Below are 55249 nucleotides of genomic sequence, written 5' to 3' on the forward strand. Positions count from 1 at the left end.
TACCGCCGTGAAAGGGCGGTGTCCTAGGCCACTAGACGAAGGGGACGAAACCTTCATTCACTCGAACGCGCTGGAATTCGTTCGGTGGCAAATTTGGTGGAGCTAGACGGGATCGAACCGTCGACCTCTTGCATGCCATGCAAGCGCTCTCCCAGCTGAGCTATAGCCCCGTCGCTTGGACGGGGCGCATATTAGGGGCGAGGTATTTGCCTGTCAACACAATTCTTCATTGGGCTTGAAAAAATTCTGGAGGCAGAACAATCACTTACCCGAAAGGCCAGGCCAGCCACTCCTACATCAGGCGATGACCGGCAACCTCCTCACTCAAGCGCGGAAGCTCTCCAGCAGCTTCTTCCATTCCTTGGTTTCGCCGTTGCTCACGCCGCCGATCAACTCGATGGCCTGACGCAGACGGAAGCGCGACAGGTCGGCACCCAGAATTTCCATGGCGTCCAACACCGAGACCGAGCTGGCCTTGCCGGTGATGGCGGGGAAGATCAGCGGCATCAGGTCGCGCAGCTTGAGGCCGAGGCCGGCACAGACGAACTGGATGGTTTCCGTGATCTTCTCCTTGTCCCACTGGCGCAGCGCCTCCAGCTCCCAGAGCAGCAGCTGCAGAGCCTGACGCACCTGATCCGGCGACAGCTTCTTGTGCGCCAGCAGCGCAGGGTCGAGTTGCACGCCACCGCTGAAGAAGAAACTGGCCAACGGCGCGATGTCACTGAAGGTCTCGACGCGCTGCTGCACATGCGGCGCGATCTGCATCAGGTATTGGGCGTTGAAGGCCCACTCCTGCACGCGCTGGGCGAACTGTTCCAGCGGCAGCTCGCGTAGCCACTGGCCATTGAGCCAGGACAGCTTCTCGATGTCGAAGATCGGTCCGCCGAGCGAGACGCGCGACAGGTCGAAGTGCTCGATCATCTCGGCCAGCGAGAACTTCTCGCGCTCGTCCGGCATCGACCAGCCCATGCGGCCCAGGTAGTTGAGCAGCGCCTCGGGCATGAAGCCCATACGCTCGTAGAAGGTGATGCAGGTCGGGTTCTTGCGCTTGGATAGCTTGGACTTGTCCGGATTACGCAGCAGCGGCATGTAGCAGAGCTTGGGCTGCTCCCAGCCGAAGTACTCGTACAGTTTGATCAGCTTCGGCGCCGATGGCAGCCACTCCTCGCCACGCAGGACGTGGGTGATTTCCATCAGGTGGTCGTCGACCACGTTGGCCAGGAAATAGGTGGGCAGGCCGTCGGCCTTCATCAGCACCTGCATGTCCATGCGATCCCATGGGATCTCCACGTCGCCACGCAGCATGTCCGGCACCACGCAGACACCCTCGCTCGGCACCTTCATGCGCACCACATGGGATTCGCCGGCGGCGATGCGCTGCTGCGCCTCTTCCGGGGCGATATGCATGCAGTGGCCGTCGTAGCGCGGGGTTTCCTTCTTCGCCATCTGCTCGGCGCGCACCTGATCGAGGCGCTCGGCGGAGCAGAAGCAGGGAAAGGCGTGGCCCTTACTGACCAGCTCGTCCGAGTATTTCTTGTAGATCGCGCCGCGCTCACTCTGCCGGTACGGACCGTGCGGTCCGCCAACATCCGGACCTTCGTTCCACTCGATGCCCAACCAGCGCAGGGCGTCGAAGATCTGCTGCTCGGACTCGCGGGACGAACGCAGCTGGTCGGTATCCTCGATGCGCAGGATGAACTCGCCGCCGTGTTGGCGGGCGAAGCACAGGTTGAACAGGGCGATGTAGGCAGTACCGACGTGCGGATCGCCAGTGGGCGACGGCGCAATGCGGGTGCGGACTTTGGTCATGACAAGTCTCGGAAGCAGGGAAAATTCAAGGGCGCAATGTTAGCAGGCTGGCCACTGTCGGCTCTAGCAGCCCAACGGGCAACGGCAGGCTGTCCATCAGGAAATCCAGAAAAGCCTTGACCTTCATTGCCTGGAAACGTCGCGATGGATAGACCGCATAGAGCTCGCCGATAGGCAGACGGGCCTCAGGGAGCAGCTGGATCAGCCGCCCGCTACGCACGGCATCCTCGGTGATCATTACCGGCAGCGCCACGATACCGGCGCCTGCCAGTGCCGCTTCGCGGGCCAGAGTGATGTTATTGCAGGCCAACACCCGCTGGCAGGGCACATGCTCATCCAACAGCGGCCAGTAGCGCGGCGAGTCCGCCGGCAGATGGATGGCACGGTGGCCAGCCAGCTCCTGCGCGGATGCCGGCGAACCATGCTGGGCCAGATAGTCGGGACTGGCGCACAGGTGGCGACGGGTCTCGAAAAGCTTGCGCGCGATCAGCGTGGAGTCTCGCGGCTGACCAACCTGGATGGCGATATCCACCCCCTCCTCCAGCGGATCGACCTCACGCGAGGTCAGCTCCACCTCGGCACTGATCTGCGGGTACTGGCGCATGAAACGTCCCAGCACATTACCGAGAAACAGCTGACCGAACTCGATCGGTGCGGTGATGCGCAGCAGGCCGGAAGGTTCCTGCTGCAACTGCATCACCGCCTGCTCGGCTTCAGCGAAGTCGAGCATGATCTGCCGACAGCGCTCGTAGTAGGCCTGCCCTACTTCGGTCAGACGCAACTTGCGCGTGGTGCGATTGAGCAGGCGCACCCCAAGGCGCTCTTCAAGCAGGGCGATACGCCGGCTGACCGTGGACTTCTGCATGCCCAGACTGTGTGCGGCCTGGGTGAAGCTGTGGCATTCCACAACGCGGGTGAAGATCAGCGCATCATCCAGGCCCATCATTGTTCCCTCAAAGCAACAAAGTTTGCGAATTCTACCGACTACATCACTCCTAGCAACACTGCTAGATTGGCCAGCACTTACGTCCGCCGTTCGAGCCCTTCCCATGCCTGCGCAATTGCAACGTCGCCTGTCCATTTTTGTCGTTCTCGTGGCTCTGGTTGCCCTGGGCCTGTTCGGCCACTGGCTGCTGATCGGCCGCTTTCATGAGAACACCGACAACGCCTACGTGCAGGGCGAGATCACCCGCGTCTCCAGCCAACTGGGCGCGCGCATCGAGCAGGTGCTGGTGCATGACAACCAGAAGGTCGAAAAGGGCCAGTTACTGGTCAAGCTCGAAGCCGCCGACTTCGAACTGGCCCTGGAGCGTGCCCGCGCCGCCCTGGAAACCCGAGAAGCCGAGCTGACCCAGGCGCAGAGCCGCCTGCAGCAGCAGAGCAGCCTGATCGCCGCCAGCCAGGCCGATGTCGCCGCCAGCCAGGCCAACCTCAAGCGCAGCCAGATCGACCTGTCTCGCGCGCAGACCCTGCGCAAGCCCGGCTACGTGTCCGAAGAGCGCGTCACCACCCTCTCCGCCGACAGCCGCGTGGCCAGCTCGCAACTGGCCAAGGCCCAGGCCGACCTGGCCGCGCAGCGCCAGCAGATCGATAGCCTCAACGCCGATATCAAGCGCCTGCAGGCGCAGATCAGCAACGCCCGCGCCGATGTCGCCCAGGCCGAACTGAACCTGACCCGCACCGAGATTCATGCCCCTATCGCCGGCACCATCGGCCAGCGTTCGGCGCGCGCCGGCCAGGTGGTGCAGGCCGGCGCCTACCTGCTGTCCGTCGTGCCCGATAACGAGATCTGGGTGCAGGCCAACTTCAAGGAAACCCAGATCGGTCGCATGCAGCCTGGTCAGAGTGCCGAGCTGATCTTTGACGCCTACCCGGACACCCCGATCCAGGGCTACGTGGAAAGCCTGTTCGCCGCCTCCGGCGCACAGTTCAGCCTGTTGCCGCCGGACAACGCCACCGGCAACTTCACCAAGGTGGTGCAACGCATCCCGGTGAAGCTGACCTTCGCTGCCGATAACCCGCTGGCCGGCAAGATTCGCCCCGGCATGTCGGTGGAAGTGAAGGTGGACATCTCCAGCGACGCCCACCATGGCGGCTGACGCCCTGCTACGCCCCGAGGGCGAGCCCAGCCGGCGCGACTGGATTGCGGTGATGAGCGCCATGCTCGGCGCCTTCATGGCCGTGCTGGACATTCAGATCACCAACTCTTCGCTGAAGGACATCCAGGGCGCGCTGTCGGCCACCCTGGAGGAAGGCTCGTGGATTTCCACGTCCTACCTGGTCGCGGAAATCATCATGATTCCGCTCACCGCCTGGCTGGTGCAGTTGCTATCGGCGCGCCGCCTGGCGGTGTGGGTGTCCATCGGATTCCTGTTTTCCTCGCTGCTCTGCTCGTTCGCCTGGAACCTGGAGAGCATGATCGTGTTCCGCGCCATGCAGGGTTTCACCGGCGGCGCACTGATCCCGCTGGCCTTCACCCTGACCCTGATCAAGCTGCCGGAACATCACCGCGCCAAGGGCATGGCCCTGTTCGCCATCACCGCCACCTTCGCCCCCTCGATCGGCCCCACCCTGGGTGGGTGGCTGACCGAGAACTGGGGCTGGGAATACATCTTCTACATCAACGTGCCGCCCGGCCTGCTGATGATTGCCGGCCTGATGTACGGCCTGGACAAGAAGCCGCCGCACTGGGAGCTGCTGAAAAGCACCGACTATGCCGGCATTGTCACCCTGGGTCTGGGCCTGGGCTGCCTGCAGGTGTTCCTCGAAGAGGGCCACCGCAAGGACTGGCTGGAGTCGCAGCTGATCGTCGGCCTGGGTAGCGTGGCGCTGGTCAGCCTGGTGTTATTCGTGATCCTGCAGTTCTCCCGCGACAACCCGCTGATCAACCTGCGCATCCTGCGTGAGCGCAACTTCGGCCTCACCAGTATCGCCAGTGTCGGCATGGGCCTGGGGCTGTACGGCTCTATCTACCTGCTGCCGCTGTACCTGGCGCAGATCCAGAACTACAACGCCCTGCAGATCGGCGAAGTGATCATGTGGATGGGCATTCCCCAGCTGTTCCTGATTCCGCTGGTGCCCAAACTGATGAAAGTGATCTCGCCCAAATGGCTGTGCGCCATCGGTTTCGCTCTGTTCGGTATCTCCAGCTTCTATTCCGGCGTGCTCAACCCGGATTTCGCCGGCGAGCAGTTCAACCATATCCAGATCGTCCGCGCCCTCGGCCAGCCGCTGATCATGGTGACCATCTCACTGATCGCCACCGCGTATATCCAGCCACAAGACGCCGGCTCGGCCTCCAGCCTGTTCAACATCCTGCGCAACCTGGGCGGCGCCATCGGTATCGCCCTGCTCGCCACCCTGCTCGACAGCCGCGCCAAGACCTACTTCGACTATCTGCGCGAAGCCCTGGTACCGGGCAACGCCGCCGTCGACGAGCGCCTGAGCCTGCTCACCGAGCAGCTCGGCAGCCAGCAGGCAGCCCTGGCCAAGCTGAGCGAGATCACTCATCAGCAGGCGGCCATCATGGCCTATAACGATGCCTTCCATTTCGTCGGGCTGGCCCTCGCCATCAGCATGCTCGCCGTGCTGCTCACGCGAAAACTGCCTGCAGGCGCTACCGGCGGCGCAGCCCACTGACCCCACACACCTCGCGGCCAACAGATTCCGGGCGAACAGCTCCGCCTCATTGCGGCTCCGGTCGGGCCATTGTGCCAAGTGGAATCAGCCTGATCGCCCAGGGCACTCAACCCCAGCTGCGGGCCAGCGGCACTGCCCCCCACGCCGTCAGAGACTGCGGCTGCTGATGCTTATGCAGGGGCAACTTCGGGCACGATGGGCTCCGGTTATCCCAGAACCAAGCGACTAAAAACCTGGATATGCAAAAGGGCTCCCGCAGGAGCCCTTTTCAACTTGCATTAATCAGCGCTTACGACCCGGACGCTGACCGTCGCCACCCCGAGCAGTACCGGAAGGCCGCGGCTTACGTGCCGGGCGCTCACCCAGCTCAACTGGCGGGCGCGGGCTGCGCTTCTTGTTCACCTCAGACGGGCGCTCGGCTACCGGCGTGCCACCACGACGCTCGCCGGCTGGCTTGCGCGGCGCCTTGTCTTCGCGAGGAGTACGCGGGGCACGCTCGGCGGCCGGCGCATCTTCGGCCGGACGCAGCACCCGCTTGGGCCGCTCGCTCCGGGTCATTGGCTTAGCCGATTTGCGCTGCAGGCGGTCGAGCTTGTCGCGCATCTTTTCCTTCATGGCCGGCAGGGCCACGGGCTTGAGGCCGACTTCCTCGCTGAGGATATCGATCTCGCGCTGGCCCATTTCGCGCCAGCGCCCCATCGGCAGGTCGGAAGTCATGAATACCGGGCCGAATCGCACGCGCTTGAGGCGGCTGACCACCAGGCCCTGGGACTCCCACAGACGGCGCACCTCGCGGTTACGACCCTCCATGACCACGCAGTGATACCAGTGGTTGAAGCCTTCGCCACCCGGCGCTTCCTTGATGTCAGTGAACTTGGCCGGGCCGTCTTCCAGCATCACGCCGGCCTTGAGCTGCTCGATCATTTCCTCGGTGACTTCGCCGCGCACACGCACGGCGTACTCGCGATCCATCTCGTAGGAGGGGTGCATCAGGCGGTTGGCCAGTTCGCCATCGGTGGTGAACAGCAACAGGCCGGTGGTGTTGATGTCCAGGCGGCCAATATTGATCCAGCGCCCTTCCTTCGGCCGCGGCAGGCGGTCGAACACGGTAGGACGGCCTTCCGGATCGTCACGGGTGCAGATCTCGCCTTCCGGCTTGTTGTAGATCAGTACGCGGCGCACCACCTGGGCGTCTTCGCGTTTGAGCAGCTGGCCGTCGACGCTGATGGCGTCGCGCGCCTCGACACGCACGCCGAGTGTGGCGACTGCACCGTTGACCTTGACCCGACCATCGGCAATCCACTGCTCGATATCGCGGCGCGAGCCGAGGCCGGCACGGGCCAGGACTTTCTGCAGCTTTTCGCCGCTGGGACGGGGTTCGAATTCGGATTCGCTCATCTGGGCACCTCCCGGTGTAACTGAGGATGAAAAAGGTCGCGCATCATACGCGCATCGCCCGACGCGCGCACCGCCTGACTATAGACCGCTCAGCGGTATTTGCGCCGGCCGGTGGCCTCGAAGGCCAGCAGGCGCATATCCGCTTCGGCCAGCAGGGCGAAACGTGAGCCCTTATCGAGGCGTTTCCAGGCCTTGATCTCGCGCTTGCTGCGGCCACAACCGAGACAAATGTCAGCGTCGAACTCACAGACCTTGATGCAGGGATTCTTGCTCATCGCCGGCCCCGTCAGGAAAAACTGCGGCCAGCATAGAGGCTGATCGGCTCAGCCCCGCATTGAAAGTCTCAATGCCTTCAATGCAGAGCGTCGCCGGCGTCCAGCTCCGTGCCCTGCTCTTCTTCGGCTTCGTCCTCGTGCAGCAGGTCGCTGAAGTCGGTCTTCAGTCCCTGTTCCATCTGATCCAGCTCGACCAGCAGGCTGCGGAAGCTGGTTTCCTCACGCGGCTCGGCCGATGCCTCTTCGCCTGCTGCGGCATCCGCCAGGGCCTGTAGCTCGGCCGGCACCGGCAGATCCTCGTCCAGCGCCAGCATGGGCTCAGGCTCCAGCTCGCGCAGGGCGGCCAGTGGCGGCAACTGCTCCAGGCTCTGCAGATTGAAGTAGTCGAGGAAGGCCTTGGTGGTAGCCAGCATCGCCGGGCGGCCCGGCACGTCGCGGTAGCCGACCACGCGAATCCAGTCGCGCTCCTGCAGGGTCTTGATGATCTGGCTGTTGACCGCCACGCCGCGAATATCCTCGATCTCGCCACGGGTGATCGGCTGGCGATAGGCGATCAGCGCCAGGGTTTCCAGCATGGCGCGCGAATAGCGCTGCGGGCGTTCTTCCCACAGCCGCCCGACCCAGGGGGCAAACTGCTCGCGCACCTGCAGGCGATAGCCGCTGGCAACCTCTTTCAGCTCGAAGGCACGACCGGCGCAGGAGCTGGCCAATATCGCCAGAGCATCGCGAATCTGCGCCAGTTCGGGACGTTCGCCCTCCTCGAACAGCTCGGCCATGCGCTCCAGCGACATGGGCCGGCCCAGGGCCAGCAGCCAGGCTTCGAGCAGGGAGGCGAGTTCCTTGGGGTCGGTCAGGTTCATCATTCGGCTCGGGCGCGGACATGAATAGCGGCGAAGGGCTCATTCTGCACCAGTTCCACCAGTTGTTCCTTGATCAGTTCAAGCACCGCCATAAAGGTCACCACCACGCCGAGGCGCCCCTCCTGCGCGGTGAACAGATCGACGAACGGCACGAAACCCGCGCCGCGGAGCCGTTCCAGCACTTCGCTCATGCGTTCGCGAGTGGACAGGGTCTCGCGGGTGATCTGGTGGCTCTCGAACATATCGGCGCGGCGCAGCACTTCAGCCATGGACAACAGCACTTCCTCCAGGCTGACGTCCGGCAACAGTTTGCGCGCCCGCGCCTCGGGCGCATCCAGGCGCGGCACGCTGAGGTCGCGCCCCACCCGCGGCAGCTCGTCCAGGCCTTCGGCGGCGGCCTTGTAGCGCTCGTACTCCTGCAGGCGACGAATCAGTTCGGCGCGCGGGTCATCTTCCTCTTCCTCGGCTTCGGTCGAGCGCGGCAACAGCATGCGCGACTTGATCTCGGCCAGCATGGCGGCCATCACCAGGTACTCGGCGGCCAGCTCCAGGCGGACCGACTTCATCAGCTCGACGTAGCCCATGTACTGCTTGGTGATCTCGGCCACCGGAATGTCGAGGATGTCGATGTTCTGCTTGCGGATCAGGTACAGCAGCAGGTCGAGCGGGCCTTCGAAGGCTTCGAGAAACACCTCCAGGGCATCCGGCGGGATGTACAGGTCGAGCGGCAGTTCGGTGACGGCCTGGCCGTAGACCAGCGCAAAGGGTAATTCCTGCTGCGCACCGGCCTGGCTGTCGACCTGCTCGCTCACGCCTCGACCTCCTGGAAGGGGCTCGGGTCGCCACAGCCGACGCGGAACACTTCCGGCTCGCCATCGGCCAGGTTGACCACAGTGGAGGCCTTCAGCCCGCCGTAGCCGCCGTCGATGATCAGGTCGACCTGATGCTCCAGCACCTGGCGCATCTCGTAGGGATCGCTCATCGGCAGTTCGTCGCCGGGCAGGATCAGGCTCACGCTCATCAGCGGCTCGCCTAGCGCTTCGGCCAGGGCCAGGGCGATGGGGTGCTCCGGCACGCGCAAGCCGATGGTGCGGCGCTTGGGATGCAGTAGCATGCGCGGCACTTCACGCGTGGCATTGAGAATGAAGGTATAGGGGCCGGGCGTATGCGCCTTGAGCAGGCGGAAGGCTCCGGTATCGACCTTGGCGAACAGACCGATCTGCGACAGGTCGCTGCACACCAGGGTGAAGTTGTGCTTGTCATCCAGCTGCCGCAGGCGGCGGATGCGCTCAACCGCCGTCTTGTCGCCGATCAGACAGCCCACCGCATAGGAGGAATCGGTGGGATAGACGATAACGCCGCCCTTGCGCAGGATTTCCACCGCCTGTTTGATCAGGCGCGGCTGCGGGTTTTCCGGATGAATCTGGAAGAACTGGCTCATGAACTCTCCCTGTTCAGGCGGTAGTAGCGCGTGCATGGTCGAAGCGCTCCCAAAGAGGGGGCAGGTCGTCCGGTAGTGGGCGATACATGCCCAGTTCCGACCAGGGGCCCGGCGCATGAAAATCGCTGCCGACGCTGGCCAGCATGCCGAACTCGCGGGCCAGAATGGCCAGGCTACCGACCTGCTCGGCCGGCTGCAGGCCATTGACCACCTCAAGGGCATGGCCGCCGGCCTCGATGAAATCGGCCACCAGCCGGCGGCGCTTGCTGCGGGTGAAATCATACTGCCAGGGGTGGGCCAGGCTGATCCAGGCGCCAGCCGCCTTGAGCGTGCCAACCGCCTCCTGCAGCGTCGGCCAGTGCTGCTTAACGTCGCCCAGCTTGCCCGAGCCCAGCCACTTGCGGAACGCCTCGGCGTGGTCGCGCACATGCCCGGCGCGCACCATAAACTCGGCAAAATGCGGGCGGGCCGGTGCGTTACCGCTGTCCCCCAGCCCCTGCTGCACGGCACGTGCGCCCTCCAGCGCGCCGGGCATGCCCTTGGCCGCCAGGCGCCGGTCGATTTCCTCGGCACGCAACCAGCGACCCTGATGCAGATCGGCGATGGCCTGGCACAGCGCCGGTGCATCGGTAGCGAAGGCGTAGCCCAGCACATGGATGGTCGCGCCACCCCAGGTACAGGACAGTTCCACCCCGTTGATCAGGCGCATGCCCAGCGAATCTGCGGCCTGGCGAGCCTCGCTCAACCCTTCGAGGGTGTCGTGGTCGGTCAAGGCCAGCACTTCCACACCGCGATCATGGGCGCGCGCCACTACCTCGGCAGGCCCTAGGACGCCGTCCGAAGCAGTGCTGTGGCAGTGCAGATCAACCTTCATGGGGGCCACTTTCGCGGAGAATGATGTTTGTTATTATGCCGCCACATCCCGCTTCTGGCTGCCACTGTGAAACAATTCATCGACTTCATCCCGCTTATTCTGTTCTTCATCGTTTACAAGCTCGATCCCCGTACCGTTGAACTGGCTGGCCAGGCCTTCGAACTGGGCGGCATCTTCAGCGCCACGGCGGTACTGATCGTCAGTTCGGTGGTGGTCTACGGCATTCTCTTCCTGATGCAACGCAAGCTGGAGAAGGGCCAGTGGCTGACCCTGGCCGCCTGCCTGCTGTTCGGCGGCATGACCCTGGCCTTCCACAGCGAAACCTTCCTCAAGTGGAAAGCCCCGGTGGTCAACTGGCTGTTCGCCTTGGGCTTCGCCGGCAGCCACTTCATCGGCGACAAGGTGCTGATCCAGCGCATCATGGGCCACGCCATCACCCTGCCGCCGCTCATCTGGACGCGCCTGAACCTGGCCTGGGTGGCCTTCTTCGTGTTCAGCGGCTGCGCCAACCTGTTCGTAGCCTTTACCTTTCACGACATCTGGGTCGATTTCAAAGTCTTCGGCAGCCTGGGTATGACCGTGCTGTTCCTGGTCGCCCAGGGCGTCTACCTGGCGCGCCATATCCATGATGACGCCCCCCAGCAAAGCAAGGACTGACATGCTATACGCCATCATCGCCACCGATGCACCCGAATCCCTGGAAAAACGCCTGGCCAGCCGTCCGGCGCACCTGGCCCGCCTGGAGCAGCTAAAAAGCGAAGGCCGCCTGGTCCTGGCCGGCCCGCACCCGGCGATAGACAGCAACGATCCGGGCCCGGCCGGCTTCTCCGGCAGCCTGATCGTTGCCGAATTCGAATCGCTGAACGCCGCCCAGAGCTGGGCCGACGCCGACCCCTACCGCGCCGCTGGTGTCTACGCCGAGGTACGGGTCAAACCGTTCAAGCGGGTATTGCCCTGACACTCCTTCGCAGGCCCATAACAACAAACGCACACGGGAGTCCCCATGCACCAAGGCCCGCTCTACCTGCTGCTCGCCACCCTGCTCCTGACTCCTGCGGCGCATGCCGAAGAATCCCTTCCCAGCGTGGCGCCGACGGACGATAGCGCTGCACAGATTCTTGCCCTACAACAGCAACTGGCCGAGAGCGAAAGCCAACGCGAAGCCCTGCTGGCAGAGAGTGGCGAGCGCGACAACGCCCAGCTCAGCCGTCTGCGCCAGGACAACCAGCGCCTCAAGCTGCAGCTCAAAAAGGCCCAGGCCCAGGAGCCGCAGCGCCTGCTCAGCGAGCAGCAGCTGTGGTTCCTGATCGGTGCCGGTACCGCCCTGCTCGCCTTCATCGTCGGTCGTCTAAGTGGCGGGCGGAACAAGCGGCGCAGTGAGTGGGTCTGAGCGCGACCCACGCCCGACGAGCCTTGCCATGACCGAACTGCTGCTGATCGACGATGACCAAGAACTCTGCGAGCTGCTGGCCAGCTGGTTGCAGCAAGAAGGTTTTTCCGTGCACGCCTGCCACGATGGCGTCAGTGCCCGTGCGACCCTGGTCGGACACAGTCCGGCGGCGGTGATCCTCGACGTCATGCTTCCCGACGGCAGCGGCCTGGAACTACTCAAGCAGCTTCGTAGCGAGCACGCCGACCTGCCTGTACTGATGCTTTCCGCCCGTGGCGAGCCACTGGATCGCATCCTCGGCCTGGAGTTGGGCGCCGACGACTACCTGGCCAAGCCCTGCGACCCTCGCGAACTGACCGCCCGCCTGCGCGCCGTGCTACGCCGCAGCCAGCCAGTCGCAGCGCCTTCGCGCCTGGAACTGGGCGACCTGAGCTACAGCCCGGTGCGTGGCGTGGCACAGCTCGGCGAGCAGGAAATCCCCCTGACCCTGTCTGAAAGCCGCATTCTCGAAGCACTCCTGCAGCAGCCGGGCGAACCGCTGGACAAACAGGTGCTGGCCCAGCTCGCGCTGGGTCGCAAGCTGACGCTGTACGACCGCAGCCTGGACATGCACGTCAGCAACCTGCGCAAGAAGCTCGGCCCACATGCAGACGGACGCCCGCGCATCGTCGCCCTGCGCAGCCGCGGCTATTACTACAGCCCGTGAAGCGACAGCCCTGAAATTTTCTTTACCCAGCCTTTACCCATGCCTGACCGCGCCTGACCTTGCGCTCCCTAGACTGAGCTCATCCGGTAACACACCGGCCTCTAGACAAGGAGACACACCATGCGCAAGACCCTTATCGCACTGTTGCTCGCCACCAGCCTGCCGACCATCGCCCTGGCCATGCCCGAAAGCGGCGAACACGCGCCCTGTCACAAATCGATGCACGGCGAGCACCGCGCCGGCCCCGGCGGCAAGCTGTTCAAGGACCTCAACCTGAGCGCCGAGCAACGCGAGCAGATGGGCAAACTGATGCGAGAGCACCGCAACGACCCGCGCGAGATCACCCAGAAGTACCTGGGCAAGCTACCCAAGGCCGATCAGGAGGCGATGAAGAAGGAACTGGAAACGGCCCGCCTGGAACATGACAAGGCCCTCCGCACCATCCTCACGCCTGAGCAGCAGAAGACTTTCGACGCACGCAAGGCCGAGATGGAAAAACGCCGTGCCGAACGCCAGGAATTCAACGCCTGGAAGGCCGAAAAGGATCCGCAAGCCCAGTAACCCCCGAGGCCCGGCATCCCTGTCGGGCCTTTTCCTTGAAGGAGTCCCCATGCGTTCACTGTTCTGGCGCATCTTCGCCAGCTTCTGGTTGGCCATCGCCCTGGTCGCAGGTCTTTCACTGCTGCTGGGCCGCGCCCTGAACCAGGACGCCTGGGTACTCAGCCACCATCCGGCGCTGAAGAACTTCGCCGAGCGCTGGAGCAGCCTTTATGAACAACAAGGCCCGCGAGCAGCCCAGGACCTGCTGGAAAAGCGCAAGCGCCGCTACCGCATCGATACCCAGGTACTCGATGTCGATGGCCAGCCACTGGTGCAAGGCACCTTCCCGCCCCGCGCAGCTGCCTTCGAGGCCCGCCAGGACAATGCTAAGCGCCTGCCCTGGCGCCGTCTGACCGAGGAATACCGCAGCCCCGGCGGCGAAACCTACCTGTTTATCCACCGCATCCCTCACCCGGAACTGGTCGCCTGGCAGCGCGACGGCTTGTTCTGGCCACTCAGCGCGCTGACCATTGCCCTGGTAGTGCTGACCGCTATCAGCCTGCTGCTGACGCTCTCCATCACTCGCCCACTGGGGCGACTGCGCGGGGCAGTACACGACCTCGGGCAGACCGCTTATCAGCAGAACAGCCTGGCGCACCTGGCCAGCCGGGGTGATGAATTTGGTGTGCTCGCCCGCGACTTCAACCGCATGGGCGCGCGCCTGCAGGACCTGATCGGCAGCCAGCGCCAGCTGCTGCGCGATGTGTCCCACGAGCTGCGCTCGCCGCTGGCCAGGCTACGCATTGCTCTGGCTCTGGCCGAGCGGGCCAACGGGGAAGAACGTCAGTCGCTATGGGGCCGCCTGACTCAGGAGTGTGATCGACTGGAAGCACTGATTGGCGAGATTCTCGCCCTCGCTCGCCTGGATGCGGACACTGGCGCACCTCACACAGTAGAGTTGCAACCGTTACTCGACGAGGTGCAGGCCAATGCCCGCCTGCTGGCACCGGAGCAGCAGCTGCGCCTCAACATGGCCCATGCGCCTGCCACCCTGCAGGGCTGGCCCGATATGCTGCGCAGCGCCCTGGACAACCTGCTGCGCAATGCGCTGCGCTTCAATCCGCCCGCACAGCCCCTGGAGATAAGCGTGACGGGAGAGAACGGCTTGCTGCGCATTGCCGTGCGCGACCATGGTCCCGGCGCGCCCGAAGAGATCCTGACGCGCCTGGGTGAACCTTTTTTCCGCGCCCCCAACCAGCAAGCGGCCGGCCACGGCCTGGGCCTGGCCATCGCCCGCCGCGCGGCCGAGCGCCATGGTGGGCGCCTACTGCTGGAAAACCACCCGCAGGGTGGCTTCGTCGCTACGCTGGAGCTACCGGGCCAAGCCCGTTCCAGACACTGACGAACTCGGCCGGGTCCAGGGCCAGCGGCGTGCGCCGTTCACCCTCGAAGCTGCCGACATAGAGAAAGCCGACGATCTGCTCATTGACGCCCACGCCCAGCCCGGCCAATACCAGCGGATGATGGGCCAGATCGCCCGTGCGCCAGATGGCCCCGAAGCCCAGCTCCTGCGCCGCCAGCAACAGGCTATGAGCTGCACAGCCGGCGGACAGCACCTGCTCCTGGCGTGGCACCTTGGGGTGCTCGCTGAGCCGGGCGACCACCACCACCAGAAGCGGCGCACGCAGCGGCATGGCGCGAGCCTTGTCCAGTGCCTCCGGCTTGCAGGCCGGGTCACTGGCCAGTGCGCTGGCGAACAGCTCGCCCAGCTGTACGCGCGCCTCGGCCTCTACCGTGATGAAACGCCAGGGGCGCAGCTGACCATGATCGGGCGCGCGCAGGGCGGCACGGAACATCAGCTCGCGCTGGCCAGCATCAGGCGCCGGCGCCAGCAGGCGACCCACGGAAACACGGTTGAGCAACAGATCGAGGGCTTGCATCGGCCTACTCCTGAACAAACAGGCCGGCATTCTAGCCGATTATCTCAGGCGACCCGATCCGGGCTCAGCTCCGGCTGCTGTGGCGGCGTCAGGGGCGGAAGGCCATGAGCCGCGCGGGCGGCGTCGCAGCGCGGGTTGTGCACACCGTCTTCCCAACTGGCGGCAAAGTCGCGGCAGCTGCTGGAGCGGTTCTCGTACATGGTGCAGCGCACGCCATCACCGATCTCGCCCAGCAGGCTGACGCAGCGCGCCGGCTTGGCCGTGGTGCCGATCATGGCAACGTGGTGCGGGCCGATCTGCTCGACCAGCTGATCGGGCACCGTGCCGCCGGCAGATTGGCACTCACCCCAGAAAAAAGACACACGAAAATAGGCGCAGCAGGCGCCACAGCTGAGACACGGACTGGTTTGCGACATGAAGGAGGGAACTCAGAAAACCGGCAAGGGCCGGCACCTGGGGCGCAATTCTATGCATCGGCAAGCGCTTGGGAAGCCCCCTGCCTGCAGATTTACAGGGCGCCCGTCGGGCAGGCTAGAATGACGGCCTCCGCCCGTAGCCAGAGCTCCCTAAATGGCCCTGCCGACCCTGCGCATCATCGGTTTCATCATCGGCATTTTTCTGATCACCCTGGCGGTCAGCATGGTCATCCCCATGCTGACCCTGCTGAGCTATGAGCGCTCCGACGACATCACCGCATTTCTGTGGTCAAGCATGATCACCTTCGTCGCCGGCATGGCCCTGATCCTGCCCGGTAAGCCGAAAAACGTGCAGCTACGCCCCCGCGACATGTACCTGCTGACGACCTCCAGCTGGCTGGTGGTGTGCATCTTCGCCGCCCTGCCGATGCTGATCATCGCCCACATCAGCTACACCGACGCCTTCTTCGAGACCATGTCCGGCATCACCACTACCGGCTCTACGGTATTGTCCGGGCTGGACAAACTGTCACCGGGCTTGCTGGTTTGGCGCTCCATGCTCAATTGGCTGGGCGGTATCGGTTTTATCGGCATGGCGGTGGCGATTCTGCCGTTGCTGCGGGTCGGTGGCATGCGCCTGTTCCAGACCGAGTCCTCGGACTGGGGCGAAAAGGTGGTGCCGCGCTCGCACATTGCCGCCAAGTCCATCTTCGCCATCTACCTCGGTCTCACCCTGATCGGTTTCCTCGCTTACTGGGCGGCGGGCATGAGCCCCTTCGAGGCGATCAACCATGCGATGACCTCGATCTCCACCGGCGGCTATTCCACCTCCGACGCGTCTCTGGCGCACTGGCCGCAGCCGGCCGTGCACTGGGTATCAGTAGTGCTGATGATCGCCGGCGGCCTGCCGTTCATGCTCTACGTAGCCTTCCTGCGCGGCCACCGCAAAGCGCTGCTGCGCGACCACCAGGTCCGTGGCTTCCTCGGTTTTTTGGTGCTGACCTGGCTGGTGTTCGGCACCTGGCTCTGGCTCAACTCGGACCAGGCCTGGCTCGATGCGGTGCGTATCGTCGCGGTCAACGTCACTTCGGTGGTCACCACCACCGGCTACGCCCTGGGCGACTACACCACCTGGGGCAGCTTCGCCGTGTTGCTGTTCTTCTACCTGACCTTCGTCGGCGGCTGCTCGGGCTCGACCTCCGGCGGCCTGAAGATCTTCCGTTTCCAGGTCGCCTACGTGCTGCTGCGCGCCAACCTGCAGCAGCTGGTGCACCCGCGCGCAGTAATCAAGCAGCAGTACAACAACCACAACTTGGACGAAGACATCGTCCGCTCGCTGATCACCTTCTCCTTCTTCTTCACCATCACCATTGGCGTCTTGGCCCTGGCCCTGACCCTGACCGGCCTGGACTGGGTCACCGCGCTGACCGGCGCCGCCACGGCGGTGTGCAACGTCGGCCCGGGCCTGGGCCCGATCATCGGCCCGGCCGGCAACTTCGCCAGCCTGCCGGATAGCGCCAAGTGGCTGCTGACCGCCGGCATGCTGCTGGGCCGCCTGGAAATCCTCACCGTGCTGGTGCTGGTGACCCGCACCTTCTGGAAACACTGACCCGGATGCAGCTGTCCACCCTGCGCACTGTCGCCTTCATCAATGGCATCTTCCTGATCACCCTGGCGGTGAGCATGCTGGTGCCGGTGGGCACGCAGTTGCTCTACGCCAGCCCGCAAGGCATCAACGCCTTTCTCTGGTCGAGCCTGATCACCTTCGTCGCCGGCATCGCCATGCTCGCCCAGGGCCGACCGGCCGACAGCCACCTGCGCCCGCGCGACATGTACATGCTGACCGTATCCAGCTGGGTGGTGGTGTCGGTCTTCGCCGCGCTGCCGTTCATCTTTACCCGCCACATCAGCTTCACCGACGCCTACTTCGAGAGCATGTCCGGCATCACCGCCACCGGCGCCACCATCTTCAGCGGCCTGGACGACATGGCGCCCGGCCTGCTGATCTGGCGCTCGCTGCTGCACTGGCTGGGGGGCATCGGCTTCATCGGCATGGCCGTGGCGATTCTGCCGATGCTGCGCATCGGTGGCATGCGCCTGTTCCAGACCGAGTCGTCGGACCGATCGGAAAAGGTCATGCCACGCTCGCACATGGTCGCCAAGTACATGGTGCTGGCCTACGTCGGGCTCAGCTCGCTGGCCGTACTGGGTTTCTGGCTGGCCGGCATGGGCCTGTTCGACGCCATCAACCACGCCATGTCGGCCATCGCCACCGGGGGTTTCTCCACCTCGGACGCGTCACTGGGCAAATGGCAGCAGCCGGCGGTGCACTGGGTGGCGGTACTGGTCATGATCCTCGGCAGCCTGCCGTTCGTGCTCTACGTCTCCATGCTGCGCGGCAACTACAAGGCGCTGTGGCGCGACGAGCAGGTACGTGGCTTCCTGCTGATCCTGCTGTCCAGCTGTCTGATGCTGGCGCTGTGGAAGTGGCTGACCACCGACCTGCACTGGCTCGATGCCCTGCGCCACGTGACGGTTAACATCACCTCGGTGATGACCACCACCGGCTTCGCCGTGGGCGATTACCACCTGTGGGGCCCGTTCGCCAGCATGCTGTTCTTCTACCTGGGTTTCGTCGGCGGTTGCTCCGGCTCCACCGCTGGCGGCCTCAAGGTGTTCCGCTTCCAGGTCGCCTACATCCTGCTCAAGGCCAACCTCAAGCAGCTGGTGCACCCGCGCGCGGTGATCCGGCAGAACTACAACCGCCATCGCCTGGACGAAGACATCGTTCGTTCGATCCTGGCCTTCGCCTTCTTCTACACCATCACCATCGCCACCCTGGCCCTGGGCGTGGCAATCACGGGAGTGGACTGGATCACTGCACTGAGTGGCGCGGCCGCCATGGTCTCCGGCGTCGGCCCAGGCATGGGCGAAGTGATCGGCCCGGCTGGCAACTACGCCAGCCTGCCGGACATGGCCAAGTGGGTCCTGACCTTCGGCATGCTGCTGGGGCGCCTGGAAATCCTCACCGTGCTGGTCCTACTCTTCCCCGCCTTCTGGCGCCATTAAGCCGCTACGCATTGATGTAGGCTGGGTTAGCCGCAACGCGGCCTAACCCAGCCTACATAGCCGTCGACCAAAAGACTCAAAGCCGCGCGCGGTACTCGCCCGGCGTGGTGTCGAACCAGCGGCGGAAGGCCCGGAAGAAGTTGCTGGGGTCGGCGAAGCCAAGCAGGTAGGCAATCTGCAACAGGGTCAGATTGGGCTGGGCCAGGTACTGTTCGGCCAGCTCGCGCCGGCTGTCATCGAGCAACTGCTGGTAGCTGGTGCCCTCCTCCTGCAAGCGGCGCTGCAGGGTGCGCTCGGACAACAGCAGCGCCTGGGCCACCGCCTCGCGCTTGGGCTCGCCCTGCGGCAGCAGGCGGCACAGCACCTGGCGTACCTGATGGGTCACCCGACCATCGGAGAAGCGCGCCAGGTACTCCCCGGCGAAACGATCATGCACTTGCGCCAGGGCTTCGTTGGCAGAGGGCAAGAGCATTTCCAGGTCGGCGCGTTCGAACAACAGGGAATAGCGCTCGCTACCGAAACGCAACGGCGCCTGGAACACCTCGTCATAAGGCCGCAGATCCGCCGGCGGCGGCCCCTGGAAGCGCACTTCACGCGGCTTGAGCGGCTTGCCGGTGAGCCAGCGACTGAAGGCCATGGTGTGGGCCAGGCTGGCCTCGTAGCTGGGGCGGGCAGCCGGCAGATGGTCGCCGTGAATGGCCAGGATCAGCTCGTAGCCATCCGGACTGGGCTGCAGACTGAGATCCGCCCCCTCGCCAATGATGCGTTGGTAGCGCACCAAACGTTGAAAACCTTCGAGCAGATTGCGACTGGACATCAGCGCATAGCCCACCACATGAAACGCCGTGGGGCGCACCGGCAGACGAGCCAGGTTCAGACCAATGGACGGATTACCCGAGGCCTCCACAGCCAGATGCCAGAGGCGGGTCATACCATCCTGAGGGAAGCGTGCATCAGGATCGCTGAGCGCCTCGTAGTCCATGCCCAGCTGGGCAAACAGACGCCGGCAGTCGACGCCGCCCATTTCGAGGCCCTGGACGATGCTGGTGGCCCAGCTGGATGAAGTGGTTCTTTCGCTCATCGTTCTTCTTATGCAGTGGTCGGCACGCTCTGGCGCCACGAGGATACTAAACTGGCACCGTATGTCACTGGCCGCGCAAGACAGCACGCTTAGACTGTGGCCAACAATGACAGGAGGTACGCCATGAGCGCCGAAACCACCGAACGCTTCAACAGCTTCGCCGAGTTCTACCCCTATTACCTGCAGGAGCACAGCAACGATGTGTGCCGCCGCCTGCACTACGTTGGCAGCCTGCTGGTGCTGAGCATCCTCGCCTATGCCCTGCTGACCCAGCAATGGCTCTGGCTGCTGGCCCTGCCCTTCGCCGGCTACGGCTTCGCCTGGATCGGCCACTTCGTCTTCGAGAAGAACAAGCCGGCCACCTTCAAGTACCCGCTGTACAGCTTCATGGGCGACTGGGTAATGCTCAAGGACGCCTTTACCGGCCGTATCCGCTTCTGAGGCCTCGACCATGCAAGCACACGCCCAATTCACTCATATGGAAGATGGCAGCGCCGAAGACTGGGCCATCATCGCCCAGGATTTCGGTGCCTTCGCCAAACAGCTGCCGGACCGCATCCTCGCTCACCTCAAGCTGCTCGACGGCGACTTCGGCGGCTTCCCGGTGGATCGCCTGACCCACTCGCTGCAGACCGCCACCCTGGCCTACCGTGACGGCAAGGACGAGGAATACGTGGTCTGCGCCCTGCTGCACGACATCGGCGACACCCTCGGCTCCTACAACCACGCCGATATCGCCGCGGCCATGCTCAAGCCCTTCGTCAGCGCGGAGAACCACTGGATGATCGAGAAGCACGCGATCTTCCAGGGTTACTACTTCTTCCATCACCTGGGGCTGGATCGACACCTGCGCGAGCAATTCAAGGATCACCCGCAGTTCCAGGCCACCATCGAGTTCTGCGCGCGCTACGACGCCGCCGCCTTCGACCCGGAGGGCGAAACCCTGCCGCTGGAGTTCTTCGAGCCCATGCTGCGCCGGGTTTTCGCCCAGCCCAAGCAGTCCCTCTACATGGCCGCCGTCGAGCGCCAGGCCTGCTGAACGCCACGCCATTCGGCGGTCATACTTGGCCGCCAGATGGCAGCTGGTTATGATCCCTCACCCGCCACACCTTGGCGCAGGTCTTGCAGACCGCTCAGACGCTCAGCAGAAGCGTCAGAAAATCATCAGGGATCGCACCGTCAATGAAGTCCAACGTCCAGGAAATCCTCAGGGCGCAACCCGCCCCGTTGCTGCGTGAGTACTACTCGCGGGTGCTGGCCTACATCGCTCCGGCGGCCGCCATCGCCGCCGGCACCTACGTCAACCACTTCGGTTACGCCATCCTGTGGATGGTGCCCTACGCACTGCTCTACCCACACCTGGCCTATCACCTGAGCAACCGTTTCAAGCGCGACTACCCGGAAAAGACCAACCTCACCCTGCTGTTCATCGACGCCGTGCATGCGGGTGCCGCCGCGGTGCTGATGGGCTTCTCGGCAGTCCCCGGGCTGATGTTTCTGCTGACCCTGTGCTTCAGCGCGCTGATTGCCGGCGGCGTGCGCCAGATGGGTCTGGCCGTGCTGATCGCCACCGGCAGCATGGCGCTGAACACCGCGTTGATTCATCCCGAGATCAATACCGACACCCCGACCCTGGTCGCGCTGGTCAGCATCCTGCTGAGCACCCTGTACATCTGCATCACTGCCTTCTTCGTGCATGAGCAGGGCCTGCGCCTGACCCTGGCGCGCCACGAGATCAAACGCGAGCAGGAAAAGGCCGCACGTCTGGCACGCAACCTGGCCAAGTACCTGTCGCCGCAGGTCTGGGAGCTGATCTTCAGCGGCAAGAAGCACGTGCGCCTGGAAACCCAGCGCAAGAAGCTCACCGTATTCTTTTCCGACATCAAGGGCTTCACCGAGCTGGCCGAAGAACTGGAAGCCGAACAGCTCACCGACCTGCTCAACACCTACCTCAACGAAATGTCGAAGATCGCCCTCAAGTACGGCGGTACTATCGACAAGTTCGTCGGCGACAGCGTGCTGGTGTTCTTCGGCGACCCGTCCAGCCAGGGCGCCAAGAAGGACGCCGTGAATGCCGTGTCCATGGCCATCGCCATGCGCAAGCACATGAAGGTGCTGCGCCAGCAGTGGCGCGCCCAGGGCATCACCAAACCGCTGGAAATCCGCATGGGCCTGAACACCGGCTACTGCACCGTGGGCAACTTCGGCGCCGACACGCGCATGGACTACACCATCATCGGCCGCGAAGTGAACCTGGCCAGCCGCCTGGAAAGCTCCTCCGAGGCCGGCGAGATCCTCATCTCCCACGAGACCTACTCGCTGATCAAGGACGTGATCATGTGCCGCGACAAGGGCCAGATCGCGGTCAAGGGTTTCAGCCGGCCGGTGCAGATCTATCAGGTGGTGGACTTCCGCCGCGACCTGGGCGCCCGCTCCAGCTATGTCGAGCACGAGTTACCCGGCTTCTCCATGTACCTGGATACCAACGGCATCCAGAACTACGACAAAGAGAAGGTCATCCAGGCCCTCAATCAGGCCGCCGACAAGCTGCGCGACAAGGTCATCCTGTAAGGCTGGAGCGAACCGCGTAGGTTGGGTTGAGGCGCACAGCGCCGAAGCCCAACAGGCGGAGCATCGGGCCAAGGTACGCCGTTGGGCTTCGCTACGCTCAACCCAACCTACGTCGCGGGCAACCAGTCCTGCTGCTCCAGCAGCTCGCCGTCGAGCAACGGCTGGCTGGCCAGGAACTCCAGCGCCGAGGCGAGCCAGGACTGGCGCGCCGCACGCTCGGCACAGACCGACCGATCTAACACCAGTGCCGCCAGGCAGGCCTGCTGCAAGTCCTCGTCCATCACCCCGGTCACCCCCGCTTCCAGCACATCCAGCGGCCCCGACACCGGATAAGCCGCCACCGGCGTGCCGCAGGCCAGCGCTTCGAGCATCACCAGGCCGTAGGTGTCGGTACGCGACGGGAACACCAGCACGCTGGCGGCGGCGAAGGCCTGGGCCAGCGCCTCACCCTGCTGGTAACCGAGGAAATTCACCTGCGGGTAGGCGGCCTGCAGCTCGGCACGCTCGGGACCGTCGCCGACCACACGCTTCTCGCCCGGCAGCGCCAGATCGAGAAAGGCGCGCAGGTTCTTCTCCGCAGCCAGACGTCCGACATAGAGAAACACCGGTTCACTCCGCGCCACTGGGCGTGGAAAGAACAGTGCGCCATTCACGCCTTTGCGCCACAACTGCAGGCGTTCCAGACGCCAGCCGGCGAACTCCTCACGCAGCCGCTCGGTACTGACCAGCACCGCCTGGCTCGGGCGGTGGAAACGACGCAGGTAGGCGTAGCCCCAGGCCAGCGGAATACGCGGCCAACGCGTATGCACATATTCGGGAAAGCGCGTGTGGATGGCGCTGGAAAAGGCCAGGCCGCGTTTGCTCAACCAGCGCCGTGCCGCCCAGCCCAGCGGGCCCTCGGTGGCAAGGTGCACGCAGTCCGGGCGGAACTCGCGGATCGCCGGACCAACCCGCCACAGGTCCCAGGCCAGCGGAATCTCCGGGTAGCTGGGACAGGGCAGATGGCGGAAGTCCTGCGGCGACAGCAGCTTGACCAGATGCCCCAGGCCACGCAGCTCGCTCACCAGCGCCTGCAGGCTGGTGACCACGCCGTTGACCTGCGGATGCCAGGCGTCGCTGACGATCAGAATCCTCATGCCGCCTGCTCGAGCGCGACGGCTTCGGTCACGGCCGCCTGATCCTCGGCCAGGCGATACAGCTGGATGCTGCCGTCCAGGTGTTCGATCAACGCCGTGCAGGACTCCACCCAGTCGCCACAGTTCATGTACTCGACCCCGTTCACCTTGCGGATCTCGGCATGGTGGATATGGCCGCAGACGGCGCCGTCCAGCCCGCGCTTGACGCACTCGTGGGCGATGGACTCCTCGAAGTCGCTGATGAAGTTCACCGCTGTCTTGACCTTGTGCTTGAGAAAGGCCGACAGCGACCAGTAGCCGTAACCCCAGCGCTCGCGCCAGTGGTTGAGCCAGCGGTTGAGGGTCAGTGTGAACTCGTAGGCCGAGTCGCCGAGGAAGGCCAGCCACTTGTGGTAACGGGTGATCACGTCGAACTGGTCGCCGTGGATTACCAGCAAGCGGCGGCCGTCGGCGGTCTCGTGCACCGCCTCGTCGACCAGTTGGATATTGCCAAGGATCAGCGTGGAGTAGCGGCGCAGGAATTCGTCATGGTTGCCGGTGACGTAGATCACCTCGGTGCCGCGCTTGCTCATGGTCAGCAGGCGGCGAATCACGTTGGTGTGCGTCTGCGGCCAGTAGATGCCGCTGCGCAGCTTCCAACCGTCGATGATGTCGCCGACCAGATAGATACGGTCGGCCTGGTAGCGCTTGAGAAAACCCGCCAGGCGCTCGGCCTGACAGTCGCGGGTACCTAGGTGAACGTCGGAAATCCATAGAGTGCGGACATGCTGCTTGCGGCTGGGCTTGTTGCGCTCGGCGATGCTCATGGGCGGCCTCCGGCTGGGTTTGGCCAAGCGTGCGCCGCCGCAGTGAAGCGTCCGTGACGATGCAATGACTATTGCATGACAAGCCGCCCTCGCCGACGCGATGTACACTGACCGCTCGATCAGGAGTCCCGCCATGTCCCAGCTGCTCTCGCTGCGCCACTACCACCACGAGCAGATTGCCCACAGCCACGACCATGCCCAGCTGGTGTTCGGCCTCTCCGGCCGGCTCGACTTCGAGGTCGCCGGGCGCGGCTGCCAGGTTTCGAGCATGAGCCTGGCCGTGGTGCCGCCCGCGACCCACCACGCCTGCGCCAGCCCGACCGGCAGCCGCTGCCTGGTGCTGGACGTACCGCAGGATGGCTGGCTGCAGCAGCGCCTCGGCCACCATGCCGAGGCCAGCCGGCGCCTGCTGGAGACACCGGGACGAATCCAGCTCAATCCGGCACAGAGCCAGCTGGTCGACTGGCTGGCAGCCAGCCCGATCGGCGACACGGTGATCGCCCAGCAGGGCGCTGCCCTGCTCCTCGCCAGCCTCAGCGGCGCCCCGGCTCTGGCAGCACCCGCAAGCCTGCCGCTGGCCAGCCTCGACGCGCACATCGACCGGCACTGCGCCCATCCGCTGCAAGTGGCCGACCTGGCGCGCCTGTGCGGGCTGTCAGCGGCGCGCTTCCATGCTCGTTTTCTCGCCGAGACCGGCCGTACACCGATGGAGCATGTCCGCCTGCGCCGCCTGCAGCTGGGCCGCGACTTGCTACTGGGCAGCCGCCTGGCGGTTGGTGAGGTTGCCGCACGGGTCGGCTATGGCTCGCAGAGTGCCTTCACCGCGGCCCTGGTGCGTGAACTGGGCATCACCCCACGCGAGCTGCGCCGTCAGGCACGCGAGGCGCGCGACAATACCCGCAAGTAGCGCGACAGATCCGGCATCCGCCAGGCCCTAGACTCTGCCAACCCATCCAGAAACGAGGCCAAGATGCCGATCATCGAATGGCAGGACTTCGAGCGCGTGGAGCTGCGTGTCGGCACCCTGCTCAGGGTCCGCCCCAACAGTGCCGCACGCAAACCCGCCTATGTGCTGGAAGTCGATCTGGGCGAGCTGGGCGTGAAGACCTCCAGCGCACAGATCACCGAGCATTACCGGGCCGACGAGCTGGTCGGCCGCCAGGTACTGTGCGTGTGCAACTTCGCCCCTAAACGCATCGCCGGAGTACGCTCGGACGTGCTGGTGACCGGCGCCTACGACCCGCAAGGCAAGGTGGTGCTGGCCGGCTTCGACCGACCGCTGGCCAACGGCGCGCGCCTGGCATGAAGCCCCTTGTCCCAACCCTACCCCGGGAATCCTGATGCAACACCGCACCGCACTTTTCGCCCTGCACCTGGGCGCCGTCTGTTTCGGCCTTTCCGGCATCTTCGGCAAGCTGGCTCTGGCCGCACCGCTGGTGATCGTGTTCGGCCGCGCCCTGTTCGCGGTCGGCGCCCTGGGCCTGTTCAGTCGCCTCGCCGAAACCACCCGCCGCCTGTCCTGGCGTCACCGGCTGGCCTTGGCGGCGGCGGGCCTGCTGTTGGGTGGGCACTGGTGGACTTTCTTCATCGCCGTGAAAGTGTCCGGCGTGGCCGTGGCCACGCTCGGTTTTGCCAGCTTTCCCGCCTTCACCGTGCTGCTCGAAGGCATCCTGTTTCGCGAGCGCATCCGTCCGATGGAATGGCTGGTGGTGGGTCTGGTATGTCTTGGCCTCGTGCTGGTAACGCCGCACTTCGACTTTGGCAGCGAGGCCACTTTGGGATTGGTCTGGGCAATCCTCTCGGGCCTGCTGTTCGCCCTGGTCTCGGTGAGCAACCGCGCCACCACCAAAGGCGTCGAGCCAGCCCAGGCAGCGCTGTGGCAGAACCTCGGCATCCTCGTCTGCACCTTGCCATTGGTGTGGTCGGTCCTGCCAGGGGTGCGTGCGCTGGACTGGCTGTGGATCGCCCTGCTCGGCCTGCTCTGCACCGCGCTGGCTCACAGCCTGTTCGTCGCCAGCCTGCGCGTGCTGAATGCACGCAGTGCGTCGGTGGTCTTCGCCCTGGAGCCGGTCTACGGCATTCTCTTTGCGTGGTGGCTGTTCAACGAGGAACCCGGTTTGCGCATGCTCTTCGGCGGCGCGCTGATCCTGCTGGCCACATTGATCTCAGCCCGTCTCAGCAAACACGCGCCCAGCGTCGACGACCTCAGCTGATATGGCAGCCACGCGCACCCGCCAAAGGCGTTATCGGTCGATGTGCCCCAGGTCGCGCTCGGGATCAATCAGGTCGCGCAGGCGCTGCTTGAGCTCCTTGGCCTCGGGAAAACCACCATCGGCCTTGCGCTCCCACAGTTGTACGCCATCACACACGATGCGGAACACACCGCCCGTGCCCGGCTGTAGGCTGACCATGCCCAGCTCCTCGGCGAAGGTACTGAGCAGCTCCTGGGCCAGCCAGGCAGCACGCAGCAGCCACTGGCACTGAGTGCAATAGGTGATGACCACTTCCGGTTTGCTCATGGCAACCTCCGCTCGATTGGGGCGCGCATCATACCGCGCATAAACAGCAACGCCGCGGACAAGCCGCGGCGTTGTATTCGCCCAGAGACCGACTTCAGGCGATCTTCGCCAGCAGTTCGCGCGCCTGTTCGCGCTCCTGCTCATCACCCTGGCTGATCAACTCGTTGAGGATGTCGCAGGCACTGCCAATATCGCCCTGTTCGATATAGGCCAACGCCGTATTGAGGCGCACCAGATGGTCGCGATTACCGGCCAAATGATTGAGGTCAGCGGACATCGACCCACCCTCACGCCGCGCCACCTGCTCGACGTCAAAGGCATCGATGAAGTCGGCATCGAGTACCTGTTCCTGAGGCATCTCGGCAAAAGTGGCCAGCAGCCTATCGTCCGCACTCATCTCGGACACCTCGGGCAGCTCCTGGAGGTTGGAGCTGAAGTCAGGGTCGAGCAGATCTTGCCGGGCCTTCTCGGCCTTAAGTCGGGCCGACTGCTCGGGCTGGAACGGGCTAGCCAGCTCCCAGTCGGCATCCAGTGACAGGTCATCCAGATTGAGCTGGAAGTCGTCCTGCAGCATGGTGACCTGCTCGACCGGCTCCCTGGTGGTCACCGGTGCAGCCGTTTCCTGGGTTCGCTGCAGGTGGCCATAACGTGCGCGGATCTGATCGATCTGCACATGGCTGGCGCCCATCTCATGCAGCTGGCGCTCCTGTTCGAAAAAAGCGCCGGCATCGCCCAACTCACCGCAAACCTCCAGCATGCGCAAACGCAGATCCAAGCGTTCAGGATGCTGCTCGATGGCCCTGCGCAGGCTATTGGCTGCATCGGCAAAACGCCCGTAGGCGATATAGATATTGGCGCCCTCCAGCGGATCGGTGGCCGGTTGGGCCTTGGGCTGAGGCGCTGGCGGCGCCACCGTGACGGGCACGGCGACAGGCTCGCGTTGCTCTGTTTCTCGTACCACGGGCCGGGACACCATACGCGGCTCGGCCGGCGGCTGACGCTGCGGCAAGGGCTCGCTCGGTGCCCTGCGCCGCCAGGCAAGCAAGGCAAAGCCCGCCAGCAACAGCAGCGCCAGGGCTGCGACGAGCCAGCCCACCCAGGCCATACTCCGCGACTCGGCAACCGGAGCGGCCGCCTCGGTCACAACAGGGGCGGGCGGTGCCACCGGCATGGCCTGCTGCTCCAACTGGGCACGGATCTGCTGCATCTGCAGATCCTTCTCGGCCATCTGTGTCTGCAGTTGCTGGAGCTGTTCCTGCAACTGACTCAGGGTGTTCTGCAGCTGCAAGTTCTGCGCATTGACCTGGGCCAGCTCGGCCACCAGACGCTCCTGTTCGACTTGTGCTGGCGGCTGCTCCTCGGCGGCAACAGCCGGCGCTTGCGGGGCTACCTGGCTATCAGCAGCCACGGCAGCTGATACTGGTTCGGCAACAGAAGCCCTGACGCTGTCCGGCAAGAGCAACTGAGCACCTGCCAGCAAGCGGCCAGGATCACCATTAGTGAAGGCTTGCGGGTTGAGAGCCAGGATGTCGCCCATCAAGGCCTCACGAGAGCCGGCACCCTCATTGCCCTGCAAGCGCCCCGCAATCGTCCACAGGCTGTCACCACGCTGGACCTGATAGCGCTCGCCATTTACTGCCGGCGGTAGCGGCCGATCAGGGCTGCGCTGCCATGTGTTCGCCACCGGCGCTGGCAGCGGTGCTGCCTGCGGAGTATGGAAAGACGAACCCGGCGGGTCGATCAGCACCGTGTACTCACGCAGCAGGTTGCCACCCGGCCTGGCCACTTCGACGATAAAGTTCAGATAGGGCTCACGTACTGGCTTGCTTGACTGCACGCGAATCAATCCACGCCCGCCTCGCAGAACCGGAGTGAAGCGCAGGTCGTTGAGAAAGTAGAAGCGCTCTACGCCGATACGTCGGAACTCCTCGTCGGAAGCCAGGCGCACCTTGATATCCTGATCCTCCAGGTCGCCAACCTGCAGCAGCTCGATTTCGGCATCCAGTGGCTGATTGAGCGCCGAGTGCAGATTGATGTCGCCCAGGCCCAGGGCAGACGCGGCGCCCGAATAGAAGACAGACCCGGAGGCCAGCCCCAGCAGTAAAAGACGAAAACGAGCCATGAGGCCCTCCCCTCGTACGCACCCGCTCTGCCTCTATGAGCATGTATTCCCTGGATGGCTTGGCGCGTGAGGTGACAACTGTCGGGGGCAATCCCTGGCAACCCGGCAACGAAGGCGCCGGCCAGAGCGCCTTGCAAGGCGTACAAAACTGGCAAGCATAAGGCCAGCATATTAATGCAAACCTATAAATGCCAACCAGATCTCATTCTATTTAGTAATAAGAGCGCCTGTTCAGGAAACAGCAGACGCTTAGGAGCGCTCCAGGTTGGCCAGAATACGAGCATGCACGCCCTGACAGATGCGCTGCTCTTCCTCGCTGATGCCGGCGAATAACTCGGCGCGCAGTTGCTGGGCGATGCTCTCGATCTGCTCGATCAGCGGCCGCGCCTTGGCGGTGAGCACCACCTTCTTGGCCCGACGATCCTCAGGAACAGCAATGCGTTGCACCAGCTCCTGCCCCTCCAGGCCATCCAGCAGACGGGCCAGGGTCGGCCCCTCCACGCCTACGGTTTGCGCCAGTTCGCGCTGGGTGGGCGCTTCCTTGAGCAAGGCCAGGTGCAGCAGCACCAACCAGCGCGCCTGGGACAGGCCAAGACCGGAAAGACGACGATCCAGTTCCGCGCGCCAGGCGCGGGATAACTGGGCCAACTGCATACCGAAACTGTGATGGGCAAACTTGTGCATGGGTGGGGCTCTCAGCTGATTCTTGCTGCCGCCCACCCCCCAAGGTGCGTGTGGACTGCAGAAAAACCTAATTATTAGTCACCTAACCATAACTCCGGCAGGGCTGAGCGCCAAGCCCATTGTCACCATTTGACATACTGATCCTCGACAAAGCCCCACAGATTATCGATAGGGACCGGCGGCCGCCCCGGCGGGCGCAACGTGCCCTGAAAACGGCCGAATACCTGCTTGAAGTTACTGGCCAGCATGCCGAGGTTCAGTCGTTCACAATGCAGGCCGTGGCCACGAAAGGTCAGTTCCACCTGGCCATCACCCGAAACGATGCGCCACGGCGCCAGCGGCTGGTCGCGGTCGTACTGGAAGTGCACGCCGCCCACCGGCAGCAGTTGTCCATCGAGCCAGTAGCAGTTCTCGCTGAAGCTGGTTTCGTTGACCCCACAGGATAGATTGAGGCCGACGCGGGTTGCCCCGACCCGCCCCGACAGGCACGCCCAGTTCCAGTTCGTCTCCGGGCGCATGTAGCCGGCCGACCAGTCATGATGGGCGAAGGCGCCGATGTCGGCCAAGTCGAAGTCACCCAGCGCACTCTGCACCTGTCCCTGGCAGCGAACCCCCGCCACCTTCTGCGCATAGACCCAGCCATCGACGGCGGTCGGCGTACAGATGCACATGGGCTGGAACTGCTCTTCGGAAAAGCCCGCTTCAATACGCGTGCCATCGTCCAGTTCCACCAGCAGGCTTTTCCTGGTGCCCTGGTTGTCCAGACGCAACAGGTTGGCGCCGCTACGCAACTCGCAGATACCCGCATTGGGCTGGGTGGAGAACGACGTTCCGAAGCCCAGCGGCCGGCGGAACTGACGCTCGATCATACGCCCGGTGGAAGGCTGGAACAGATAGACGAAGCCGGCCGTGAGCAGGCTGATATCAGCCAAGGCACAGCCGCCAATCAGCTCCTCGCTGACCAGCCCGAAATACTGAAACTGGTGGTAGCGTCGCCACTTGGCCAGCGTGCCTCGCCGCTGCCCCATGGGTGAGCGGAAGTCAAAGTCACGCCAGTTGATCTGCTCCGGCGCGCCGGGAAAGATGCCATAGCGGGGTTGGCCATTGGCCTGGATCAGTCGTTCCATGAATGCACCCGAGGGGAAGGTGCAGCGATCCTAACAGCCACCCACGCCTGGCCGAGAGACCAGACGCGCCAGGTACAGCGACCCTTGCGGCCACTACACCTCGAACTCGGCCTGCAGCGCTGCACGCACACAATGCAGCACCCCCTCCGGCACCTGGCCGGCGAACTGCTCGGCGATCGCCGCCACCGATGGCAGTTCACCCTCGCCATCGAGGAAGGCGTCCTGAATTTCGCCCAGCAGCTCTTCCGGCAGGTCCAGCGCCTGCTCCAAGCTCAGCTGCTGGCGGCCAATGGCCTCGGCCAGCAGGTTGTACACGCTCTTCTCACCGCAATTGAGCTGGTTGGCGATCTGCACCGGGGTCATGCCAGCGCGGGCCAGGCTGACCAATTCGTGGCGCAGGTCCTGCACCGTTTGCGGTGCCTCGCCCTGGCCTGAGCCGTTGAGGACTTCGAGAAAGGCCTGGCCATAGCGCTCCAGCTTGCGCGCCCCCACGCCACTGACCCGCGCCATCTCATCCAGCGTGCGCGGCTGGCTGCGCAACATTTCCAGCAGGGTGGCATCGGGAAATATCACGTAAGGCGGCACCGAGTGCTCCTCGGCCAGCTTGCGGCGCAGGGTGCGCAGGGCTTCCCACTGCTCGCGTTCCTCGCCGCGCACCAACTGGCTGGCGCTGCTGCCGGAAGCCTTGACCGCCTGCTGCGGCTTGAGGTCGCGGCGCAGCTCCAGGGTCACCTCGCCGCGCAGCAGCGGGCGGCAGCTATCGGACAGACGCAGGCCGCCATAGCCCTCCAGGTCGACATCGGCCAGGCCACGGGCCACCAGCTGTCGGAACAGGGTGCGCCACTCGCCCTCGCTCAGCGCCTTGCCGATGCCGAACACCGGCAGATGCTGGTGACCCACGGCGCGAATCTTGTCGTTGTCACGGCCCAAGAGAATGTCGACCAGATGGCCGACACCATAGCGCTGGCCGCTACGGTAGATCGCCGACAGGGCCTGGCGTGCAGGTTCTGTGGCATCCCAGGTCTGCACCTGATCGACGCAGGTGTCGCAATGGCCACAGGGCTGCGGAAGATCTTCGTCGAAGTAGGCGAGCAGCGCCTGGCGCCGGCAGCGGATCTCTTCGCACAGGGCCAGCATGGCATCCAGCTTGTGCTGTTCGACACGCTTGTGTCGCTCGTCGCCCTCGGAGTTGGCCAGCATCTGCTTGAGGAACACCACGTCTTGCAGGCCGTAGGCCATCCAGGCGTCCGCCGGCAGGCCGTCACGACCGGCGCGACCGGTCTCCTGGTAGTAGGCTTCCAGCGACTTGGGCAGATCCATGTGGCAGACGAAGCGCACGTTGGGCTTGTCGATGCCCATGCCGAAGGCGATGGTGGCCACCATGATCAGCCCTTCCTCGTTGAGAAAGCGCTTCTGGTGGTAGCCGCGCAGGTCATTCGACAGCCCGGCGTGATAGGGCAGCGCCGGGTACCCCTGAGCGCTGAGAAACTCGGCCACTTCCTCGACCTTCTTGCGCGACAGGCAATAGACGATGCCGGCATCGCCCTTGCGCGCCGCGAGGAAGGCCAGCAGCTGCTTGCGCGGCTGATCCTTGGGCTGGATACGGTAGAAGATGTTCGGGCGGTCGAAGCTGGAGAGAAAACGTTCGGCATCCTGTAGGTGCAGGCGCTGGACGATTTCCTCGCGGGTGCGTTTGTCTGCCGTAGCGGTCAGGGCGATGCGCGGCACGCTGGGAAACAGTTCGGCGAGCTGGCCCAGCTGCAGGTATTCCGGACGGAAGTCATGTCCCCACTGCGATACGCAGTGCGCCTCGTCGATGGCGAACAGGGCAACCTTGGGCAAGCGCTGCAGGAAATCCAGCATGCGCGGCTGCACCAGGCGCTCCGGGGCCAGGTAGAGAAACTTGATCTCGTCACGGCGGATTCGCTCGGCGATCTCGCGCTGCTCGTCGTTGCTCAGCGTCGAATTGAGTGCCACGGCAGCCACGCCCAGCTCATCCAGGGTGGCAACCTGATCCTCCATCAGCGCGATCAGCGGCGAAACAATCACCGCCAGGCCCTCGCGCAACAATCCCGGCACCTGGTAGCAGAGCGATTTGCCGCCGCCAGTGGGCATCAGTACCAGGGCATCCCCTCCTTCCGCGACGCGCTCGATGATCGCCGCCTGGTTGCCGCGAAAGGCGTCGTAACCGAAGACATCTTTGAGAATGCGCAGAGCAGCAGACATGGGCAGCGGGATCATCCGGTGAGTAAAGGAAGCGGCCGCGCAGTATACGCGAGCCGAAGCTTCGGCTGGCCCTCGCCCGTCGGCCGTGCTTTTGCAGGCACGGGCGGCTAGAATCCCGGTGTTTTCCCACTCAAGGTAGTCCCACGATGTCCTTCGCTGAGCAACTGTCCCGCCTGCAAGCCTTTCTCGATGCCGATGACCTGCACGAGGAAGCGCTGGACTACATCGCCGCCCACGGCTACCTGACCGCCCTGAGCATCTGCCCCGAGCAGGTGCCGGAGCGCGAGTGGATCGACGCGCTGTTCGCCGAGCCGCCGCACTACCGCAGCGACATCGAGCGCGAAGAAGTGGAAATCACCCTGCACCTGCTCAAGGCACACATCGCTCGCCAGCTGGCCAGCGATGACGAGCCGGAAATCCCCTGCGAGCTGGACCTGGGTGAAAACCCGGACGACTCCGAGCTGCGCGGCTGGTGCATCGGTTTCATGGAAGGCGTTTTCCTGCGCGAGGCCGTGTGGTTCGAGGACTCCGAGGACGAAGTCAGTGAGCTGCTGCTGCCGATCATGGTTGCCTCCGGCCTGTTCGACGAGCAGCCGGAATTCGCCGAAATCGCCCGCGACCAGCAACTGGTGGACAGCATGGTCGACCAGATTCCCGACGTGCTCACCGCCCTGTTCCTGCTGTGCCAGGCCCCGGAAGAAAAACCCGCACTGCTCAAGCCCCGTCACCACTAAGGTGCGCCCATGGCGCACGCCGACATCCAGCAGAGTCGCCACCGCAGCGTGCGTTACGTGCTGCTGGTGCTCGGCTGGCTGAGCGTTGCGCTGGGGGTGATCGGCATTTTCGTGCCGGTATTGCCGACCACGCCCTTCCTGCTGCTGGCCGCCGCCTGCTTCGTGCGCAGCTCGCGGCGCTTCTATCTCTGGCTGGTCAACCACAAGCATCTCGGCCCGTGGATACGTGACTACCTGGAAGGCAACGGCATTCCGCTCAAGGGCAAGGTCTACGCCATCGGCCTGATGTGGCTCAGCATTGGCCTGTCCTGCTACCTGGTGCCGCTGTTCTGGGCCCGAGCCTTCATGCTCGGCAGCGCGGTGCTGGTCAGCTGCTACATTTTGCGCCAGAAGACCCTGCCAAGCCGCTGATCGCCTGATCGGGCGAAACCGGCAAAGTCATAGCTCCTTGCCTACACTCTCCTGACTTCCCATGGAGAGGCCCTTCATGAAGCAACCCAGCACTCAGGGACGAGCCCAGCGCCTGCCGGCGATCTGGCTCATGCTGGGCACCCTACTGATTGCCGCGGCCTCCTGGGCCAACTGGAACTTCGAGCTGATCATCGGCAATGCGGAGAAGCGCTACGGCAACCTGGGCAATGCCAAAACCCGTATCCAGGCCTGGGATGAGTTGATCCGCGCCAGCGAAAGCCTCTCAGAAAAAGACAAGCTGACCAGCGTCAATCGCTTCTTCAATCGCCAGTTCCGCTTCTCCGACGATATCCGCAACTGGCGCCAGAACGACTATTGGGCAACGCCTATCGAGGCGCTGGTCAAGGGCGCCGGCGACTGCGAAGACTATTCCATCGCCAAATACTTCACCCTGCGCCGCCTTGGCGTGCCCTCGGAAAAACTGCGCATCACCTACGTCAAAGCCTTGCAGTACAACCAGGCGCACATGGTGCTGACCTACTACGCCAGCCCCAGTGCCGAGCCACTGGTGCTGGACAACCTGATCGGCGAAATCCGCCCCGCCTCCCAGCGCAAGGATCTGCTGCCGGTCTACGCCTTCAATGCCGAGGGGCTCTACCTCCCCGGCCAGACCGGCAAGAAGAGCGACACCAAGAAACTCTCGCGCTGGCAGGACCTGCTGAAAAAGATGCGCGCCGAAGGCTTCGATATCGGCGAGGGTTAGGAGAAGACCATGTCCCTGTTGAAACAGCTATTTCTCGCCATCTGCCTGTTCCTGGTGGTGGCCTTCACCGGCAGCTTCATTTCCGGCGTCGAGAGCTCACGGGAACAATTGATCGGACAATTGCGTTCCCACGCCCAGGACGCCGCCACCGCCCTCGGTCTGTCGATGACCCCGCACGTGGACGACCCGGCAATGATCGAACTGATGGTCAGTTCGATCTTCGACAGCGGCTACTTCGCCACCATCCGCGTGGTGCGCATTCCGGGTGACGAGGTCATCGTCGAGCGGCGCACTACCACCACCTCGGACAAAGTGCCGTCCTGGTTCGTCAACCTGGTCGACCTCGACCCGCAGGGCGGCGATGCGCTAATCATGCGCGGCTGGGAACAGGCCGCGCGAGTCGAGGTCCTCAGCCATCCGCAATTCGCTCTCGCCAAGCTATGGGACAGCGCCGTCGGCAGCCTGCTCTGGCTACTGCTGTGCGGGGTGGTCAGCGCCATCCTCGGTGGCTGGCTGCTGCGCACCCAGCTGCGCCCACTGGACAACATGGTGCAGCAGGCCCAGGCCATCACCCGTCGCGAATTCCTCACCCTGCCCCGCGTACCGCGCACGCCTGAGCTCAAGCGGGTAGTACTGGCCATGAACCAGATGGTCGAGAAGCTCAAGCAGCTATTCGCCGAAGAGGCCGCGCGCAGCGAGAAACTGCGCGAGGAAGCCTACCAGGACACCCTCACCGGCCTGGCCAATCGCCGTCTGTTCGATATCCAGCTGGCCAGCCAGCTGGACGTCAGCGAACAGAACGCCGAGGGCTATGTGATGTTCCTGCGGGTCAATGACCTCGGCGGTCTCAACCAGCGTCTGGGCGGACAGAAAACCGACGAGCTGATCAGCGCCATCGGCGAAATCCTCAAGCGCCTGCTCGCAGAACGCGGCAGCCCGGACTGGCTGGCCTCGCGCAGTCGAGGCGGCGAGTTCACCCTGCTGGCACCCGGCCTGGCCGGCGAGGATGCCGACCGCCTGGCCATGGGCCTGATCGAAAGCCTGGAAAGCCTGCGCCAGACCGGCGCCAGCGACTGCACGCCGGTCACCCATCTGGGCATCGCCGCCTTCAAGCCTGGTGAAGAGGCCAGCACGGTGATCGCCCGCGCCGACCAGGCGCTGGCCCAGGCCCAGGCTCACCCCGGCAAGCCCTGGGAGCGGGTGGACGACTTCAATGCCCTGGCCGGTCAGGGCCAGCACGACTGGCGCAAGTGGATCGATGAAGCGCTCAATCAAGGCAAGCTGCAGCTGTACTTTCAGCCGGTGGTCAACTGCACCGAGCGCGGCCAGGTCATTCATCAGAAGGTACTGGCGCGCCTGCTCGACCCCCAGGGTGAAGCCATCGCTGCCGGCCGTTTCCTGCCCTGGATCGAACGCCTGGGTTGGACCGCGCGCTTCGACCTGGCCATGCTCGAACACAGTCTGGCTCACCTGAGCAGCCATCCGCAGCCCCTGGCACTGAGCCTGTCCGCCGCGACCCTGCGCGAACCCGACCAGCTGAACAAGCTGCTGGAGATGCTCAGGGCCCACCCCGAGCAAGGCGAGCTGATGACCTTGGAGCTGGACGAGCGCCACCTGCCTCCGGCTGCCGAGCTGGAAAAACTCAGCCAGCAGGTGCGCGAAACCGGCTTCAGCCTGGGCCTGCAGCACTTCGGTGGGCGCTTCAGCCTGATCGGCAACCTCACTCACCTGGGGCTGGCCTACCTGAAGATCGATGGCAGCTACATCCGCGCCATCGACCAGGAAGATGACAAGCGGGTATTCATCGAAGCCATCTTCCGCGCCACCAACAGCATCGATCTGCCATTGATCGCCGAGATGGTCGAAACCGAAGGCGAGCTGGCAGTAATCACGGAGCTGGGTATCGATGGCGCCATGGGCCGCCTGATTGGTGCACCTGCGCCCTGGCAGGGTTAACCGCGGAACAACTTATCCAGTTTGGGTAGCGCCGCGCCGTCTTCGGCGCAGGCGCGCACCTGTTCGATCAGCGGTGCCAGTCCATACCCCTGGCCACTCAGCCAGAGATCGTCGTAATAGGTGGTGGCGTAGCGCTCGCCGCCATCGCAGAGAATGGCCACCACCGAGCCACGCTCACCCGCTTCGACCATACGCTGCGCCACCAACAGGGCACCAACCAGATTGGTGCCGCTGGAGGCGCCGACCCGCCGACCCAGGCGTTGCGCCAGGTAGTGCATGGCGGCCAGGGACAGGGCATCGGGCACCTTGCACATGGCGTCCAGCACATCCGGCATGAACGAAGGCTCGACCCGTGGCCGGCCGATGCCCTCGATGCGCGAACCGCAATCCAGGGTCAGGCTGCGATCACCACTGACATAGCTGTCGAAAAATACCGAGCGCTCGGCATCGGCGCAGAGCACACGAGTGCTGTGCTGGCGATAGCGCACATAGCGCCCCAGGGTTGCCAGGGTGCCGCCAGTGCCGGGGCTGGAGACCAGCCAACTCGGCTCGGGGAACGCCTCGTGGCGCATCTGCTGGAAGATCGACTCGGCGATGTTGTTGTTCGCCCGCCAGTCGGTAGCGCGCTCGGCGTAGGTGAACTGATCCATGAAGTGGCCGCCGGTCTCCCGAGCCAGCCGCACGGATTCGGCATGAATCTGCGTGGGGTCGTCCACCAGATGGGCTCGACCGCCGTAAAAAGCGATCTGCGCCAGCTTTTCTGTGGCGGTGGAAGCCGGCACCACGGCAATGAACGGCAGCCCCAGCAGCCGCGAGAAATAGGCCTCGGAAATCGCCGTGGAGCCGCTGGAAGCCTCGATCACCGGAGCCCCGGGCTTGAGCCAGCCATTGCACAGGGCATACAGGAACAACGAACGCGCCAGGCGGTGCTTGAGGCTGCCGGTGGGGTGGCTGGACTCGTCCTTGAAATACAGCTCGACGCCCGGCAGCCCCGGCAGCGCCAAGGGAATCAGGTGGGTATCGGCGCTGCGCTGGAAGTCCGCCTCGATGATGCGTACCGCCTCGCGGGCCCACTGGCGTAGATAGGTCATGGATGTGTCCTCAATCGAGAATACCGGCCGGCACCGGGGTGCTGTCGCGCCACTGGCTGAGTGCAACCCCGGCGAACACCAGGGCTGCCGCGGCATACTGCCACGAGCTCAGACTCTCACCGAGCAACAACGCCGCAAACAGCAGGGTGAACACCGGCAGCAGGTTGGTGAAGCCGGATGCCTGGCTGACCGGCAGGCGGCTGACACCGAAGTTGTACAGGCCATAGGCTCCCACCGTAACCAGCAGTCCCAGATAGACCACTGCAGCAATGCCCTGGAAACTCAGTTCGGCGGGTAACGACTCACCCGCCAACGCCAGCGGCAGAAAGAACAGCGTGCCGATAAAGGCTTGCATGGCGGTCAGCACAAAGGGCGAGTAGCGCTCGCACAGACGCTTGAGCAACAGGGAATAGGCCGTGGCGCAGAGCACGGCAAGAAATTCGTAGAAGTTGCCCAGCAGCGGAGCGGGCGCGCTGGCATCGGCTTCACCGATCAGGCTCAGCCACAGCGCCCCGATCAACGCCAGGAGAAAGCCTGCCCAGGTAGTTGCAGCGATGCGCTCACGCAGGAAGAAGAAAGCGCCCACGGCCACCAACATGGGCAGCAAGGCGGTGATCATCCCCGCCTGGGAGGCGCTGGTGTGCTGCAGCGCGAGGGCCTCGAAGATGAAGTATAGGCAAGGCTCGCAAGCCGCGAGCAACAGCAGGTAGCGCCAGTCGCCAGGGCGGTACTCGACGCGCCCTCGCCAGCGCCAGGCCAGCAGGAACACAAGGCTGCCGATGGCCATACGGCCGAACACCACCCACATCGGCGGCAGCTCGGCAAAGGCCAGTTTGAGGGCGATGAAGGAGCTGCCCCACAGCGCCATGGCCAGCACCAGGCAAAGCATTGCAAATGTCCGCCCCGGCATGACTGTCTCTCCAGAAAACCGACAGTCTAGAAGCCGTGGCGGAGCCCGGACAGGCACAGCCAGCCAGGAAAACTGTGCTCCCGCCTGGTCACTCTTCCCAGGGTTTGCCGCGGGTGGCCGAGTCAATCGGCAGCTTTTGCTGCAAGGCGGCTTTGGCCAGCATGTGTGCGCTGACCGGCGCAGTGATAAAGAGGAACAGGGTAATCAGCAGTTCGTGCAGGCTAATGCCCTCCTCCCCCGCGCCGAAGAACAACATGGAGGCGACCACCAGCCCCCCCACGCCCAGCGTAGTGGCCTTGGTGGGGCTGTGCAGGCGGGTGAAAAAATCGGGAAACCGCACCAGACCGACTGCGCCGACCAGGGTAAACAGGCTGCCAGCCAGCAGGAAAAACACGACCAAGGCTTCAATCCAGATATTCATGCGTCGCTCCTACTCGATGATGTCGCCGCGCAGCAGGTACTTGGTCACCGCCACCGTGCCGATGAAGCCCATCACCGCAATCAGCAGAGCCGCCTCGAAGTACAGGTCGGAGCCCTCCCAGATCCCCAGCAGCACGATCAGGGCAATCGCATTGATGTACAGCGTATCCAGGGCCAGGATGCGATCCGGCATGCTCGGCCCGCGGATCAGCCGTACCAGGGTCAACAGCAGCGCCAGTCCGACCAGGGCGACGCACAGGGGGATCACGTAGGCGAGCATGCGAACACCTCCAGCAGCGGGCGCTCGTAGCGCTGTTTGATCTGCGCCACCAGCGCGGCCTCGTCGTCGATATCCAGGCAATGCAGCAGCAGGGTGCGGCGGTCGGCACTGAGGTTGGCGGACACAGTGCCTGGCGTCAGGCAGATGATGCTGGCCAGCATGGTCAGCGCCAGTTCGTCGGTCAGTTCCAAGGGCACCTCGACGAAGGCCGGACGTGGACGCGTGAACGGGTTGAGCACCAGGCGCGCCACCTGCAGGTTGGCGACGATGATGTCGAACAGCACCAGCAGCAGGAAACGACACAACTGCCAGGGCTTGGCAATCTGCGGCGGGTTGATCCAGAACAGCTGTGACACCAGCGGGATCACCCAGCCCAGAAAGGCGCCCAGCAGCACATGGCCGAAGCTGAAATCGTTGACCAGCAGCAACCAGAGCAGCAGCAGGAAAAGGCTCAGCAGAGGGTGCGGTAGCCAGCGCCAGGTTCTCATTGGCCACCTCCGAGCAGCAGATAGGTATTGACGTCCTGCAATTGCAACGCCGCGGCATTCAGGTACTCCAGCACGGGTGCAGCCAGCAGGGTCAGCAACGGGCTGAGCAGGAACAGGCCAACACAGGCCAGCAGACGGCCGCGATCGAGTTCAGAACTATCCAGCTGATCCTGGCCGACACGCCAGAAAATGGTGCTTCCCGCACGACTCAAAGCCACCAGCATGCCCAGACCGCCGACCAGCAGCAGCGGCCACAGCCACACGGCGTACTGCCAGTCGCTGGCGGCACGCAACAGCAACAGCTTGCCGATAAAACCCGACAGCGGCGGCAAACCGGCAATGGCGATGGCACCAAGGAAAAACAGCCCGCCAAGCAGCCGTGGGTGCTGCAGTGCCGGGCCCTGGACCAGATCGCCCGCCTTGTCGCCACGCTGGCGCGAAACCAGGTCGACCAGCAGGAACATAGCCGCCGACACCCAGGTGGTGTGTAGCCAGTAATACAGCGCCGCCTGCAGCGAGGCCGGGGTGCCGATGGCCATGCCAGCCAGCAGGGTTCCCACCGAGACAACCAGCAGATAGGCGATCAAACGCTGCAGGCTGCTGGCGGACAGGGCACCGAGCACGCCCGCGGCCAGGGTCAGCAGGGCCAGTGGCCAGAGCCACTCCTGGGCCAGATTGGCCAGGCTGCCGGCCTCGCTGCCAAACACCAAGGTGTAAACCCGCAGAATCGAATACAGACCCACCTTGGTCATGATGGCGAACAGCGCCGCCACCGGTGCACTGGCCGCGGCATAGGCGCTCGGCAGCCAGAAATACAGCGGCAAGAAGGCCGCCTTGAGGCCGAATACCAGCAACAGCAGCAGACCGGCAGCCCCCAAAATTGGTGCCTGGTCCGCAGAGGCAGCAGCCACTTTCACCGCCAGATCGGCGATGTTCAGCGTGCCGGTAATGCCATACAGGGTGCCCACGGCGATCAGGAACAGCGCCGAACCCAACAAGTTGAGTACCACATAGTGCAACCCTGCCCTCACCCGCTCGCGACCACCGCCATGCAGTAGCAACGCATAGGAAGCAATCAGCAGGATCTCGAAGAACACGAACAGGTTGAACAGATCGCCGGTAAGGAAGGCGCCATTGATCCCCAGCAACTGAAACTGGAACAGCGCATGGAAACTACTGCCACGTTCGTCATCGCCACGCATCGCATACAGCAGGGCGAACAATGCCAGCACGGCGGTCAGCAGCAGCATCAGGGCACTGAGGCGATCCAGCAGCAACACGATGCCGAATGGTGCCGCCCAGTTGCCGAGGGTGTACTGCTGCAGCTCACCCAGCCCGGCCAGGTGCACCAGCCACAGGCTGACCGGCAACAACGCCAGAGTGGCCAGCAGCGACAGAGAGCGCTGCGCGGCCATGCGGACACGCCCGCCCAGCAGCAACAGGCCACCGGCGAACAGCGGAATAAGGACCGGCAGGATCAGCGCATGATTCATCGGCGCGGCTCTCCACCATCGACATGATCGGTATCGTGCTCACCCAGGCTACGCAGAGCCAGCACGACGACAAAGGCGGTCATGGCGAACCCGATGACGATGGCAGTCAGTACCAAGGCCTGGGGCAATGGGTCGGTATAGCTCGCGCCCTCACGAATCACCGCGGGTACGCCACTGTGCAGGCGCCCCATGGCGAACAGGAACAGGTTGACCGCATAGGACAGCAGGGTCAGCCCCATGACCACGGGGAAGGTGCGCGCACGCAGCAACAGGTACACGCCGCTGGCGGTCAACACGCCGAGTACCAGAGCGAACAGGGCTTCCATCTCAGAGCAACTCCTCGGTGCTATTGCCACGGGTCAGCTTGCCCAGGCTGGCGAGAATCGTCAGGGTGGCGCCGACCACGGCCAGATAGACGCCGAGGTCGAACAGCATGGCGGTGGCCAACTCGAATTCCCCCACCAGCGGCAGGTGGAAGTGGCCGAACGAAGTGGTCAGGTAGGGATAACCGAACAGCCAGCTGCCCAGCCCGGTCAAGCCGGCAAGCAGCACACCGGCACCGGCCACGCGCTGGTAGTCCAGCGGCAGGCGGCTCTGCGTCCAGCTCACGCCGTTGGCAACATACTGCAGGATCAGCGCCACAGCGGTGATCAGGCCAGCAATGAAGCCGCCGCCAGGCAGGTTGTGACCACGCAGGAAGATGAAGACCGACACCAGCAGCGCCAGCGGCAGCAGCACCCGCGACAGGGTGGACAGGAACAGCGGATGACGGTCACTGGCCCAGTGGTGCCCGGCACTGTCGGCTTGCGGCTGATACAGGCGCAGGCCTTCGAGCAGCGCGAAAATGCCCACGGCGGCGATGGCCAGCACAGTGACCTCGCCCAGGGTATCGAAGCCGCGGAAGTCCACCAGGATCACGTTGACCACGTTGGTACCGCCGCCGCCCGACACACTGTTGTCCAGGAAGAAACCGGAGATGCTCTGTAGCGGGCGCGTCAGCACGGCATACGCCAGCAGTGCCACCACCCCGCCGCAGCCCACCGCCACGATGAAATCACGCAAGCCACGCAGACTGCTGCTCTCGGCTGGGGTATGCGATGGCATGAAGTACAGAGCCAGCATCAGCAGGATGATGGTCACCACCTCCACCGACAGCTGGGTCAGAGCTAGATCCGGCGCCGAATAACGGGCAAATACCAGTGAGACCAGAAGTCCGACCACACTGAGCATGAGCAGCGCCACCAGACGCTGGCGATGGAAGATCACCGTCAACAGCGCCGCCACACAGAGCACCGTACCGCCCATCAGCCCCGGCCCGTCCAGTGGTGACAAGCCCAAGGAGCCGGTAAAGCGCGGCAGGCGGGTCAGACTGCTGACTACCACCGCCAGCGCAGCGAGCAGCATCAGCGCCAGGTAACGCTGCAGCGAGCCATTCTCCAGCAGCGCGGTAATCCGCCGACTGAAGGCCACCACGGCGCGTACGCCACGCTCGAACACATCCTTGGCATCCACTTCGGGCAGACCGGCATACCAGCGGAACAGCGGCTGGCGGAACAGGTACACCAGAATGCCGCCCAGCGAGGCAGCAAAGCTCATGGCCAGCGGCAGGTTGAAGCCATGCCAGATGGCCAGGTCGTACTCCGGCAGCGGACCATTGAGGCTGGCCTGGGCCGCCACCGACAGCAGCGGCGCCACGGTATAGCCCGGCAGCATGCCCACCAGCAGGCAGAGGAAGACCAGCACCTCCACCGGCACCTTCATATAACGTGGTGGCTCGTGGGGCGGGAACTTGGGCAGGTTGATCGGCTCGCCATTAAAGAACACGTCATGGATGAAACGCAGCGAATAGGCCACCGAGAACACCCCGGCCAGGGTCGCAGCAGCCGGGATCACCCAGTTGAAGCTGCCCAGCAGATCCTGCTGCAGGGTCTCGCCAAAGAACATTTCCTTGCTCAGGAAGCCGTTGAGCAACGGCACGCCGGCCATCGCCGAGGACGCCACCATCGCCAACACCGCCGTATGCGGCAGGTACTTCCACATGCCATTGATGCGGCGCATGTCGCGGCTGCCGGTCTCGTGATCGATGATCCCCGCGGCCATGAACAGCGAAGCCTTGAAGGTCGCGTGGTTGATGATGTGGAACACCGCCGCCACCGTCGCCATGCGCGAGTCGAGGCCGAACAGCAGAGTGATCAGGCCCAGGTGGCTAATGGTCGAGTAGGCCAGCAGGCCCTTGAGATCGTGCTGGAACAGCGCCATGCCGGCGCCCACCAGCAAGGTCGCCAGGCCGGTCAGACTGACCAGGTAGAACCACAGATCGGAGCCGCTCAGTACCGGGTACAGGCGCGCCAGCAAAAAGACCCCGGCCTTGACCATGGTCGCCGAGTGCAGATAGGCCGACACCGGCGTCGGCGCCGCCATGGCATGCGGCAGCCAGAAGTGGAACGGGAACTGCGCCGACTTGGTGAACACACCCAGCAGCACCAGCACCAGCATTAGCGGATACAGCGCGTGAGCACGTACCTGATCGCCGGCCGCGAGCACTTCGGTGAGCTGGAAGCTGCCGGCCATCTGCCCCAGCAGCAGCACCCCGGCCAGTAACGCCAGGCCACCGCCACCGGTTACCGCCAGCGCCATGCGCGCGCCTTTGCGCGCATCGCCTCGATTACCCCAGAAGCCGATCAGTAGGAAGGACGACAGGCTGGTCAGCTCCCAGAACACCATCATCAGCAGCAGGTTTTCCGACAGCACCACGCCGAGCATGGCGCCCATGAACAGCAGCAGGTAGGAGAAGAAACGCCCGACCGGCTCGCGCTCGGACAGGTAGTAGCGGGCATAAAGGATGACCAGCAGACCGATGCCGAGAATCAGCAGGGCGAACAGAAAGCCCAGGCCATCCAGGCGCAGCGAGAGATTCAGCCCTAGCTCGGGCAACCAGCTGTACGACACCAGCAGGCGCTCGCCGGCAAACACCCGCGGGGCCAGCCAGAGCAGCCAGGCCAGGCCCAGCAGGGGTGCCACGGCGGCAGCCAGCGTAGTCTGCACACGGCCGAAACGATCAAACAGGATGGGCAGGAGAGCGCCGAAAAACGGCAAGCCGACAATGAGCAGCAGCTCCATGAATCTCCCCTTTCCTCAAGCCCCATGCCGCTGCACAGCTGGGGCGAATCAGACTTTCCATTGCGCCGCTAAGTCGTTGTCAGCGCAGGACTAGCGGGCGATTATCCATGACTGGGAGAAGCAAGTCATGGCTGAATTATTACCAGAACTTATCTAACCAGCACGCTCGATAGACGCACAAAGGAAAAGCCCGGCAAATGCCGGGCTGGTCGGATCAGTGAGCGACGCGACTGGTGCCATCCACCGTCATGATGCGTACCCGGTCACCTACGCGGAAAATCTCGTTTTCCTGCACTTCCTGCACATAAGCGCGCAGCGTACCGTCATCCTCGCGCACGGTGATCTCCACACCCTGGGTGCGGGTCAGCCCCTCCTCGGTGGCGGCGCCCAGCAAACCACCGGCGACAGCACCGATCACCGCTGCCACGGCGGAACCACGACCACCGCCAATGGCGCTACCGCCAATGCCACCGACCACCGCACCGGCACCCGCACCGATGGGCGTCTTGGTGCCCTCGATCTTCACCGGGCGCAGCATCTCGACGGTGCCCAGACGCACGGTTTGCACCTTGCGCGCCTCGTCGCGACTGTAGCTATCGCCGCTCAGATTGGAAGCACAACCACCCAGGGTCAGGCCCAGGGCAACCACGGAAACAGTCAGCAGATTGGATTTACGCATTAGGTTCTCTCCAAGTAAGGCAGTTATTAGACAGCGGCAACTGCTGCCTGTCACCCGCTCCATGGCAGTCACTCACAGTGTAGAAGCCGGGTGCGACATCGGGTCAGGTTTCCTGGCGCTTCGAGCTGGCGCAGGATGGCGGGACTCTTGGAGAAATCCCTGCATGGACTATTTCATCGTCGCCGTCGCCACCCTCGCCGGCCTGGTCTTTCACGGGTGGCTGTATCGGCTCATTCGCCGCTGGATGGACCGCGACCTGGCGCTGTCAATCGCTGCTGGCGACCCGGCCATGCAGGCCCACCTGCTGGAGTGCCTGGAACAGGCCAAGCGCCAGGGTATCCCCCGGCGCCAGCTGGAAGACTGGCTGCACCAGGCAGCCAAGGACTATCTACAGCAAGGCCATTAGGCGCGGGCCATGCGCCACACCCGCGCCAGATCACAGGCGCGCGCCTCCAGCGCCGCCGCAGCCCCGGCCATGGCCTGTTCCAGGCTTTGCGGCCCGGCGCTGAGGCTGAAGGCCGCATCGATACCCGCCTCATACACCGCCTGATAGCCCTCCCCCAGGCTACCCGCCAGCGCGATGACCGGCACCCCGGCGGCACTGGCGACCCGTGCCACGCCCACCGGAGTCTTGCCGTGCAGGCTCTGTGAATCCAGCCGCCCCTCCCCGGTGATCAGCAGATCAGCGCCCTTCACCGCGACCGCCAGCCCAGAGAGCTCAGCCACCAGTTCGATGCCGGGACGGAACCTGGCGTGCAGGAAAGCCCGCGCGGCAAAGCCCAGGCCGCCGGCAGCACCGACACCGGGAAAGCCACTGTGGTCTTTGCCCAGCGTGGCGGCGGCCACCTGAGCGAAGTGACCGAGCGCCGCATCCAGCGCCAGCACCTGCGCGGCACTGGCGCCCTTCTGCGGGCCGAAGACATGGGATGCACCGCGCGGCCCGCACAGCGGGTTGTCGACATCCGCGGCGACCTCCACCTGCACGCCGAGCAAGCGCGCATCCAGGCCACTCACATCGATGCGGGCCAGACGCGCCAGCGCCAGGCCACCCGGCTCCAGCTCCTCATCCTCGGCATCGAGAAAACGCACACCCAGCGCCCGCAGCAGACCGCTACCGCCGTCGTTGGTGGCGCTGCCGCCAAGACCGAGAATGATGCGCCGTGCGCCGGCATCCAGCGCCGCGCGAATCAGCTCGCCGGTGCCATAGCTGCTGGCCCGCGTGGCATCGCGCTGCTGCGCCGGCACCCAGTGCAGACCGCTGGCCGCCGCCATTTCCAGCACGGCAGTGGCATCGCCCAGCCAGCCCCAGTGCGCCGACACAGGCTCCCCCAGCGGGCCGCTGACGCGCAGCTCGCGGCGCTCACCCCCACAGGCCGCCAGCACGGCATCCACCGTGCCTTCGCCGCCATCGGCCATCGGCCGCAGCAGCACTTCGGCCTCGGGGAACACCCGCAACCAGCCACGGGCGATGGCCTCGGCCACCTCCGGTGCGCTGAGGCTTTCCTTGAAGGAATCGGGGGCAACGACAATTTTCATCCACAACGACCTTACGCGGAGTTACAACAACACCAGGCTGAGCAGCCAGACCGTGACAATACCGGCAATGCCCTGCACCAGCGTGGCCATAGTCTGCGCCCGGTAAGCCACGGCCACCGGCATGCGACTGAACTGGGTGACCACCCAGAAGAAGCTGTCGTTGGCATGGGACACGGTCATGGCGCTGGCGCCAATGGCCATGACGGTCAGCACACGCCCCATCTCGCTATCCAGACCGAGCTGCCCCAACAGCGGCGCCACCAGCGCAGAGGTGGTGACCAGCGCCACCGTAGACGAGCCCTGGGCACTCTTCAGCGCTGCGGCGACCACGAACGGCATGAACAGACCGATGCCCAGCGCCGACAAGGTGCTGCCCAGGTAATCACCCAGCGGCGTGGCCTTGAGCACCGCACCAAAGGCACCGCCGGCGCCGGTAATCAGCAGGATCGGCGCCGAAGCCATCAGGCCCTCGGCCACACGATCATGCAGTTCCTTGCGCTTGTCTTCGCTCTTGAGCAGGGTGCAGGCCAGTGCCAAGCCGACCAGTAGCGCCACCACCGGCTGACCGAGGAAGCTCAGCACACTCAGCAGCGCGCCCTCGCCCAGCGGCTTGCTGGGGAACGCGGCAATCGAGCCCAGGCAGATCAGCAGGATCGGCACGAAGATCGGCGCGAACGCCTGGAAGGCGCTCGGCAGCTCGCCGTAACGCGCCTTGAGTACGGCAAAGTCTTCGGCAGACGGCAGCGGCTGACCATCGTCTTCCAGGGCGATGTCCTTGCCGATGAAGCGATTGGCCCAGAGCATGCCGGCCAGGGCCGTGACCATGGCCACCAACAAACCGACGCCGATCACCAGACCCAGACTGGATTCCAGCCCCAGGTTACCGGCCGCCGCGATTGGCCCCGGGGTCGGCGGCACGAAGGTATGGGTGGCGTACAGTCCGGTGGCCAGGGCCACGCTCATGGCCACCACGGAGACCTTCATCCGTGCGGCAAGCGCATTCTTCAGTGAGTTGAGGATGACGTAGCCGGAATCGCAGAACACCGGGATCGACACCAGGTAGCCGATGATCGACATGGTCAGGGTCGGGAAGCGCTCGCCGAGCAGCTTGATCACCGTCTCGGCCATGGTGATCGCCGCGCCACTGCGCTCAAGGATCACCCCGATGATGGTGCCGAGCACGATGACGATACCGATATAGCCGAGGATGCCGCCAAAGCCGGCCGTGATGGTCTTGACGATTTCGCCGCTGGGCAACTGGTAGGCGAAGCCGGCGACGAAGGCGGCAGCCAGCAACGCCAGGAAGGGATGCAGCTTGAGACGGGTAGTGGACAGGACGATGAACGCGATCAGCGCCACCAGGATCAGGACCAGAGTCATGACCGATTCCTCTTGTTGTTATGGGTATGGGTGCCACGAGGCACGCCATTGTCACCCAGCCTCTACCGACGAAACCCCATGCAGCCGCACCAATACCCCTACGGGAAAAGCCCCAAAACTGTGCAAACGCACAAGCGGGGTTACTCCTCCAACAGCTCCAGCCCTAGCGTAAACAGCAGCCGCTGATCGCGCCGGGCCATATCCAGCCCGCTCAACTCGGCAATCCGTTCGAGTCGATAGCGTAGTGTATTGCGGTGAATACCGAGCGCCTCGGCACAGGCCTGTGGATGACCGTCGTGTTGGCACCAGGCCTGCAGGGTCTGGCGCAACTGGCCCTGGGCATCCTGGGCCAGTACCCGGCGCAACGGCGCCAACCAGCGCTGCAGCGACCAGCTGTGGCGCTGGCCATGCAGCAGTGCCTGCAAGCGGTGCAGCTCCAGCCGCAGCAGGCGCGCCTCCGGCTTGTGGGCGCGGGCATACGCTTGCAGCTCGCGCAGGGCCAGCGCGGCCTCACGCAGCTCGGCCAGGTTCTCCAGCGTATCGCTGAGCAGCAGGCGCCGCACCCCCCAGCCACGGCCATCGGCTTGTTCCAGCCAGGCCTGCTCATCGCGCCCGGTCTGCATGGGCCGGCACCAGAGCAACTCCTGCGCCGCCACAGGCCCGCACTGCTCGCCCTTGCCGCTCAGGGCGCCCAATAGCCGCGTCGGCTCACCCGCCTCGGCCAGTTCTAGCAGCACCAGCTGCCGTGGCCAGCTGAGGGGCACCCCGATGCGCTCGGCCTCTGCGTTCAACTGGGACAGGCTCACCCCAGGATCGAACAGCTGGCGCAGCCAGGCCTCCAGCTGGTGACGCTGCCAGTGTCGCTCGGCTTGCAACTGACGCTGTTCAACCAGCATTTCGGCCGCCATGCGCACCAGCTCAGCATAGGGCCGCACCGTTTCCGGCGCGCCGGTGATGCCGAGCACGCCGATCAACTGGTCGGCATGCAGCAACGGCAGGTTAACCCCGGGGCGCACACCGCGCAGGCAGGCGGCGGCCTGGTCGTCGATCTCCACCACCCGCCGGTTGGCCAGCACCAGCTGCGCCCCCTCGTGACGCGTGTGCAGACGTTGCGGGTCGCCACTGCCGATGATCATGCCCTGGGCATCCATGACATTGATGTTGTGCGGCAGGATGGCCATGGCGCGGTCAACGATGTGCTGCGCCAGGGTGGAATCGAGTTCGAGCATCAGAGGCCTCCATCAGGAGGCCAGAGTTTAGGGGGCGAGGCGCTCGCGCAGCCAGTCGCCATCCACCAGGCGGTAGTTGAGACGGTCATGCAGCCGGCTGGCGCGCCCCTGCCAGAACTCGATGCGCTCGGGCAACAGGCGATAGCCACCCCAGTGCGGCGGGCAATGTGGCGCGGTATCGAGGAAGCGCCGCTCGGTCTCGGCCAGGTAGCCTTCCAGTTCGGCGCGATCACGGATGACCCGGCTCTGCGGTGAGGCCCAAGCGCCCAGGCGGCTGCCCAGCGGGCGTACCTGGAAATAGGCGTCGGAGTCCTCGAAGGAGACCCTCTCCACCTTCCCCTCGATACGCACCTGACGCTCCAGACTCGGCCAGAAGAAGGTCATCGCCGCATAGGGACGTACCGCCAGCTGTTCGCCTTTGGCGCTTTCGTAGTTGCTGAAGAAGGTAAAGCCGCGCTCATCCAGGCCCTTGAGCAGTAGCACCCGGCAATGTGGACGGCCGTCGCCATCCACGGTCGCCAGGGTCATGGCATTGGGCTCCACCGGCAGCTGCTCGGTTTGCACCGCATCAGCAAACCACTGGCGGAACAGGGCGAAAGGCTCGCCCGGGGCCTGGGCTTCGCTAAGGCCGTCGCGCACATAGTCGCGACGCATATCGGCAATGGACTGAGACATAGAAGGACTCCGGGTTCAGAATCCCTCTAGCTTACTGTGCCTTGGCCGGTTTTCCTTGATCTGCAACAGCTTGCGACAGCGGCACCGACGCAGGTTGGCTGTACTGGGCCAGCAGTGCGACCAGGGTCGGTTGCGGGGTCAGGACGATCTCCACCCGGCGATTGAGCGCACGGCCCGGGGCACTGTCATTGGCTGCGCGCGGCATGTCGGAACCTACGCCCTTGAGCAGCAGGCGATCACGCTGCAGGCCGCTGAGGCGGAAGATGGAAGCTACCGCCTTGGCGCGATCCTCGCTGAGCTTGCGATTGGCTTCGACCTGGCCGCTGCTATCGGCGTGCCCAAGGATCAGCACGGCGGTTTTCGGATCTTTTTCGAGAATCTTGGCCACGCGAGTAAATGGGCCAAGCACGGCCGGCATCAGCATGGTGGGGCGATCCGGATTGAACGAGCTCTCCACCGGCGCAGTCACCACCAGTACGTTTTCACGACGCTCAAGTTCCATGCGGGTGTTCTTCAACGCTTCTTTCAAGCGCGGCTCGTACTCGTCGAGCCAGGCATTAGTCAGCTGATGGTCGACCTTGGGTACAACCTTGGCCACGGGCTTGGAGTCATCGGCCTGGGATAGAAAGGAGCCGGAACAGGCGGCCAGGCTGATGCAGCTGAGCAGAACGAGGGCTTGAGTTCTCATTATTGGTCTTCCAAGTGGCGGGTCATAAACAGTGATCCAGCACACGCGCCAGTTTTTGCGTGCGCGGGTCCATCAAAACGTAGGGGCCGAGGCTGTTGGTGACGAAGCCAAAAGCGACTTCGCGCTCAGGGTCGGCAAAGCCTACCGAACCACCAGCGCCCGGGTGGCCGAAAGCCTTGCTGCCCAGGCCGTAGGTGGCATTCGCTACGCTCGACTGATCGAGCATGCAGCCCAAGCCAAAACGGGTTGGCGTCAGCAGGGTGAGATCGTCACCGCAGGCATGCTCGCGGGTCATCTCGTTCAGCATTTCTGCCTCCAGCAAACGGCCATCGAGCAGTGCGGCGTAGAAGCCCGCCAAGGCACGAGCATTGCCATGGCCATTCGCCGCCGGCTGCTGCGTGCGCCGCCATTCCGGCTTGTTGGTGCTGGTCAGAATAGACGGTGGATTGGCAAAGGCGCGCGTGCTCAGCGCATTCGGTTCGCTCATCATGCATTTGAACAAACGCTGTGCGGCGGCATCGCCCAGCTCACCTTTCTTGCGGGCGATATGGGCGACGCGAGGAAATTCTTCTTCGGCCAGGCCGACATGGAAATCCAGCCCCAGCGGCTTAGCGATGCGCGCAACAATCGACTCACCCGGGCCACGGCCGTCGACGCGGCGCAGCAACTCGCCGATCAGCCAACCATAGGTAATGGGGCAATAGCCATGGGCCTCGCCGGGCGTCCACCAGGGCTGCTCGGCGGCCAGGGCAGCGGTCATCTGCTGCCAGTCGTAGAGCGCTTCGGCCGGCAGCATCTGGCGCAGAGCCGGCAAGCCGGCTTTATGACTGAGCAGTTGGCGCAAGGTAATGCGCGCCTTGCCCGCGGCGGCGAATTCAGGCCACCAACGCGCCACTGGCGCATCCAGCTCCAGCTTGCCCTGTTCCACCAACTGCAAGGCGGCAACGGCGGCGAAGGTCTTGGTACAGGAGAACAGGTTGAGAATGGTATCGCTGTGCCAGGCCTCGGCGCCGTCCTTATCGGCGGTGCCTGCCCAGATATCGACGACAGTTTCGCCGCCGATCTGCACGCAGAGTGCGGCTCCGCGCTCCTGTGGATCAGCGAACAATTCGGCGAACGCTTCTTTGAGCGCCTCGAAACGCAGGTCGTAATAGCCCTGGATCAGCAACCCCATACTCCTCGGTCTGATTGCCGCGCATTGTTCCAGCCCAGGCGGCACATGGGAATCCTGGCCATCTGCCCAGGCGGCTTCCTCAGACCAACGGTGCGGGTTGGCCTGAGAAACCGGGCATGGCTCACGGTTTAGCCGCCGCCACAGGAGCTGCCAGCACTTTCTCGGGCACCGCCAGGTTGGCCGCCCGCACAGCCTCGACGAAGCCCTGCCAGGGACGATCGGTGATGGCCACCAGCCCCAGATGGCCGTTCTCGCCATCGAGCAAACGGCCGCTGGCAGGCTGATCCAGGTACTGGAACCAATGAACGCCAACGATCACCGGCTCGTCCAGTGCGCGCTTGAGGAAGCGGGCATAAGCCGGGCCACGCTCCTCCTCGCGCGCCACCTCGCTGATACCCCCCCAGAAAGGCCCACGATCACGCGAGCCAAAGTGGAATTCGCTGACCAATAAAGGCTTGTCCAGCGCCCGCAAGGCGGCGAAGTCATAGCCCTGCTGCGGCTCGGCGGTATAGAGGTTGAAGCTGAGCACATCGCAGAACTGCGCGCAGGCGGCCACCGCTTCCGGCGTGGAAATGGCGAAACGCCCGCCCAGCAACAGGTGATTGGGAGCATGCCACTTCAGGGAGTCGGCGATGGTCTTGAAGTAGGTCTCGGCAAACAGGCTCTGGAATGCCTGCAGATCGGCCTCGATCTGCGGGTAAGCGGCACTCGGCAATGGTGCTTCGAAACCCGGATCCTCCATCAGCTCCCAGGCCTTGAGCTGGATGCCCCAGGCTTTCGACAGTCCCGCCTCGTTGCGGTACTTGTCGCGCAATTGCTTGAGGAAGGCGCGCTTGGCCGGCACATCGGTGCTCAGGCGCAAGGTGCCGTAGGCCAGGGCATAACGGGCATGAGGCTCGCCACCCGGCGCGGCCCAAGCCAGTTCGTTATCGGCGAAATAGCCCAGCAGCCAGGGATCGTCGCGGCGGTCACGGGTGGCGATGGCGATGGCGCGCTCGGCGGCCATGGCAAAGCGCGGATCGAAGGGGTCAGGCATGCCACCCCACCAGTCATGCCCGGTGCTGATGGTCGCGTAATCGCCGGAAATCGACAGCGGAATGCTGTAGGGAATGCGCTTGGTCGCCACCAGGCTGTCGTCGCTCCAGTTACCCAGGCTGTTGAAGCCCCAGGCCTGCAGCCGATCGACGGCATGCTGCGCCCAGCGCACCTCGTCAAACCCGGCTGGCGGGCAAGGAGTCAGCTCCGCCGGGGCTGGCGTCGCGGCCAGCGGTGGCGCGACGACAGGGCAAGGCTCGGCATAGCTGCGCTGCAGGTTGGCGCGGTAGAAATCGAACCAGCGACCATGGTCGAAGGCCCTGCCGCGATTGGCACCGTTGGTGCTGCGACTATCCCGCGTGCCGTAGTAGGTCGCGAGTGGCTCGCCGTCCTTGGGCAGGCTGGTGAACAGGCTCTCGCGACCCTCTACATAGGTCTGGCTCTGCCAGGCGCTGACAGCGTTGACACCCAGCGAGTAGAACGGATTGCCCTCCGGACTGACCAGGAACCAGCGACCGTCACGCTTCTCGACACGGAAAAAGCCCGTCGCCTCGAAGCTTGTCGCACCGCCCAGCCAGCCGCCGAACTTGTCTTGCTGCGGACGCTGGCCCAACCAGGCCTTGAGTTGTTCGCGCTCGCCCTGAGCACCTTCACGCAACTGCTGATCCCGCTCGATCTTGCCCGGCCACTGGCCATGGGCATACTGCCCCCAGCCATCAATCAGGCCGTTATAGGCCTGCGCTTGCAAATCATCTGCGCTGACGCCAAAGCGGCCCAACAGGATACTTTGCGGCGAGTCTGGATTGTCGAGATAAAAGGTTACGGCGCTGACCTTGTCGCGACTCAACTCGCCGCTGACGTTTTCAGCCAAGAGTACGCGATTGCCGTCCAGGCTCATCGGCATCGGTGGGCCGGCGCGCATGCCGCGCGCGAGCGGCGAAGTGGCCGTCAACGGTACCAGCAGGGTTTGCGCCGGCCCGGCTGGCAGCGCGATGCGGCTGTACAAGGCTTTGCCATCGCGGCTTTCGATGCGCACATGCAAGGTCAGCGCCCAGTCCATGGCGTTCTGCAGGCGCAGGCTCATGGCCCCCTGCTGCGACCAGTCCCAATTGCCCTTCTGCGGCGACAGGCGCAGGCTCGGCTGCTTGGCCGCCGTGAACGTAAAGCGGCGCAGCACTTCACCTTCGGGCGTGGGCTCGGCAGTCAGTTCGGGAAAACTGGCGGCGCTGCTATCGACGCTTACGACATCGGTAGGTTTTACGAAACTGAGCAGAGTGGTCTGGTTCGCGGCGACCGCGCCCAGTGGCGCGGCACAGATGAGGCTGAAAATTAAGGGCAAGGAACGGCGAATCATCAAGCGTGCTCTCCGGAAGATGCCCAAGTAGACAACAGCCGGGACAATAGATGCCACCCCGCTTCAGGCAATCTCGCGGCGAAACGGAGGCAGTGCGTTGAGGATGGCCTTGCCGTAGCGCTGAGTCACCACTCGCCGATCCAACAGGGTGATGGTGCCGCGATCCGCCTCGGTACGCAGCAGGCGACCGCAGGCCTGGATCAGACGCAGCGAGGCATCGGGCACGGCAATCTCCATGAACGGATTGCCGCCGCGCGCTTCGATCCACTCGGCCAGGGCCGCCTCCACCGGGTCGTCCGGCACGGCGAAGGGAATCTTCGCGATCACCACATGCTCGCAGTAGGCGCCGGGCAGGTCGACACCCTCGGCGAAACTGGCCAGGCCAAACAGCACACTCTCTTCACCGTCGTCGACCCGCGCCTTGTGCTTGTTCAGGGTTTCCTGTTTGGACAGGTTGCCCTGGATCAGCACACGCTTGCGCCAGTCACGGTCGAGGCCGTCGAACACATCCTGCATCTGCTTGCGCGAGGAGAACAGCACCAGGGTGCCGCGTGCGCCCTTCACCAGCTCCGGCAAGTCGCGAATGATAGCCGCGGTGTGGGCGGCGGCGTCACGCGGGTCGGCCTTGAGGTCCGGCACCCGCAGTAGGCCGGCGTCGGCATGGTGGAACGGGCTGGGCACTACGGCGGTCACGGCCGCCTTGGGCAAGCCGGAGCGCATGCGGAAGCGGTCGAAGGTGCCCAGCGCGGTCAGGGTGGCCGAGGTCACCAGAGCGCCGTAAGCGACATTCCACAGATTGCGGCGCAGGGTCTCGGCGGCCAGGATCGGGCTGGCGTTGACCTCGATATCGAACGCCGCACCGCTTTCGGCCAGGGTCAGCCAGCGTGCCATGGGCGGGCTGTCTTCCGGGTCCTCGATGGTGAAGGCGGTCCACAGTTCCCAGTTGCCCTGGGCGCGGGCCAGCAGGCTGCCGAACAGTGGGTACCACTCTTCGGCCTGGTGGCTGGCCAGGCCGAGGCTGGTGCCCTCGTCGTCCATGGCCTGCTTGAGCAGTTCGGTGAGACGGGTAAACACGTCGGTGAGCTTGGCGAAGCCCTTCTTCAGCTCGATGCCCAGATCGCGCAGATGCTCGGGCACCAGGCCGCCCTCGAAGCGATGACGCGGGCGCTCGCGGCCTTCCATGTCCTCGCCGGCACGGAAATCA

Annotated in this window: 56 protein-coding genes and 1 tRNA gene (1 of these 57 cut by a window edge); 21 read left to right on the forward strand and 36 right to left on the reverse strand. The window is 64.4% G+C overall.

Going from position 1 to position 55249, the window contains the following annotated elements; all coding sequences use genetic code 11:
* Positions 1 to 94: 94 nt before the first annotated feature.
* The 3 genes from P7A97_RS09840 to P7A97_RS09850 form a co-directional block, all read right to left on the reverse strand.
* Positions 95 to 170: transfer RNA gene (locus tag P7A97_RS09840), tRNA-Ala, on the reverse strand.
* 154 nt (positions 171 to 324) lie between these two features.
* On the reverse strand, positions 325 to 1809 hold the full coding sequence (gene gltX, locus P7A97_RS09845) for a glutamate--tRNA ligase (protein WP_277689763.1): 1485 nt from the start codon (positions 1807 to 1809) through the stop codon (positions 325 to 327).
* A gap of 25 nt (positions 1810 to 1834) precedes the next feature.
* Positions 1835 to 2752 (reverse strand): LysR family transcriptional regulator, encoded by a 918-nt coding sequence (locus tag P7A97_RS09850; protein WP_277689995.1) that lies wholly within the window; start codon positions 2750 to 2752, stop codon positions 1835 to 1837.
* 106 nt (positions 2753 to 2858) lie between these two features.
* On the opposite strand from P7A97_RS09850, the gene P7A97_RS09855 reads away from it, so the two are divergent.
* Both P7A97_RS09855 and P7A97_RS09860 read left to right on the forward strand, forming a co-directional pair.
* On the forward strand, positions 2859 to 3908 hold the full coding sequence (locus P7A97_RS09855; RefSeq protein WP_277689764.1) for an HlyD family secretion protein: 1050 nt from the start codon (positions 2859 to 2861) through the stop codon (positions 3906 to 3908).
* Positions 3909 to 3957: 49 nt separating this feature from the next.
* Positions 3958 to 5448, forward strand: coding sequence for an MDR family MFS transporter (locus tag P7A97_RS09860; RefSeq protein WP_277689996.1), 1491 nt, complete (start codon positions 3958 to 3960; stop codon positions 5446 to 5448).
* Between the two features lie 282 nt (positions 5449 to 5730).
* On the opposite strand, the gene rluB is transcribed toward P7A97_RS09860, so the two are convergent.
* From rluB to P7A97_RS09890, 6 genes are all read right to left on the reverse strand, one after another.
* On the reverse strand, positions 5731 to 6846 hold the full coding sequence (rluB, locus tag P7A97_RS09865) for a 23S rRNA pseudouridine(2605) synthase RluB (protein ID WP_277689765.1): 1116 nt from the start codon (positions 6844 to 6846) through the stop codon (positions 5731 to 5733).
* An 89-nt stretch (positions 6847 to 6935) separates the two neighbouring features.
* Entirely contained in the window at positions 6936 to 7121 is a 186-nt protein-coding gene (locus P7A97_RS09870; RefSeq protein ID WP_277689766.1) for a DUF1289 domain-containing protein, read from the reverse strand.
* A gap of 77 nt (positions 7122 to 7198) precedes the next feature.
* The gene (gene scpB, locus P7A97_RS09875; RefSeq protein WP_277689767.1) at positions 7199 to 7981 is read right to left on the reverse strand and encodes an SMC-Scp complex subunit ScpB; all 783 of its coding nucleotides are present in this window, start codon (positions 7979 to 7981) and stop codon (positions 7199 to 7201) included.
* Positions 7981 to 8679, reverse strand: a complete 699-nt coding sequence (locus P7A97_RS09880; RefSeq protein ID WP_277689997.1) for a ScpA family protein — start codon at positions 8677 to 8679, stop codon at positions 7981 to 7983. The genes scpB and P7A97_RS09880 overlap by 1 nt, the downstream gene beginning before the upstream one ends.
* 110 nt (positions 8680 to 8789) lie before the next feature.
* Positions 8790 to 9422, reverse strand: coding sequence for an L-threonylcarbamoyladenylate synthase (locus P7A97_RS09885; protein ID WP_277689768.1), 633 nt, complete (start codon positions 9420 to 9422; stop codon positions 8790 to 8792).
* Positions 9423 to 9435: 13 nt separating this feature from the next.
* The gene (locus P7A97_RS09890; RefSeq protein WP_277689769.1) at positions 9436 to 10296 is read right to left on the reverse strand and encodes a PHP domain-containing protein; all 861 of its coding nucleotides are present in this window, start codon (positions 10294 to 10296) and stop codon (positions 9436 to 9438) included.
* 66 nt (positions 10297 to 10362) lie between these two features.
* On the opposite strand from P7A97_RS09890, the gene P7A97_RS09895 reads away from it, so the two are divergent.
* The 6 genes from P7A97_RS09895 to P7A97_RS09920 all read left to right on the forward strand — a co-directional run bounded on the left by P7A97_RS09895 (position 10363) and on the right by P7A97_RS09920 (position 14334).
* On the forward strand, positions 10363 to 10953 hold the full coding sequence (locus P7A97_RS09895; RefSeq protein WP_277689770.1) for a septation protein A: 591 nt from the start codon (positions 10363 to 10365) through the stop codon (positions 10951 to 10953).
* Between the two features lies 1 nt (position 10954).
* Positions 10955 to 11254 (forward strand): YciI family protein, encoded by a 300-nt coding sequence (locus P7A97_RS09900; protein WP_277689771.1) that lies wholly within the window; start codon positions 10955 to 10957, stop codon positions 11252 to 11254.
* A 45-nt stretch (positions 11255 to 11299) separates the two neighbouring features.
* Positions 11300 to 11686 (forward strand): translation initiation factor 2, encoded by a 387-nt coding sequence (locus P7A97_RS09905; protein ID WP_277689772.1) that lies wholly within the window; start codon positions 11300 to 11302, stop codon positions 11684 to 11686.
* A 28-nt stretch (positions 11687 to 11714) separates the two neighbouring features.
* Complete coding sequence (locus P7A97_RS09910) at positions 11715 to 12392, forward strand: response regulator transcription factor (RefSeq protein ID WP_277689773.1); 678 nt, start codon at positions 11715 to 11717, stop codon at positions 12390 to 12392.
* A gap of 120 nt (positions 12393 to 12512) precedes the next feature.
* A complete protein-coding gene (locus P7A97_RS09915) occupies positions 12513 to 12953 on the forward strand; it encodes a Spy/CpxP family protein refolding chaperone (RefSeq protein WP_277689774.1) in 441 nt (146 codons plus the stop codon).
* Between the two features lie 49 nt (positions 12954 to 13002).
* The gene (locus tag P7A97_RS09920) at positions 13003 to 14334 is read left to right on the forward strand and encodes a HAMP domain-containing sensor histidine kinase (RefSeq protein WP_277689775.1); all 1332 of its coding nucleotides are present in this window, start codon (positions 13003 to 13005) and stop codon (positions 14332 to 14334) included.
* On the opposite strand, the gene P7A97_RS09925 is transcribed toward P7A97_RS09920, so the two are convergent.
* Positions 14294 to 14872 (reverse strand): nitroreductase family protein, encoded by a 579-nt coding sequence (locus P7A97_RS09925; RefSeq protein WP_277689776.1) that lies wholly within the window; start codon positions 14870 to 14872, stop codon positions 14294 to 14296. The genes P7A97_RS09920 and P7A97_RS09925 overlap by 41 nt on opposite strands.
* A gap of 44 nt (positions 14873 to 14916) precedes the next feature.
* A complete protein-coding gene (locus tag P7A97_RS09930) occupies positions 14917 to 15288 on the reverse strand; it encodes a YkgJ family cysteine cluster protein (protein WP_277689777.1) in 372 nt (123 codons plus the stop codon).
* A 154-nt stretch (positions 15289 to 15442) separates the two neighbouring features.
* On the opposite strand from P7A97_RS09930, the gene P7A97_RS09935 reads away from it, so the two are divergent.
* Both P7A97_RS09935 and P7A97_RS09940 read left to right on the forward strand, forming a co-directional pair.
* Positions 15443 to 16897, forward strand: coding sequence for a TrkH family potassium uptake protein (locus tag P7A97_RS09935; RefSeq protein ID WP_277689778.1), 1455 nt, complete (start codon positions 15443 to 15445; stop codon positions 16895 to 16897).
* 5 nt (positions 16898 to 16902) lie between these two features.
* Positions 16903 to 18357, forward strand: a complete 1455-nt coding sequence (locus P7A97_RS09940) for a TrkH family potassium uptake protein (protein WP_277689779.1) — start codon at positions 16903 to 16905, stop codon at positions 18355 to 18357.
* A 76-nt stretch (positions 18358 to 18433) separates the two neighbouring features.
* Here the strand turns inward: P7A97_RS09940 and P7A97_RS09945 are convergent, their stop codons facing one another.
* Positions 18434 to 19438, reverse strand: a complete 1005-nt coding sequence (locus P7A97_RS09945) for an AraC family transcriptional regulator (RefSeq protein ID WP_277689780.1) — start codon at positions 19436 to 19438, stop codon at positions 18434 to 18436.
* A 123-nt stretch (positions 19439 to 19561) separates the two neighbouring features.
* Between P7A97_RS09945 and P7A97_RS09950 the strand changes: the two genes are divergently transcribed.
* From P7A97_RS09950 to P7A97_RS09960, 3 genes are all read left to right on the forward strand, one after another.
* Positions 19562 to 19879 (forward strand): Mpo1-like protein, encoded by a 318-nt coding sequence (locus P7A97_RS09950; protein WP_277689781.1) that lies wholly within the window; start codon positions 19562 to 19564, stop codon positions 19877 to 19879.
* Positions 19880 to 19889: 10 nt separating this feature from the next.
* On the forward strand, positions 19890 to 20477 hold the full coding sequence (locus P7A97_RS09955) for an HD domain-containing protein (protein ID WP_277689782.1): 588 nt from the start codon (positions 19890 to 19892) through the stop codon (positions 20475 to 20477).
* A gap of 143 nt (positions 20478 to 20620) precedes the next feature.
* The gene (locus P7A97_RS09960; RefSeq protein WP_277689783.1) at positions 20621 to 22009 is read left to right on the forward strand and encodes an adenylate/guanylate cyclase domain-containing protein; all 1389 of its coding nucleotides are present in this window, start codon (positions 20621 to 20623) and stop codon (positions 22007 to 22009) included.
* A gap of 107 nt (positions 22010 to 22116) precedes the next feature.
* Here the strand turns inward: P7A97_RS09960 and P7A97_RS09965 are convergent, their stop codons facing one another.
* Complete coding sequence (locus tag P7A97_RS09965; RefSeq protein WP_277689784.1) at positions 22117 to 23145, reverse strand: glycosyltransferase family 1 protein; 1029 nt, start codon at positions 23143 to 23145, stop codon at positions 22117 to 22119.
* Entirely contained in the window at positions 23142 to 23951 is an 810-nt protein-coding gene (locus P7A97_RS09970) for a UDP-2,3-diacylglucosamine diphosphatase (RefSeq protein ID WP_277689785.1), read from the reverse strand. The genes P7A97_RS09965 and P7A97_RS09970 overlap by 4 nt, the downstream gene beginning before the upstream one ends.
* 133 nt (positions 23952 to 24084) lie before the next feature.
* Between P7A97_RS09970 and P7A97_RS09975 the strand changes: the two genes are divergently transcribed.
* From P7A97_RS09975 to P7A97_RS09985, 3 genes are all read left to right on the forward strand, one after another.
* Complete coding sequence (locus P7A97_RS09975; protein ID WP_277689786.1) at positions 24085 to 24858, forward strand: AraC family transcriptional regulator; 774 nt, start codon at positions 24085 to 24087, stop codon at positions 24856 to 24858.
* 63 nt (positions 24859 to 24921) lie between these two features.
* Positions 24922 to 25257 carry a tRNA-binding protein gene (locus P7A97_RS09980; protein ID WP_277689787.1) on the forward strand — a complete coding sequence of 112 codons (336 nt, stop codon included), beginning with the start codon at positions 24922 to 24924 and terminating at the stop codon, positions 25255 to 25257.
* A 34-nt stretch (positions 25258 to 25291) separates the two neighbouring features.
* Entirely contained in the window at positions 25292 to 26164 is an 873-nt protein-coding gene (locus P7A97_RS09985) for a DMT family transporter (protein WP_277689788.1), read from the forward strand.
* Between the two features lie 30 nt (positions 26165 to 26194).
* Here the strand turns inward: P7A97_RS09985 and P7A97_RS09990 are convergent, their stop codons facing one another.
* The 5 genes from P7A97_RS09990 to recQ all read right to left on the reverse strand — a co-directional run bounded on the left by P7A97_RS09990 (position 26195) and on the right by recQ (position 32629).
* Positions 26195 to 26470: a SelT/SelW/SelH family protein gene (locus P7A97_RS09990; protein ID WP_277689789.1), complete on the reverse strand. Its 276-nt coding sequence runs from the start codon at positions 26468 to 26470 to the stop codon at positions 26195 to 26197.
* Between the two features lie 94 nt (positions 26471 to 26564).
* Complete coding sequence (locus P7A97_RS09995; protein ID WP_277689790.1) at positions 26565 to 28592, reverse strand: FimV/HubP family polar landmark protein; 2028 nt, start codon at positions 28590 to 28592, stop codon at positions 26565 to 26567.
* A gap of 249 nt (positions 28593 to 28841) precedes the next feature.
* Positions 28842 to 29276 (reverse strand): MarR family transcriptional regulator, encoded by a 435-nt coding sequence (locus tag P7A97_RS10000; protein ID WP_277689791.1) that lies wholly within the window; start codon positions 29274 to 29276, stop codon positions 28842 to 28844.
* A 122-nt stretch (positions 29277 to 29398) separates the two neighbouring features.
* Positions 29399 to 30403: a DUF2804 domain-containing protein gene (locus P7A97_RS10005; protein ID WP_277689792.1), complete on the reverse strand. Its 1005-nt coding sequence runs from the start codon at positions 30401 to 30403 to the stop codon at positions 29399 to 29401.
* A gap of 93 nt (positions 30404 to 30496) precedes the next feature.
* On the reverse strand, positions 30497 to 32629 hold the full coding sequence (gene recQ, locus P7A97_RS10010) for a DNA helicase RecQ (protein WP_277689793.1): 2133 nt from the start codon (positions 32627 to 32629) through the stop codon (positions 30497 to 30499).
* 146 nt (positions 32630 to 32775) lie between these two features.
* On the opposite strand from recQ, the gene P7A97_RS10015 reads away from it, so the two are divergent.
* From P7A97_RS10015 to lapD, 4 genes are all read left to right on the forward strand, one after another.
* Entirely contained in the window at positions 32776 to 33363 is a 588-nt protein-coding gene (locus P7A97_RS10015) for a YecA family protein (protein ID WP_277689794.1), read from the forward strand.
* A 9-nt stretch (positions 33364 to 33372) separates the two neighbouring features.
* Positions 33373 to 33774 carry a YbaN family protein gene (locus tag P7A97_RS10020; RefSeq protein WP_277689795.1) on the forward strand — a complete coding sequence of 134 codons (402 nt, stop codon included), beginning with the start codon at positions 33373 to 33375 and terminating at the stop codon, positions 33772 to 33774.
* A gap of 76 nt (positions 33775 to 33850) precedes the next feature.
* Positions 33851 to 34537 carry a cysteine protease LapG gene (lapG, locus tag P7A97_RS10025; RefSeq protein WP_277689796.1) on the forward strand — a complete coding sequence of 229 codons (687 nt, stop codon included), beginning with the start codon at positions 33851 to 33853 and terminating at the stop codon, positions 34535 to 34537.
* Between the two features lie 9 nt (positions 34538 to 34546).
* Positions 34547 to 36493 carry a cyclic di-GMP receptor LapD gene (gene lapD, locus P7A97_RS10030; protein ID WP_277689797.1) on the forward strand — a complete coding sequence of 649 codons (1947 nt, stop codon included), beginning with the start codon at positions 34547 to 34549 and terminating at the stop codon, positions 36491 to 36493.
* Here lapD and P7A97_RS10035 read toward each other — a convergent pair.
* The 9 genes from P7A97_RS10035 to P7A97_RS10075 form a co-directional block, all read right to left on the reverse strand.
* The gene (locus tag P7A97_RS10035) at positions 36490 to 37584 is read right to left on the reverse strand and encodes a PLP-dependent cysteine synthase family protein (RefSeq protein ID WP_277689798.1); all 1095 of its coding nucleotides are present in this window, start codon (positions 37582 to 37584) and stop codon (positions 36490 to 36492) included. The two genes, lapD and P7A97_RS10035, sit on opposite strands and share 4 nt — an antisense overlap.
* Before the next feature lie 10 nt (positions 37585 to 37594).
* Positions 37595 to 38473 (reverse strand): DMT family transporter, encoded by an 879-nt coding sequence (locus tag P7A97_RS10040; protein WP_277689799.1) that lies wholly within the window; start codon positions 38471 to 38473, stop codon positions 37595 to 37597.
* 109 nt (positions 38474 to 38582) lie between these two features.
* Entirely contained in the window at positions 38583 to 38915 is a 333-nt protein-coding gene (locus P7A97_RS10045; protein ID WP_277689801.1) for a Na+/H+ antiporter subunit G, read from the reverse strand.
* Between the two features lie 9 nt (positions 38916 to 38924).
* Positions 38925 to 39194, reverse strand: coding sequence for a K+/H+ antiporter subunit F (locus P7A97_RS10050; RefSeq protein ID WP_277689802.1), 270 nt, complete (start codon positions 39192 to 39194; stop codon positions 38925 to 38927).
* The gene (locus tag P7A97_RS10055; RefSeq protein WP_277689803.1) at positions 39179 to 39682 is read right to left on the reverse strand and encodes a Na+/H+ antiporter subunit E; all 504 of its coding nucleotides are present in this window, start codon (positions 39680 to 39682) and stop codon (positions 39179 to 39181) included. Before P7A97_RS10055 ends, P7A97_RS10050 begins: the two co-directional genes overlap by 16 nt.
* Positions 39679 to 41175: a monovalent cation/H+ antiporter subunit D gene (locus tag P7A97_RS10060; protein WP_277689804.1), complete on the reverse strand. Its 1497-nt coding sequence runs from the start codon at positions 41173 to 41175 to the stop codon at positions 39679 to 39681. The genes P7A97_RS10055 and P7A97_RS10060 overlap by 4 nt, the downstream gene beginning before the upstream one ends.
* Positions 41172 to 41501: a Na+/H+ antiporter subunit C gene (locus P7A97_RS10065; protein ID WP_277689805.1), complete on the reverse strand. Its 330-nt coding sequence runs from the start codon at positions 41499 to 41501 to the stop codon at positions 41172 to 41174. The genes P7A97_RS10060 and P7A97_RS10065 overlap by 4 nt, the downstream gene beginning before the upstream one ends.
* Before the next feature lies 1 nt (position 41502).
* Positions 41503 to 44295, reverse strand: a complete 2793-nt coding sequence (locus P7A97_RS10070; protein ID WP_277689806.1) for a monovalent cation/H+ antiporter subunit A — start codon at positions 44293 to 44295, stop codon at positions 41503 to 41505.
* Between the two features lie 214 nt (positions 44296 to 44509).
* Entirely contained in the window at positions 44510 to 44974 is a 465-nt protein-coding gene (locus P7A97_RS10075) for a glycine zipper 2TM domain-containing protein (RefSeq protein ID WP_277689807.1), read from the reverse strand.
* Between the two features lie 163 nt (positions 44975 to 45137).
* On the opposite strand from P7A97_RS10075, the gene P7A97_RS10080 reads away from it, so the two are divergent.
* A complete protein-coding gene (locus P7A97_RS10080) occupies positions 45138 to 45380 on the forward strand; it encodes a hypothetical protein (RefSeq protein WP_277689808.1) in 243 nt (80 codons plus the stop codon).
* Here P7A97_RS10080 and P7A97_RS10085 read toward each other — a convergent pair.
* The 8 genes from P7A97_RS10085 to dinG form a co-directional block, all read right to left on the reverse strand.
* Positions 45377 to 46510 carry a glycerate kinase gene (locus tag P7A97_RS10085; RefSeq protein WP_277689809.1) on the reverse strand — a complete coding sequence of 378 codons (1134 nt, stop codon included), beginning with the start codon at positions 46508 to 46510 and terminating at the stop codon, positions 45377 to 45379. The genes P7A97_RS10080 and P7A97_RS10085 overlap by 4 nt on opposite strands.
* 21 nt (positions 46511 to 46531) lie before the next feature.
* On the reverse strand, positions 46532 to 47890 hold the full coding sequence (locus tag P7A97_RS10090; RefSeq protein WP_277689810.1) for a GntP family permease: 1359 nt from the start codon (positions 47888 to 47890) through the stop codon (positions 46532 to 46534).
* A gap of 140 nt (positions 47891 to 48030) precedes the next feature.
* Positions 48031 to 49119: a sugar diacid recognition domain-containing protein gene (locus P7A97_RS10095; RefSeq protein ID WP_277689811.1), complete on the reverse strand. Its 1089-nt coding sequence runs from the start codon at positions 49117 to 49119 to the stop codon at positions 48031 to 48033.
* Between the two features lie 27 nt (positions 49120 to 49146).
* Positions 49147 to 49794: a pyridoxamine 5'-phosphate oxidase gene (gene pdxH, locus P7A97_RS10100; protein WP_277689812.1), complete on the reverse strand. Its 648-nt coding sequence runs from the start codon at positions 49792 to 49794 to the stop codon at positions 49147 to 49149.
* A 31-nt stretch (positions 49795 to 49825) separates the two neighbouring features.
* Positions 49826 to 50482, reverse strand: a complete 657-nt coding sequence (locus tag P7A97_RS10105) for an OmpA family protein (protein ID WP_277689813.1) — start codon at positions 50480 to 50482, stop codon at positions 49826 to 49828.
* Between the two features lie 22 nt (positions 50483 to 50504).
* A complete protein-coding gene (locus tag P7A97_RS10110; protein WP_277689998.1) occupies positions 50505 to 51650 on the reverse strand; it encodes a serine hydrolase domain-containing protein in 1146 nt (381 codons plus the stop codon).
* A 127-nt stretch (positions 51651 to 51777) separates the two neighbouring features.
* Positions 51778 to 54045, reverse strand: a complete 2268-nt coding sequence (locus P7A97_RS10115; RefSeq protein ID WP_277689814.1) for a beta-agarase — start codon at positions 54043 to 54045, stop codon at positions 51778 to 51780.
* 63 nt (positions 54046 to 54108) lie between these two features.
* Positions 54109 to 55249, reverse strand: partial view of an ATP-dependent DNA helicase DinG gene (gene dinG, locus P7A97_RS10120; protein ID WP_277689815.1) — the 3' portion only. It continues 1007 nt past the right edge of the window; 1141 of the gene's 2148 nt are visible here — the last part of the coding sequence; its start codon lies off the right edge, out of view; the stop codon is at positions 54109 to 54111.

It is taken from the genome of Pseudomonas sp. GOM6 (assembly GCF_029537485.1).
Lineage (GTDB): Bacteria > Pseudomonadota > Gammaproteobacteria > Pseudomonadales > Pseudomonadaceae > Aquipseudomonas.

Coding starts and splice junctions, on each gene's coding strand:
- P7A97_RS10085 (WP_277689809.1), bottom strand. CDS start 46,510: ATGAAAATTGTCGTTGCCCCCGATTCCTTCAAGGAAAGCCTCAGCGCA.
- gltX (WP_277689763.1), bottom strand. CDS start 1,809: ATGACCAAAGTCCGCACCCGCATTGCGCCGTCGCCCACTGGCGATCCG.
- P7A97_RS09980 (WP_277689787.1), top strand. CDS start 24,922: ATGCCGATCATCGAATGGCAGGACTTCGAGCGCGTGGAGCTGCGTGTC.
- P7A97_RS09945 (WP_277689780.1), bottom strand. CDS start 19,438: ATGAGCGAAAGAACCACTTCATCCAGCTGGGCCACCAGCATCGTCCAG.
- P7A97_RS10045 (WP_277689801.1), bottom strand. CDS start 38,915: ATGAATATCTGGATTGAAGCCTTGGTCGTGTTTTTCCTGCTGGCTGGC.
- P7A97_RS09935 (WP_277689778.1), top strand. CDS start 15,443: ATGGCCCTGCCGACCCTGCGCATCATCGGTTTCATCATCGGCATTTTT.
- P7A97_RS09855 (WP_277689764.1), top strand. CDS start 2,859: ATGCCTGCGCAATTGCAACGTCGCCTGTCCATTTTTGTCGTTCTCGTG.
- P7A97_RS10105 (WP_277689813.1), bottom strand. CDS start 50,482: ATGAGAACTCAAGCCCTCGTTCTGCTCAGCTGCATCAGCCTGGCCGCC.
- scpB (WP_277689767.1), bottom strand. CDS start 7,981: ATGAACCTGACCGACCCCAAGGAACTCGCCTCCCTGCTCGAAGCCTGG.
- P7A97_RS09955 (WP_277689782.1), top strand. CDS start 19,890: ATGCAAGCACACGCCCAATTCACTCATATGGAAGATGGCAGCGCCGAA.
- pdxH (WP_277689812.1), bottom strand. CDS start 49,794: ATGTCTCAGTCCATTGCCGATATGCGTCGCGACTATGTGCGCGACGGC.
- P7A97_RS09960 (WP_277689783.1), top strand. CDS start 20,621: ATGAAGTCCAACGTCCAGGAAATCCTCAGGGCGCAACCCGCCCCGTTG.
- rluB (WP_277689765.1), bottom strand. CDS start 6,846: ATGAGCGAATCCGAATTCGAACCCCGTCCCAGCGGCGAAAAGCTGCAG.
- P7A97_RS10090 (WP_277689810.1), bottom strand. CDS start 47,890: ATGACTCTGGTCCTGATCCTGGTGGCGCTGATCGCGTTCATCGTCCTG.
- P7A97_RS09900 (WP_277689771.1), top strand. CDS start 10,955: ATGCTATACGCCATCATCGCCACCGATGCACCCGAATCCCTGGAAAAA.
- P7A97_RS09870 (WP_277689766.1), bottom strand. CDS start 7,121: ATGAGCAAGAATCCCTGCATCAAGGTCTGTGAGTTCGACGCTGACATT.
- P7A97_RS09990 (WP_277689789.1), bottom strand. CDS start 26,470: ATGAGCAAACCGGAAGTGGTCATCACCTATTGCACTCAGTGCCAGTGG.
- P7A97_RS10000 (WP_277689791.1), bottom strand. CDS start 29,276: ATGCACAAGTTTGCCCATCACAGTTTCGGTATGCAGTTGGCCCAGTTA.
- P7A97_RS10060 (WP_277689804.1), bottom strand. CDS start 41,175: ATGAATCATGCGCTGATCCTGCCGGTCCTTATTCCGCTGTTCGCCGGT.
- P7A97_RS09930 (WP_277689777.1), bottom strand. CDS start 15,288: ATGTCGCAAACCAGTCCGTGTCTCAGCTGTGGCGCCTGCTGCGCCTAT.
- P7A97_RS09975 (WP_277689786.1), top strand. CDS start 24,085: ATGTCCCAGCTGCTCTCGCTGCGCCACTACCACCACGAGCAGATTGCC.
- P7A97_RS09850 (WP_277689995.1), bottom strand. CDS start 2,752: ATGGGCCTGGATGATGCGCTGATCTTCACCCGCGTTGTGGAATGCCAC.
- P7A97_RS10075 (WP_277689807.1), bottom strand. CDS start 44,974: ATGCGTAAATCCAATCTGCTGACTGTTTCCGTGGTTGCCCTGGGCCTG.
- P7A97_RS10065 (WP_277689805.1), bottom strand. CDS start 41,501: ATGGAAGCCCTGTTCGCTCTGGTACTCGGCGTGTTGACCGCCAGCGGC.
- P7A97_RS09925 (WP_277689776.1), bottom strand. CDS start 14,872: ATGCAAGCCCTCGATCTGTTGCTCAACCGTGTTTCCGTGGGTCGCCTG.
- P7A97_RS10070 (WP_277689806.1), bottom strand. CDS start 44,295: ATGGAGCTGCTGCTCATTGTCGGCTTGCCGTTTTTCGGCGCTCTCCTG.
- P7A97_RS10080 (WP_277689808.1), top strand. CDS start 45,138: ATGGACTATTTCATCGTCGCCGTCGCCACCCTCGCCGGCCTGGTCTTT.
- P7A97_RS10020 (WP_277689795.1), top strand. CDS start 33,373: ATGGCGCACGCCGACATCCAGCAGAGTCGCCACCGCAGCGTGCGTTAC.
- P7A97_RS10035 (WP_277689798.1), bottom strand. CDS start 37,584: ATGACCTATCTACGCCAGTGGGCCCGCGAGGCGGTACGCATCATCGAG.
- P7A97_RS10050 (WP_277689802.1), bottom strand. CDS start 39,194: ATGCTCGCCTACGTGATCCCCCTGTGCGTCGCCCTGGTCGGACTGGCG.
- P7A97_RS09985 (WP_277689788.1), top strand. CDS start 25,292: ATGCAACACCGCACCGCACTTTTCGCCCTGCACCTGGGCGCCGTCTGT.
- P7A97_RS10055 (WP_277689803.1), bottom strand. CDS start 39,682: ATGAGAACCTGGCGCTGGCTACCGCACCCTCTGCTGAGCCTTTTCCTG.
- P7A97_RS09950 (WP_277689781.1), top strand. CDS start 19,562: ATGAGCGCCGAAACCACCGAACGCTTCAACAGCTTCGCCGAGTTCTAC.
- P7A97_RS09890 (WP_277689769.1), bottom strand. CDS start 10,296: ATGAAGGTTGATCTGCACTGCCACAGCACTGCTTCGGACGGCGTCCTA.
- P7A97_RS09905 (WP_277689772.1), top strand. CDS start 11,300: ATGCACCAAGGCCCGCTCTACCTGCTGCTCGCCACCCTGCTCCTGACT.
- lapG (WP_277689796.1), top strand. CDS start 33,851: ATGAAGCAACCCAGCACTCAGGGACGAGCCCAGCGCCTGCCGGCGATC.
- P7A97_RS10040 (WP_277689799.1), bottom strand. CDS start 38,473: ATGCTTTGCCTGGTGCTGGCCATGGCGCTGTGGGGCAGCTCCTTCATC.
- P7A97_RS09915 (WP_277689774.1), top strand. CDS start 12,513: ATGCGCAAGACCCTTATCGCACTGTTGCTCGCCACCAGCCTGCCGACC.
- P7A97_RS09965 (WP_277689784.1), bottom strand. CDS start 23,145: ATGAGGATTCTGATCGTCAGCGACGCCTGGCATCCGCAGGTCAACGGC.
- P7A97_RS09940 (WP_277689779.1), top strand. CDS start 16,903: ATGCAGCTGTCCACCCTGCGCACTGTCGCCTTCATCAATGGCATCTTC.
- P7A97_RS10115 (WP_277689814.1), bottom strand. CDS start 54,045: ATGATTCGCCGTTCCTTGCCCTTAATTTTCAGCCTCATCTGTGCCGCG.
- P7A97_RS10015 (WP_277689794.1), top strand. CDS start 32,776: ATGTCCTTCGCTGAGCAACTGTCCCGCCTGCAAGCCTTTCTCGATGCC.
- lapD (WP_277689797.1), top strand. CDS start 34,547: ATGTCCCTGTTGAAACAGCTATTTCTCGCCATCTGCCTGTTCCTGGTG.
- P7A97_RS09910 (WP_277689773.1), top strand. CDS start 11,715: ATGACCGAACTGCTGCTGATCGACGATGACCAAGAACTCTGCGAGCTG.
- P7A97_RS10005 (WP_277689792.1), bottom strand. CDS start 30,403: ATGGAACGACTGATCCAGGCCAATGGCCAACCCCGCTATGGCATCTTT.
- P7A97_RS09920 (WP_277689775.1), top strand. CDS start 13,003: ATGCGTTCACTGTTCTGGCGCATCTTCGCCAGCTTCTGGTTGGCCATC.
- P7A97_RS10095 (WP_277689811.1), bottom strand. CDS start 49,119: ATGCTCGAACTCGATTCCACCCTGGCGCAGCACATCGTTGACCGCGCC.
- P7A97_RS09970 (WP_277689785.1), bottom strand. CDS start 23,951: ATGAGCATCGCCGAGCGCAACAAGCCCAGCCGCAAGCAGCATGTCCGC.
- recQ (WP_277689793.1), bottom strand. CDS start 32,629: ATGTCTGCTGCTCTGCGCATTCTCAAAGATGTCTTCGGTTACGACGCC.
- P7A97_RS09885 (WP_277689768.1), bottom strand. CDS start 9,422: ATGAGCCAGTTCTTCCAGATTCATCCGGAAAACCCGCAGCCGCGCCTG.
- P7A97_RS09995 (WP_277689790.1), bottom strand. CDS start 28,592: ATGGCTCGTTTTCGTCTTTTACTGCTGGGGCTGGCCTCCGGGTCTGTC.